The sequence below is a fragment of the Agarivorans sp. TSD2052 genome (genome assembly GCF_023238625.1).
GTDB lineage: Bacteria > Pseudomonadota > Gammaproteobacteria > Enterobacterales > Celerinatantimonadaceae > Agarivorans.
This window is the reverse complement of sequence record NZ_CP096670.1, coordinates 2391933-2449603: the sequence shown is the minus strand read 5'-3', so window position 1 is coordinate 2449603 and position 57671 is coordinate 2391933. Positions and strand designations below refer to the sequence as shown.

General features: G+C 43.7%; 42 protein-coding genes and 1 tRNA gene (1 of these 43 only partly in view). 29 read left to right on the top strand and 14 right to left on the bottom strand.

Translation table 11 applies throughout. The features are described from left to right. Nucleotides 1-261 precede the first annotated feature (261 nt). The 3 genes from M0C34_RS11095 (at nt 262) to M0C34_RS11085 (ending at nt 4908) form a co-directional block, all read left to right on the top strand. On the top strand, nt 262-681 hold the full coding sequence (locus M0C34_RS11095; RefSeq protein WP_248711750.1) for a CBS domain-containing protein: 420 nt from the start codon (nt 262-264) through the stop codon (nt 679-681). A gap of 65 nt (nt 682-746) precedes the next feature. After that, complete coding sequence (hrpA, locus tag M0C34_RS11090; RefSeq protein WP_248711749.1) at nt 747-4607, top strand: ATP-dependent RNA helicase HrpA; 3861 nt, start codon at nt 747-749, stop codon at nt 4605-4607. 1 nt (nt 4608) lies between these two features. Further along, the gene (locus tag M0C34_RS11085) at nt 4609-4908 is read left to right on the top strand and encodes an Rdx family protein (protein WP_248711748.1); all 300 of its coding nucleotides are present in this window, start codon (nt 4609-4611) and stop codon (nt 4906-4908) included. 62 nt (nt 4909-4970) lie between these two features. Here M0C34_RS11085 and sodB read toward each other — a convergent pair whose 3' ends face one another. Next, complete coding sequence (sodB, locus tag M0C34_RS11080) at nt 4971-5552, bottom strand: superoxide dismutase [Fe] (protein WP_248711747.1); 582 nt, start codon at nt 5550-5552, stop codon at nt 4971-4973. Nucleotides 5553-5764: 212 nt separating this feature from the next. Here sodB and M0C34_RS11075 point away from each other — a divergent pair, with 212 nt between their 5' ends. The 9 genes from M0C34_RS11075 to M0C34_RS11035 all read left to right on the top strand — a co-directional run bounded on the left by M0C34_RS11075 (nt 5765) and on the right by M0C34_RS11035 (nt 20826). Then, nucleotides 5765-6103 carry a Grx4 family monothiol glutaredoxin gene (locus M0C34_RS11075; protein WP_248711746.1) on the top strand — a complete coding sequence of 113 codons (339 nt, stop codon included), beginning with the start codon at nt 5765-5767 and terminating at the stop codon, nt 6101-6103. Between the two features lie 165 nt (nt 6104-6268). Then, nucleotides 6269-7996, top strand: a complete 1728-nt coding sequence (locus M0C34_RS11070) for a DEAD/DEAH box helicase (protein ID WP_248711745.1) — start codon at nt 6269-6271, stop codon at nt 7994-7996. 85 nt (nt 7997-8081) lie between these two features. Continuing rightward, the gene (gene dacB, locus M0C34_RS11065) at nt 8082-9458 is read left to right on the top strand and encodes a D-alanyl-D-alanine carboxypeptidase/D-alanyl-D-alanine endopeptidase (protein ID WP_248711744.1); all 1377 of its coding nucleotides are present in this window, start codon (nt 8082-8084) and stop codon (nt 9456-9458) included. Nucleotides 9459-9755: 297 nt separating this feature from the next. Next, on the top strand, nt 9756-11135 hold the full coding sequence (locus tag M0C34_RS11060) for a sodium-dependent transporter (RefSeq protein WP_248711743.1): 1380 nt from the start codon (nt 9756-9758) through the stop codon (nt 11133-11135). Nucleotides 11136-11268: 133 nt separating this feature from the next. Beyond that, nucleotides 11269-13890 (top strand): aminopeptidase N, encoded by a 2622-nt coding sequence (gene pepN, locus M0C34_RS11055; protein ID WP_248711742.1) that lies wholly within the window; start codon nt 11269-11271, stop codon nt 13888-13890. A 16-nt stretch (nt 13891-13906) separates the two neighbouring features. Then, on the top strand, nt 13907-14125 hold the full coding sequence (locus M0C34_RS11050; protein WP_248711741.1) for a DUF2835 domain-containing protein: 219 nt from the start codon (nt 13907-13909) through the stop codon (nt 14123-14125). A 159-nt stretch (nt 14126-14284) separates the two neighbouring features. Further along, the gene (locus M0C34_RS11045) at nt 14285-19117 is read left to right on the top strand and encodes an NAD-glutamate dehydrogenase (RefSeq protein WP_248711740.1); all 4833 of its coding nucleotides are present in this window, start codon (nt 14285-14287) and stop codon (nt 19115-19117) included. A 57-nt stretch (nt 19118-19174) separates the two neighbouring features. Continuing rightward, entirely contained in the window at nt 19175-20185 is a 1011-nt protein-coding gene (gene pyrD / locus M0C34_RS11040; RefSeq protein WP_248711739.1) for a quinone-dependent dihydroorotate dehydrogenase, read from the top strand. A gap of 89 nt (nt 20186-20274) precedes the next feature. Beyond that, on the top strand, nt 20275-20826 hold the full coding sequence (locus tag M0C34_RS11035) for a cell division protein ZapC domain-containing protein (RefSeq protein WP_256469270.1): 552 nt from the start codon (nt 20275-20277) through the stop codon (nt 20824-20826). Here the strand turns inward: M0C34_RS11035 and M0C34_RS11030 are convergent. Next, nucleotides 20823-21464: an arylesterase gene (locus M0C34_RS11030; RefSeq protein WP_371923068.1), complete on the bottom strand. Its 642-nt coding sequence runs from the start codon at nt 21462-21464 to the stop codon at nt 20823-20825. The genes M0C34_RS11035 and M0C34_RS11030 overlap by 4 nt on opposite strands. 16 nt (nt 21465-21480) lie before the next feature. On the opposite strand from M0C34_RS11030, the gene M0C34_RS11025 reads away from it, so the two are divergent. From M0C34_RS11025 to M0C34_RS11010, 4 genes are all read left to right on the top strand, one after another. After that, nucleotides 21481-22179, top strand: coding sequence for an ABC transporter ATP-binding protein (locus M0C34_RS11025; RefSeq protein WP_248711736.1), 699 nt, complete (start codon nt 21481-21483; stop codon nt 22177-22179). A 10-nt stretch (nt 22180-22189) separates the two neighbouring features. After that, a complete protein-coding gene (locus M0C34_RS11020) occupies nt 22190-24688 on the top strand; it encodes an ABC transporter permease (protein ID WP_248711735.1) in 2499 nt (832 codons plus the stop codon). 137 nt (nt 24689-24825) lie between these two features. Then, a complete protein-coding gene (cysB, locus tag M0C34_RS11015; protein WP_248711734.1) occupies nt 24826-25812 on the top strand; it encodes an HTH-type transcriptional regulator CysB in 987 nt (328 codons plus the stop codon). A 301-nt stretch (nt 25813-26113) separates the two neighbouring features. Then, entirely contained in the window at nt 26114-27931 is a 1818-nt protein-coding gene (locus M0C34_RS11010) for a sensor domain-containing diguanylate cyclase (protein ID WP_248711733.1), read from the top strand. Nucleotides 27932-27981: 50 nt separating this feature from the next. On the opposite strand, the gene M0C34_RS11005 is transcribed toward M0C34_RS11010, so the two are convergent. Beyond that, nucleotides 27982-28386 (bottom strand): GFA family protein, encoded by a 405-nt coding sequence (locus tag M0C34_RS11005; protein WP_248711732.1) that lies wholly within the window; start codon nt 28384-28386, stop codon nt 27982-27984. 352 nt (nt 28387-28738) lie between these two features. Between M0C34_RS11005 and M0C34_RS11000 the strand changes: the two genes are divergently transcribed. The 5 genes from M0C34_RS11000 to M0C34_RS10980 all read left to right on the top strand — a co-directional run bounded on the left by M0C34_RS11000 (nt 28739) and on the right by M0C34_RS10980 (nt 36328). Further along, nucleotides 28739-29491, top strand: a complete 753-nt coding sequence (locus M0C34_RS11000) for a hypothetical protein (protein WP_248711731.1) — start codon at nt 28739-28741, stop codon at nt 29489-29491. After that, entirely contained in the window at nt 29488-31335 is a 1848-nt protein-coding gene (locus tag M0C34_RS10995; protein WP_248711730.1) for an SLC13 family permease, read from the top strand. The genes M0C34_RS11000 and M0C34_RS10995 overlap by 4 nt, the downstream gene beginning before the upstream one ends. Beyond that, a complete protein-coding gene (locus M0C34_RS10990) occupies nt 31335-32372 on the top strand; it encodes an ABC transporter substrate-binding protein (protein ID WP_248711729.1) in 1038 nt (345 codons plus the stop codon). Before M0C34_RS10995 ends, M0C34_RS10990 begins: the two co-directional genes overlap by 1 nt. A gap of 27 nt (nt 32373-32399) precedes the next feature. Beyond that, nucleotides 32400-35234 (top strand): ABC transporter substrate-binding protein, encoded by a 2835-nt coding sequence (locus M0C34_RS10985; RefSeq protein ID WP_248711728.1) that lies wholly within the window; start codon nt 32400-32402, stop codon nt 35232-35234. A gap of 65 nt (nt 35235-35299) precedes the next feature. Then, nucleotides 35300-36328, top strand: coding sequence for a DUF1835 domain-containing protein (locus tag M0C34_RS10980; protein WP_248711727.1), 1029 nt, complete (start codon nt 35300-35302; stop codon nt 36326-36328). A gap of 44 nt (nt 36329-36372) precedes the next feature. Here M0C34_RS10980 and M0C34_RS10975 read toward each other — a convergent pair whose 3' ends face one another. The 5 genes from M0C34_RS10975 to pabB form a co-directional block, all read right to left on the bottom strand. Next, nucleotides 36373-37608, bottom strand: coding sequence for a catalase (locus M0C34_RS10975; RefSeq protein WP_248711726.1), 1236 nt, complete (start codon nt 37606-37608; stop codon nt 36373-36375). Between the two features lies 1 nt (nt 37609). Next, on the bottom strand, nt 37610-39721 hold the full coding sequence (locus tag M0C34_RS10970; RefSeq protein ID WP_248711725.1) for a di-heme-cytochrome C peroxidase: 2112 nt from the start codon (nt 39719-39721) through the stop codon (nt 37610-37612). 153 nt (nt 39722-39874) lie between these two features. Further along, nucleotides 39875-41233 (bottom strand): L-serine ammonia-lyase, encoded by a 1359-nt coding sequence (locus M0C34_RS10965; protein WP_248711724.1) that lies wholly within the window; start codon nt 41231-41233, stop codon nt 39875-39877. Between the two features lie 70 nt (nt 41234-41303). After that, on the bottom strand, nt 41304-41873 hold the full coding sequence (locus M0C34_RS10960; RefSeq protein WP_248711723.1) for a CoA pyrophosphatase: 570 nt from the start codon (nt 41871-41873) through the stop codon (nt 41304-41306). Nucleotides 41874-41906: 33 nt separating this feature from the next. Beyond that, entirely contained in the window at nt 41907-43250 is a 1344-nt protein-coding gene (gene pabB / locus M0C34_RS10955; protein WP_248711722.1) for an aminodeoxychorismate synthase component I, read from the bottom strand. Nucleotides 43251-43488: 238 nt separating this feature from the next. Here pabB and M0C34_RS10950 point away from each other — a divergent pair, with 238 nt between their 5' ends. Then, complete coding sequence (locus tag M0C34_RS10950) at nt 43489-45012, top strand: fumarate hydratase (RefSeq protein ID WP_248711721.1); 1524 nt, start codon at nt 43489-43491, stop codon at nt 45010-45012. A 30-nt stretch (nt 45013-45042) separates the two neighbouring features. Here the strand turns inward: M0C34_RS10950 and M0C34_RS10945 are convergent, their stop codons facing one another. The 4 genes from M0C34_RS10945 to M0C34_RS10930 all read right to left on the bottom strand — a co-directional run bounded on the left by M0C34_RS10945 (nt 45043) and on the right by M0C34_RS10930 (nt 47421). Then, entirely contained in the window at nt 45043-45498 is a 456-nt protein-coding gene (locus M0C34_RS10945; protein ID WP_248711720.1) for a DoxX family protein, read from the bottom strand. Beyond that, nucleotides 45482-46261 carry an HvfC/BufC N-terminal domain-containing protein gene (locus M0C34_RS10940; RefSeq protein WP_248711719.1) on the bottom strand — a complete coding sequence of 260 codons (780 nt, stop codon included), beginning with the start codon at nt 46259-46261 and terminating at the stop codon, nt 45482-45484. The genes M0C34_RS10945 and M0C34_RS10940 overlap by 17 nt, the downstream gene beginning before the upstream one ends. Continuing rightward, a complete protein-coding gene (gene bufB, locus M0C34_RS10935) occupies nt 46254-47096 on the bottom strand; it encodes an MNIO family bufferin maturase (RefSeq protein WP_248711718.1) in 843 nt (280 codons plus the stop codon). The genes M0C34_RS10940 and bufB overlap by 8 nt, the downstream gene beginning before the upstream one ends. A 70-nt stretch (nt 47097-47166) precedes the next feature. Beyond that, nucleotides 47167-47421: a BufA1 family periplasmic bufferin-type metallophore gene (locus M0C34_RS10930; protein ID WP_248711717.1), complete on the bottom strand. Its 255-nt coding sequence runs from the start codon at nt 47419-47421 to the stop codon at nt 47167-47169. A gap of 731 nt (nt 47422-48152) precedes the next feature. Here M0C34_RS10930 and M0C34_RS10925 point away from each other — a divergent pair. The 3 genes from M0C34_RS10925 (at nt 48153) to M0C34_RS10915 (ending at nt 52007) form a co-directional block, all read left to right on the top strand. Next, on the top strand, nt 48153-48761 hold the full coding sequence (locus tag M0C34_RS10925) for a hypothetical protein (protein WP_248711716.1): 609 nt from the start codon (nt 48153-48155) through the stop codon (nt 48759-48761). 245 nt (nt 48762-49006) lie between these two features. Continuing rightward, nucleotides 49007-49633: a TetR family transcriptional repressor PsrA gene (gene psrA, locus M0C34_RS10920; RefSeq protein ID WP_248711715.1), complete on the top strand. Its 627-nt coding sequence runs from the start codon at nt 49007-49009 to the stop codon at nt 49631-49633. A 49-nt stretch (nt 49634-49682) separates the two neighbouring features. Beyond that, nucleotides 49683-52007: an acyl-CoA dehydrogenase gene (locus M0C34_RS10915; RefSeq protein WP_248711714.1), complete on the top strand. Its 2325-nt coding sequence runs from the start codon at nt 49683-49685 to the stop codon at nt 52005-52007. A 366-nt stretch (nt 52008-52373) separates the two neighbouring features. On the opposite strand, the gene M0C34_RS10910 is transcribed toward M0C34_RS10915, so the two are convergent. Beyond that, nucleotides 52374-53222, bottom strand: coding sequence for a MurR/RpiR family transcriptional regulator (locus M0C34_RS10910; RefSeq protein WP_248711713.1), 849 nt, complete (start codon nt 53220-53222; stop codon nt 52374-52376). A 327-nt stretch (nt 53223-53549) separates the two neighbouring features. Between M0C34_RS10910 and M0C34_RS10905 the strand changes: the two genes are divergently transcribed. After that, the gene (locus M0C34_RS10905) at nt 53550-54515 is read left to right on the top strand and encodes a glucokinase (RefSeq protein WP_248711712.1); all 966 of its coding nucleotides are present in this window, start codon (nt 53550-53552) and stop codon (nt 54513-54515) included. 181 nt (nt 54516-54696) lie between these two features. Next, nucleotides 54697-54784, top strand: a tRNA-Ser gene (locus tag M0C34_RS10900). A 118-nt stretch (nt 54785-54902) separates the two neighbouring features. Here M0C34_RS10900 and M0C34_RS10895 read toward each other — a convergent pair. After that, nucleotides 54903-56357, bottom strand: a complete 1455-nt coding sequence (locus M0C34_RS10895) for a M20 family peptidase (RefSeq protein WP_248711711.1) — start codon at nt 56355-56357, stop codon at nt 54903-54905. A 557-nt stretch (nt 56358-56914) separates the two neighbouring features. Between M0C34_RS10895 and M0C34_RS10890 the strand changes: the two genes are divergently transcribed. Both M0C34_RS10890 and M0C34_RS10885 read left to right on the top strand, forming a co-directional pair. Beyond that, nucleotides 56915-57349 carry a DUF4174 domain-containing protein gene (locus tag M0C34_RS10890; protein ID WP_248711710.1) on the top strand — a complete coding sequence of 145 codons (435 nt, stop codon included), beginning with the start codon at nt 56915-56917 and terminating at the stop codon, nt 57347-57349. A gap of 211 nt (nt 57350-57560) precedes the next feature. Continuing rightward, nucleotides 57561-57671: the 5' end (the start) of an SCO family protein gene (locus M0C34_RS10885; protein ID WP_248711709.1), read on the top strand. Its footprint extends 483 nt past the window's final position; 111 of the gene's 594 nt are visible here — the first part of the coding sequence; it begins with the start codon at nt 57561-57563; the stop codon falls past the right edge of the window.

The following is a 57671-nucleotide window of genomic DNA, read 5'->3' as shown; positions in this document are numbered from 1 at the left end:
CCCGTGTCGGTGAGGACAAGGGGCCTGCATAATTTGTGTAAAAACTTACACCGCAATAGGTAACTAAACGCGATGATTGAGTTAGCGACTCAATCGAGACAAATCATATAACGTAGCCACCGGTCTCTCTATTACCCAAATGGGTGATATTGTTAGAGATGCTCTAAATATTGGTGTTGAAGGCCTAATTAGCCGCAATACTGGTGCAAATCATAGCTGCCAGCTAAGCTAAAAGTAGATGTGTTGAAGGGAGGTATGGTTATGCCTGAAAACTTGAAGGTTCGTGACTATATGTTAACGAGGCCGGTTTGCTTTACAGCCAAACAACCTATTGCTCAGGTGGTTCATACCTTACTAGAGCATAAGCAACTTGGGGCGCCGGTTGTTGATCAACAAAAAAACTTGATTGGCTGGATCTCACAACAAGATTGTCTAAAAAGTTTATTAGAGGCGATGTATCACTGTGAAACGGTCTCTCTGGTTGAAGATATTATGCGTAGTGATGTGTTAAGTGTAGACCCTGAAACTAGCATATTAGAGTTAGCTCAAAGTATGTTGGAGCAAAAGCCAAAGATGTACCCAGTGATTGAGCAAAATAAGTTATTGGGAATGATTACCCGTGAGCAAATACTGGGCGGTATCGATAAACATTTGAACAGTTGCTATAAACATGTGAGTTAGACTTGTTTTCTTAGCCATTGTTGTTAGCATTTGCGCCTCGTATGCAACCCTACGAGGCTTTTTTCTTGCAGTCGGCTCTCTCAAACTTAAAAAAACAGATTTCTTTAGCGTTGTCAAAAGATCGATATCGTCTTCAGCGTCAGCTAGCGGCGCTAAAATCCGAGGACATAGCTAAAGAGACGCCACGCTTTACCAAATTTAATCAGGCTCTGGCTAAATCAACCGATATTGCCAGCCGAAGACGTGCTTCGATCCCGAGCATCGATTATCCGCAGCATTTACCGGTTGCTGAACAAAAGAAACCCATCTACGAAGCTATTCGTGATAACCAGGTGGTGATCATTGCTGGGGAAACAGGCTCGGGTAAAACCACTCAGATCCCCAAAATATGTTTAGAACTGGGTTTGGGAAGCCGCGGTTATATTGGCCACACTCAACCACGGCGCTTGGCGGCAAGAACCGTAGCAGCGCGAATTGCCGAAGAGATAGCCACCCCCGTAGGTGAGCTAGTGGGTTATAAAATCCGTTTTAACGACCAAATTAAAAACGATAGTCTAGTCAAGTTGATGACCGACGGTATGTTGTTGGCCGAGATGCAGCAGGACCGCTTTCTTTCCCAGTATGAAGTGTTGATTATCGATGAGGCACACGAGCGGAGTCTAAATATTGATTTCATCTTGGGGGTACTTAAAAAACTATTACCGAAACGCCCTGATTTTAAAGTCATCATCACTTCTGCAACCATTGATCCGCAGCGCTTTTCGAAACATTTTAATGATGCGCCTATTATTGAAGTGTCTGGTCGTACTTATCCAGTAGAAACACGTTATCGCCCGTTAAATGAGGGAGAACAAACTAAAGATGTATTAGAAGGCTTGGCTGAAGCGGTAGATGAGTTATACCGAGAAAAACCTGGCGATATCCTTATCTTCATGAACGGTGAGCGTGAAATCAGAGACGCTACCGATTATCTGCAAAAGCGCAATCTCCGTGATACCGAAGTTCTGCCATTATATTCTCGCTTATCGAATGCCGAGCAAAATAAAATATTCTCATCGCATCGTGGACGGCGCATCGTACTGGCCACTAACGTGGCTGAAACCAGTTTAACGGTACCTGGTATTCGCTATGTCATTGACCCTGGCACAGCCCGTATTAGCCGCTATAGTTATCGCTCTAAAGTGCAGCGTTTGCCGATTGAAGCTATTTCTCAAGCTAGTGCTAATCAACGAAAAGGTCGCTGTGGTCGTGTCGCTGAGGGTATTTGTATTCGGCTATACAGTGAAGAAGATTTTGACGGGCGCACAGAGTTCACCGACCCTGAAATATTACGAACCAACTTAGCCTCGGTAATATTACAGATGTTGGGCTTGAAGCTGGGTAAGCTAGAAGAGTTCCCGTTTATTGATATGCCCGATCAGCGCAATATTAAAGATGGCTTAAACTTGCTTGAAGAAATTGGCGCTTTACAGCAGGGTATCACTAAACCCAGCCTAAGTGCTTTGGGGCGAGAGGTGATTAAGTTTCCCATTGATCCTCGCTTAGCCAGAATGATGGTTGCAGCCAAGCAATTTGGCTGTGTGCAAGAGATGATGGTTATTTGTGCAGCGTTATCGATACAAGATCCACGGGAGCGGCCTAATGATCGCAAACAAGCCGCCGATCAGCAGCACGCTCGTTTCGTTGACAAAGATTCTGATTTTTCCAGTTACTTATTGCTATGGCGTTACTTGCAACAACAGCAAAAAGACTTATCGAGCAATCAATTTCGCAAACAGTGTAAAAAAGAGTTCTTGGCTTACATGCGTATTCGCGAGTGGCAAGACTTGGTTTTTCAGCTCTCTACTGTAGTGAAAGAGCTCGATTACCCGCTTAATCAACATGAAGCGAGTTACGATGCGATACACCAAGCGATTACTGCAGGCTTACTGAGTCATCTGGGTTTTAAAGACAAAGAACGTGAGTTCCTCGGGGCGCGAAATGCGCGTTTTGTGGTGTTTCCTGGTTCTAGCCAAGCCAAAAAACCACCTAAATGGGTAGTCGCAGCGGAATTGGTGGAAACCTCGCGTTTGTTTGCCCGTGGCGTGGCCAAGATTCAGCCTGCTTGGTTAGAAGATCAAGCCAAGCACTTAATTAAAAAGTCTTACAGTGAGCCGCATTGGTCGATTAAGCAACAAGCGGTAATGGCCTACGAAAGTGTGCGGCTGTATGGCGTAAGCTTGGTTAACAAGCGTTTAGTAAATTATGGCCCCATTGACCCTCTGGTGTCGCGTGAAGTGTTTATTCGTTCAGCGTTAGTGGAAGGGCAGTGGACTGCGAAGCATGCGTTTTTCAAACTGAATCAACAGTTGCTTGATGATGCTGAAGCGTTAGAACAAAAGCAGCGTCGCCGTGACGTGCGGGTTGATGATCAGGTACTGTTTGATTTCTATGCGCAGCGCCTTCCTGAAGATATTGTATCGGCCGGTCATTTTAATCGCTGGTGGAAGCAAGCCAGCCAACAACAGCCCGATTTACTTAGCTTCTCTAAACAGATGTTATATCAGCATGATGCTAGTCATATTACTGAGCAACAATATCCAGAGCAATGGCAATTTGAACAAGTGTCGGTTGCCTTAAGTTATGTGTTTGAACCTTCAGAGCCCGATGATGGGGTGAGTGCATATATTCCTTTGGCACTGCTGAATCAGTTAGACTTCTCCCGCTTTGAATGGCAAATTCCGGCATTTCGCGAAGCGCTAATTAGCGCGTTAATTAAATCATTACCCAAGCCGCTGCGCCGAAACTTTGTTCCGGTGCCAAACTATGTTCAGGCGTTTGTACAGGCGGTGCCTAACGCAGACGGCCAACTACTCGACGTGTTAACTAAGCAGCTATTAAGAATGACCGGGGTAAAAATACCCGAAGATGCTTGGAATTTGGATTCGGTGGCCGATCACCTAAAAGTTAATTTTAAAGTGATTGATGATCAAGGCAAAATGGTGGCACAAGGGCGAAGTTACCAAGCGCTGCAACATAAATTGCAAGATGAGGTAGAGCAAAGCATCGCTGAAATTGCGCCTAGCTCTTTTGCTGAACAACTTAAAGTCACGGAGTGGAGTTTTGGAGAACTACCGTCAGTGATCGAGGAGCAACGCCAAGGCTATCAAATCACCGCTTTTCCTGCCTTAGTTGACGAAGGTAAAACCGTTGCGTTGAAGTTGTTTGATAAGCAAGAGGAAGCCCACTGGAGTCAAACTCGCGGCTTAAGTAAATTGCTGCAACTCAATATTCCATCTCCCTTAAGTTATTTGCAGCAGCATTTACCTAATAAAGCGAAGCTAGGCTTATATTTTAATCCTTTTGGCCGAGTGGACGTATTGCTTGATGATTGTAGTTTGGCGGTTATCGACAATTATTCTCGGGTACAGCAAGTAGATAATCCTGCAGCCTTTAAGGCTTTGTGTGACGAGGTTCGGGCTGAACTGGCAACCGAAACGCTAGCTGCAGTAGTACAAGTAGAGCAAATTCTAAGTTTGCATTATCAAATCAATAAGCAACTAAAGGGAAAGGTTGGCTTTGACCGCGTGTTGGCGCATGCCGATATTAAAGCACAGCTAGCTGCACTGGTGCATAAAGGTTTTGTGCGAGAGGTTGGGCTGCAGCGTCTAAGTGATGTTCTCCGCTACTTAAAAGCCATTGAGCGCCGAATTGAGAAGTTGGCTATCGATACGCATAAAGATAGATTAGCGATGAGCCAAATAGACACGGCTGCTGAGCGCTACAAAGAATTAGCCTTACCCATTTATAGTAAAGAAGGCGAAGAGCTACGCTGGATGATTGAAGAGCTGCGGGTTTCGCTTTTCGCTCAGCAGTTAGGGACTAAATTCCCGATATCCTTAAAGCGTGTACTTAGCCACATTAGTGATTTACAAAAAAGGAAGTGAAATGTCAGCCGAGCAAGCAGAGTCAGATTTACCTAAGGTTGAGATTTATTATTGCAGTTTATGCGGATGGTTATTACGAGCATCTTGGTTAAGCCAAGAACTGCTGACGACGTTTTCTCAAGAATTAGCAGAGGTAGCCTTAAAACCCGCAACTAAAGGCCGTTTTCAGATTTACTTAGATGGTGAGTTAATTTGGTGTCGAGTGAAAGATGCAGGCTTTCCAGAGGCGAAGATCCTTAAACGTCGAGTGAGAGACAAAATTGCCCCAGATATGAGCCTTGGGCATAGCGACGTTAAGTAAACAGGCAAAAGAAAGGGCGCTTAAAGCGCCCATTTTTTATCCGCTAATCGTTTGCCTGTAGCTTAGGCAAAGTTTGCAGAAGCAAATTCCCAGTTAACTAATGCCCAGAAAGCATTTAAGTAGTCAGGACGAACGTTGCGGTAATCGATGTAGTAAGCGTGTTCCCATAAATCACATGTAAGAACCGGTGTTACGCTATCATCAGTAAGCGGAGTCGCCGCGTTACTGGTGTTAACGATAGCTAGACTACCATCTGCGTTCTTAACTAACCAAGTCCAGCTAGAGCCGAAGTTGTTGATCGCACTATCAGTGAACTTAGCTTTAAATTCATCAAACGAACCGAAGCTAGCGTCAATTGCCGCTGCTAGAGCACCAGTAGGCTGGCCGCCAGCGTTAGGTGCCAAACAGTTCCAGTAAAAAGTGTGGTTCCAAACTTGCGCTGCGTTGTTGAAAACGCCGCCAGTAGAGGTCTTTACAATTTCCTCTAGGCTTTTATCTGCTAAGTCAGTACCTTCAACTAAACCGTTTAATTTTACGACGTAGGTATTGTGATGCTTGCCGTAGTGGAAAGACAAGGTTTCAGCTGAAATATGAGGCTCAAGAGCGTCTTGTGCGTAAGGTAGGGCTGGTAGTGTAAATGCCATGTATTTCTCTCCTTGTTATAATTGGCTAAGTTAGCGCAATCTTTTATATAGTAAATACTTTACAAAATAGTTTAGCATTACTACTTTGAGCAGCAAAGCAAAAAAACTAAAAAAAATTGATCTAGAGCAAAGTAGTGAAATGGACGATTATTTTTGCTAGGGTACGCCCAACACCTAGAATAGACTTAGTGTAAAAAATAGAGAAGTTTAAAATGGAAACGATTGATAAAATAAAACAGCAAATTGCTGAAAACCCAATCCTACTTTATATGAAAGGTTCTCCTAAATTTCCTAGCTGTGGCTTTTCTGCGCAAACCGTAGAAGCATTAATGCAGTGCGGAGAGCGTTTTGCGTTTGTAGATATCTTACAGAATCCAGATATTCGTGCTGAATTACCCAATTACGCTGATTGGCCAACCTTTCCACAATTGTGGGTAGAGGGCGAGTTAATTGGCGGTTGTGATATCGTCATGGAAATGTTCCGCAGTGGCGAACTACAGCCTCTAATTAAAGAAACCGCTGAAAAACATCCTACCGAAGAGTCAGAATAACGGTTCCGGCCTATAATCAAAGGTGTAAACCGCTCATTAATCGAGCGGTTTTTTGATGTCACATAGCAAGATGGTCAATGTTTTTCCATAAAAAGGTAAAATCAATGAGACTTTTTGTGATCAAAAGCGTATAGTGCGCATCCTTAAATTAATTGTAGGCCAAATATGACAGAATCCAGCAGTTCAAGTTTTGAGCAATTCGCTCTACCTGAAACGATTTTAAAAGCGATTTCCGAGATTGGATTTGAGACACCGTCTCCGATTCAGGAAAAGACCATTCCATTACTGCTGGAAGGACATGATGTACTTGGCTTAGCACAGACCGGAACCGGCAAAACAGCAGCGTTCTCTTTGCCTTTGATTGCAAAGTTAGACCCTAAACTCAACGTGCCTCAGATGTTAGTTCTAGCGCCAACTCGTGAACTAGCTAATCAAGTAGCTGACGCGATTAAAGACTTTAGCCGTCATATTCCAGGGCTACGTGTTCTGGCCATATACGGTGGGGCAGATTACGGTCAACAAATTAAAGAACTACGTCGTGGTCCACAAATTATCGTGGGTACTCCAGGCCGTACAATTGACCACTTAGATCGTGGCAAGCTTAAGCTTGATCAACTTAAAGCCTTAGTATTAGACGAAGCAGACGAAATGCTACGTATGGGCTTTATTGATGATGTAGAACGTATCATGCGTGATATGCCAAAAGAGCGTCAAACCGCTTTGTTCTCAGCGACCATGCCGCCGGCAATTAAAAACATCACAAAAAATTACATGTCTGAGCCAAAAGAAGTAAAAATTGCGGCTAAGACACAAACAGTCTCTAACATTGAGCAACATTACTGGCATGTAGCTGGCATTAATAAGATAGAAGCGCTAGCCCGTATTCTTGAAGTTAATAGTGATGGCGCATCAATCATTTTCGCTCGAACTAAAACCTCTACCACAGAAATTGCTGAGCGTTTAGAAGCTAAAGGTTTCAGTGTTGCCGCATTAAACGGTGATATGAACCAAACGATGCGCGAACGCACTATTACGCGTTTGAAGTCTGGTAAATTAGACATCGTTGTTGCAACTGATGTAGCGGCCCGTGGCTTAGACGTTGAGCGTATTGGCTTGGTGGTTAACTTCGACATTCCTTATGACGCTGAAGCTTATGTTCACCGTATTGGTCGTACTGGCCGTGCTGGTCGTAGCGGTAAAGCGGTCATGTTTGTAGGCTACCGTGAGCAACGTTTGTTGCGTAACATTGAGCGCGTAACTCGCCAGCAAATAACCCAAATGCAACTACCTACTCGTGAAGAGATGGAGAAAAAGCGTGTAGAGAGCTTCCAAGAGAAACTTTCTTCAGCTGTTGCAAACGTCGAGTTGGCTGATTACCAGAAGATAGCTTCTGAGTTAGCCGAAAGTATGGGTATGACAGAGCTTGAATTAGCGACTGCATTATTATTCCAAGCGCAAACCGCGCGGCCGTTTAAAATGCCTGCCGATCCTGAAGTTCGATCACCTCGATTCGCTGGAAATAACGAGCGTAACCCACGTGGTGATCGCAATTCTCGCGGTGACAGAGGCCGCGGTGAACGTTCTGAACGCGGTGGCGATCGTCCAAGTCGCAACGAAGCGGGTGCCGCTAAGCGCAAACGCCGTACTGCAGATGTTGAAATGAATACTTACCGTGTTGATGCTGGTAAAGAGCACGGTGTTCAGACTAAACATATTGTTGGTGCTATTGCGAATGAAGCAAACATCAGCAGTGATTACATTGGTAGTGTAAAGTTGTTTGATGACTACTCTACGGTTGAATTACCGAGTGGTATGCCAGAAAAGACATTTAATCACTTAAAACGTAGCTTTGTTCGTCAACGTGCGATGCGTTTAGAATTGATTGCCCAATAGGCCGTTAATTTCGAAAGGAAAAGGTGAACTTCGGTTCGCCTTTTTTTATATAATCTGTTTACTGATTATATAAATGCTGACAAACATGCGCCTTCTTATTCGTTTACTGTTTATTACCCTTTCTGTTTATTCTCCGTTCTCTCAAGCCGCGTTAAGCTCTCCACGAGGTGCAGTTGTTAGCTTCATTGGCCCAACTGGAACGCAAAATAGCCAACTGCTGTTAACGCCAGCAAGCACCTTGAAGCTCGTCACTGCAACTGCTGCACTTAAGCAACTTGGCGCTGACTATCGCTATCGTACTCAATTGAGTGTTAAGCCCAACCCTCAAGGCTTGCATTTACGCTTGCATATGCGGGGAGACCCAAGCTTTAGCTCAAAGGACCTGAAATCGTTAATCGCTCAAGCGACTCAAGTGTATGGGAAAAAGATCGCGTCAATAGACATCGAAAGCGGTGCCTTTAGCGGTCACCATCGCAGTCAAGGTCAAGTATGGAATGACATTGGTATTTGTTTTGCTTCGCCAGTCAGTGCGTTAAATATTGACCAAAACTGTGTCAATGGAAACTTAAAGCCTGGCAAGTTAGGGCAGCTGAGTAAGTTACACATAAGTGACCCTAGCTTATTACGCATAGATAACCAGATTGTTACAGTGAGTCCCGAACATACCGATTGTGAGCAAAGCCTAGTAGTGGGTGATAATAACCATTATCACTTAAAAGGCTGTGTTAGGGCTGATGCTAAGATGATGCCGTTGCGTTTTTCTATTAGCGATGAACAACAATATTTTACCACTAAACTGCGTCGAGTTTTGAGCCAGTTAGGGCTGACATACCGTGGCGAGTTCAACTTTCAAAACCGCCTAAGTATGTTCGATAGCCGATATACGCATCAATCTGCGCCATTAATAAAACTGCTTGAATACATGCTGGTGGAGTCAGACAATTTGACCGCAGACAGCCTATTTAAAACACTGGCCTTTGAGCAGCAACGTACAGCGAGTTATAGGGTCGCAGGCGAGCTAGTTAAGCAGCAGCTAGACGCGTTGGGCTTGGATGTCACTCAACTGGTTATTCGAGATGGCTCGGGCTTATCTCGCGAAAATCTCGTGAGTGCTGAAATGCTCTATCAATTACTACAGTTATGGCAACAAGACGCCGCGTTGGCACCGCTAATCAATAAACTCCCCATTGCTGGCGTCAGTGGTACTTTGAAATATCGTCGCAGTGTTACTCGAAAGCCACTCAAGCAACATATTTACGCCAAAAGTGGCTATGTAAATGGGGTGATTAATCTTGCCGGCTTTATCGAAAAGCAAGGTAAGTTGACACCATTTGTGCTGATGAGTAATGGGGTATCGTTAACTGCAGAGCAAGCTAAAACGGTGAAAATGAGACAAACATTACATCCAATGCTCGCCTATGAGCGTGCATGGCTAGAAACCCAACTAGAAGCTATCAAGTAAGGGCTGTTGTTGTGTGACGTTGGCGTTGTAATGTCATCGCTTGGCCAGGAAACCCGATAAGGCCATGAATAATGGCCGTAGTAATTCAACCGTTGCTAATAATACATGCAATATTTTAGAATGTTTATTCAGTAGATAATATACCTTATTGATGACTTAGTCTGTTTTATATAGTGAGCCAGGGTGTTAAATCAGCATAAAAAAGCATTTTTTCTGTAAATTTCTTTTGGTTTATGCTTAGATCGGCGCCCTATAACACGGACGCATTTAGCAAACACAAAAATATAAGAGAAAATCATGAGCAATAACACTTCAGTGAGTAATCGCTGGTCTAGTAATTTCGCCTACATTCTAGCTGCGACAGGCGCGGCCGTAGGTTTAGGTAACATTTGGAAATTCCCTTACATTATGGGTGAGAATGGTGGCGGTGCCTTTGTTCTTGTCTATCTGTTATGTATTTTGTTTATCGGTATCCCGGTAATGATGGCTGAAGTTTACTTAGGTAAACAAGGCCGTTCGACACCCGCCAATGCGGTTGCCAAAGTAGCAATTGAAAATGGTCGTTCTAAAAACTGGGCCTTTATTGGAGGTATGGGTGTATTAGCTGGCTTCTTAGTTCTCAGCTTCTATATTGTCATCGCTGGCTGGGCCGTTGCGTATGTATTCAAATCTGCTGCTGGTGATATTACAGCCGCCGAGGGGAGTGCAGAGCAAATCGGAGCTATGTTTGGTGCACTAACTTCTGATCCGCAACAACTTATCTTATGGGCAACGTTAGTGATTGTTGGTACGGTTGTGGTACTAGCTAAAGGTGTGACCAAAGGTCTGGAGCGTATTGTTACCTTACTAATGCCTGCACTCTTCATTTTACTTACAGTGATCATGATTTATGCAGCCGTTACAGGCGATTTTGCAGCAGCTGTTGACTTCATGTTTAGCCCTGATTTTTCTAAGTTGACCATTAACGGCGTGCTAATGGCTTTAGGTCATGCGTTCTTCACCTTAAGTTTATCATCGGGCATCATGATGGTTTACGGTGCCTACTTACCTGAAGGCGCTTCTATTGCCAAAACCTCTATTTATATTGCGATAGCCGATACAGTGGTTGCGTTAATGGCCGGTTTAGCCATTTACCCCATCGTGTTTGCCAATGGTATTGAACCAAGTGCGGGTCCAGGCCTATTGTTTGTATCATTGCCTATTGCCTTTGGGACAATGCCTTTCGGTGGACTTGTATCAACGGTATTCTTTGTCATGGTGACAGTCGCAGCCTTTACTTCTGCCTTGGCTTTGCTTGAGTCTACGTCAGCTTACTTAGTTGAGCGTAAAGGTTTCCGTCGCAATGTTGCAGCCATAGTATCTGGCGCGGCAGTGTGGTTGCTTAGCTTAGGAACTATTGGTTCATTTGCTGGTTGGGAAATTTTCCAGTTTGAAGAAAGCCCAATGGGTGCCAACTTTTTTGAAGTATTAGATTACATTACAGCGAATATTCTTCTGCCTCTAGGCGGTTTGTTTATTGCGGTATTTGTAGGTTGGATTATCCAAGCTGATAAAGTGAAAGAAGGTATGGGCTTAGAAAGCCAAGCGTTCCAAATGTTCTCAAAGAGCGTTCGCTTTATCTCTCCTATCGCCATTGCGGTAGTCTTTTTAAATGCTGTAGGCTTATTGTCTTTGTAAGCATTTAAACAGTAAAAAGTCGGCTTCGGCCGGCTTTTTTGCTTTTGGCTAGGGTTGAAAAGCGTTAGCCGCTCTCAGAAATATCTTTTACAATAAGCCCCTCGTTTCGACATTCTATTACCAAGGACGTTTCATGGCCGAATTATCAGCTCAACCTATCGCCAAATATCGCTCAGATTACCAAGCTCCCAGCTACAGCATAGAAACCGTTGCTTTAGAATTCGATTTAGAACCAAATTCAACCCGAGTGACCGCTAAATCAACCTTGCTTAGAAAAGCTGCGCAGGCTTGTGATTTAGTCCTCGATGGCGAAAAGCTTGAGTTAATTAGTTTGAAAGTCAATCAAAATGTGCACTCAGCTTATCAAGTTACCGAGTCACAGTTAGTGATTAGCGAGCTACCCGAACGCTTTGAACTAGAAATAGTGACCCATATCAACCCAGCTGAAAATAAAGCTTTTGAAGGTTTATACCAATCGGGTGATGCGTTTTGTACTCAATGTGAAGCTGAAGGCTTTCGTCGCATTACTTATTATCTTGATCGCCCTGATGTATTAGCCACTTACACCACCAAGATTATTGCTGATAAAGCTCAATATCCCTACCTACTATCGAACGGTAACAAGGTAGGCCAAGGGGACTTGGCTAATGGTAAACATTGGGTAACATGGCAAGACCCTTTCCCAAAACCTAGCTATTTATTCGCCTTAGTCGCCGGTGACTTTGATTTGTTGTCAGACAGTTTTGTGACTCAGTCAGGCCGAAAAATCGCTCTAGAGCTATTTGTTGATAAAGGTAACCTCGATAGGACCGAACATGCTATGGCGTCTCTAAAAGCCTCTATGGAATGGGACGAGCAACGGTTTAACTTAGAGTACGATCTAGACATTTATATGATTGTTGCCGTCGATTTCTTCAATATGGGCGCGATGGAGAATAAGGGCTTAAACGTATTTAACTCAAAATACGTATTGGCTAACAAACAAAGTGCTACCGACAATGACTTTTTGGGCATTGAAGCGGTAATTGGTCATGAGTATTTCCATAATTGGACCGGCAACCGTATTACTTGCCGTGATTGGTTTCAGTTATCGTTAAAAGAAGGTCTTACCGTTTTTCGCGATCAAGAGTTTAGCTCGGATTTAGGCTCTCGTGCAGTCAATAGAATTAAGAATGTTCGCTTGTTGCGTAGTCATCAATTTGCAGAAGATGGCGGCCCGATGGCGCACCCAATTCGCCCTGACAAAGTTATAGAAATGAATAACTTTTATACCTTAACAGTCTATGAAAAGGGCGCAGAAGTGATTCGTATGTTGCACACCTTATTAGGTGAGAAGGCCTTTCAAGCTGGTATGCAAACCTACGTAGACCGGCATGACGGCCAGGCTGTAACCTGTGATGATTTTGTCAATGCTATGCAAGATGCTAGTGCTAAAGATCTAAGCCTATTTAAGCGCTGGTATAGTCAATCAGGTACACCGATTCTTAATGTTGATAGCTCATACGACGCATCAAATAAACAATATAGCCTAACCATCAGTCAGCATACCCCTGCTACTGCAGAGCAAACAGAAAAATTACCATTGCATATACCCGTTTCAATTGAATTACTGGCCAGTAACGGCAATGCGTTGCCTTTGCAGATAAAAGGACAAGCGGTATCTGAGGTCTTAGAACTGGTCGAAGACCAGCAAACTTGGGTGTTTGATGGCATTTCTGACATTCCTACTTTGGTGATGCTGCAGGAGTTTTCAGCGCCGGTTAAGTTAGATTTATCTTATTCTACCGAGCAGTTACTGCTGATTATCAATCATGCGTCTAACACCTTTGCTCGCTGGGATGGGATGCAAAAACTTGTCACTGCTTGGATGGTGCAAGCTGTCGCCGCCTTACAACAAGGAAAATCACTGTTATTAGATGAAGCCATTGTTGCTACCTTCAGACAGTTATTAGAAGACCCATCTATTGATAAAGGCTTACTGGCTGAGTTGCTAACCATTAGTAGTGAGAACGAGATAGCAGACAGCTTTACTCACGTTGATATCGATGCCATTGCTAGCGCTCGCGACTTTTTCATTAAAGGTTTAGCCGAGGCATTAGCCGAGCAGTTTTGTCAGCTTGAGCAGCGCTGTGCCATGCATGATCAACGCACTCTAGCGCATTCAGATATTGCTTTACGTTCGTTACGTGCAGCTTGTTTGCAATACGTGGCTTACACTAAACCAGAATTGGTTTCAGCCGCTTATTTTGATAGTGCCCTAATGACCAATAAATTGGCCGCGATGTCAGCAGCTAATAACGCCGCGATAGCCCAACGCAGTGCCATGTTTAAAGATTATGAGCAACAGTGGCAACATGATGGTTTGGTCATGGATAAATGGTTCGCACTAGAAGCCAGTTACGGCGAAGGGAATAGTTTAGAAAGAGTAAAGGCTTTAACCGAGCATCCAAGTTTTAGTATGGAAAACCCGAATAGAGTGCGTTCGTTAATTGGCAGTTTTGCGAACAATACTCGACACTTTCACGCAAAAGACGGCTCGGGTTATCAGTACCTTACCGACATTTTGTGCATCTTAAATACCCAGAATCCGCAGGTGGCATCACGTCTAATTACGCCATTAATCCAAACCGTTAAATTGGATGAAAAACGAAAGTCTATGATTATAAAGCAATTAGAACGCTTGGCAGCCTTAGAGGATCTAAGTAAAGACCTGTTTGAGAAAGTGACTAACGGTTTACAGCAACTACAGGCCTAAATAGCTAACCATTGCCATGAAGCAGTATTACTTTAGTTTACATATTTCTTACTTAGAGTTTGAGCGGGTCTACAAAGGTAGTGCCCGCTCAGTCATCGCTACCGACGAAACGGGTAAGCGGATCCAAATACCCGCCTTACGTTTTTTGCCTTTTTTAAACTCTGGCGGGGTGAGTGGTCGTTTCGTTTTAACCACAAATAACCAAAATAAATTCCTATCACTTCAAAAAATCTAGTTAACAATGTTGTATAAGTGTAAAAAACTGGTTTAATTGTTTGTAATCTTTAGGGCTGAGTCACATCGATAATTCTCTAAAGCCAACTACACTAAAAAGAACAATAAGCCGTTGTTTTACACAATAATAATATTACTCTACTAGGATAAGGAATGCGTTATGACAAGAGCGCAGCAACACGCCTCCGTACTACTAAAAAAAGTCTATCAAATTGTTAATAAGAAACTTGATAAAAATGCTGCTCCATTAGCTGAAGAGTTTCTCTCTCGGCTGTTTTCTGGCATGGGTAGCGATGATTTAGCCAACCGAAGCGACAGTGATTTATATGGTGTTGGCGTGGGTTTATGGAATGCCCTAAACCTCACTAACACGTGTGACCGACACATCAAAGTATACAATCCCGAGTTAAGTCGACATGGTTGGCAGTCCACCCACACAATTATAGAAATTGTGGTTCCGGACTCGCCGTTTTTGGTTGACTCTATGCGGATGGCGCTGAGCCGCTGTGGCATAAATACCCACTTGTTGATGCACCAACCGATGCGATTAGATAGAGATAATAATAATCAAATCTGTGGTGTAAGTGATGTTCAGCATGCAGAGTTGGGCAACCAAACTGTTTTTATGATTGAAATTGATCGACAAAGCGATGAAACGGCGTTAGTTCGCCTAAATAAAGAGCTGAACACGGTACTTGATGAAGTCAATGCAGTGGTAAACGATTGGCAGTTGATGTTGGATAAACTGCGCACGGTGAGTGCTGAGCTCGCAGGCAGCGAGGGTTTACTTGATGATCAATCGTTAGCGCAAAGCACCGCTTTTTTAGAGTGGATGTCAGATAACAATTTTACCTTAATGGGTTATCGCCACTACAGCCTTAAAAAAACTAAAGGTGATTTACACCTAGTTCCAGACGAGAGCGGTAGTTTAGGTTTATACCGTGAGTATGTGACGAGCCAAATTGTATCACTGTCTAGTTATACCAGCGCAGGCCGAGAATTAGCGACTAACAACACTCCCTTAGTGTTAAACAAAAGTAATCATAAATCGAGAGTGCATCGCCCGGCATATATTGACCATGTTGGTGTCAAAATTTTCGATAAAAAAGGCAAGGTAATAGGAGAGCACCGCTTTATTGGTTTATATGCGTCTTCTATCTACAATCGCAGCGCTTTAGAAATTCCACTGATTAATCAGAAGCTTGCCAGGATTATGGTCAATTCAGCCTTACCCGCTGGTTCACATGCCTATAAGTCACTGCTGAATATCATGGAGACTTATCCTCGGGATGAATTGATTCAAGCGACTGAGCATGAGTTATTGGATATAGGCTTAGGGGTAGAGCAAATCCAAGAACGGGACTTGGTGAAGTTATTTGTGCGAAAAGATATATATGGGCGTTTTTACTCGTGTTTGATCTATACCACCAAAGAGCGTTATAACACCGCTTTACGTATCGACAGCCAGCAGATCCTTAAACAGCACTTTAACTCCAAGGAAGACGTAGAGTTTTCTACCTATTTCACCGAAGGTTCTATGGCGCGTACTCACTACTTAGTGAGAGTAGAAAACAATGATCAGGAGTTTGATTTGAGAGAGTTACAAACCAATCTCACTGAAGCCGCTAGAACGTGGGAAGATAGATTAGTAGATTCGCTTATTTCTAACTTTGGCGAAGAACGTGCTATTCGCCTCAGTGATAAATATCAAGCAGCGTTTCCCCGCTCTTATAAAGAGAATGTGTTACCGGGTTCAGCGGTCGCTGATATCATGCAATTTGAAGAGTTAAATGATGAACATCAATTGGGCATGTTGTTTTACAGGCCTCAAGAAGAAAACATTAATAGTAATCATGTGCGCTTAAAGCTCTTTCATCTCAATGAGCCTCTGCACTTATCTGATGTACTGCCTATGCTAGAAAACATGGGTTTACGGGTCATTGGTGAAACACCGTATCGGTTCACTACCAGTGACAATAAGGTGTATTGGGTACTCGATTTTTCAATGATGTACGTAGCAACAACAGAGCTAGATATTGAAAAACATCGAGACAACTTCCAGCAGGCTTTAGCCGATATTTGGTTAGGTCAGTTGGAAGACGATGGCTTTAACCGCTTAGTACTGGCCGCCCAAGCTTCTGGAAGAGACGTGGCATTATTGCGTGCATATGCCAAGTATATGCGTCAAATTGGCAGTAACTTTAGCCAAAGTTATATCGAGGAAACATTTGCCAATTATCCTGATATATCAATGTTATTGATGGAACTCTTTAGGCGTCGTTTTAACCCAGCCCTGAAACGCTCTGAAAAAACCGAAGAGAAAATTGAGGCCAAGTTAATTGGTTTATTAGATGGCGTTGAAAACTTAGACGACGACCGCATTATTCGCCGTTATCTTGAGATGATTAAGGCCACCTTAAGAACCAATTTCTATCAATTAAATAGCGCTAAGCAAATTAAAGACTACATTTCTTTTAAAATCAGTCCCCATCAGATTTCAGATATGCCGCAGCCGGTCCCTATGTTTGAAATATTTGTTTACTCACCCAAAGTCGAAGGCGTTCATTTACGTGGCGGCAAGGTGGCTCGTGGTGGCTTACGTTGGTCTGATCGCCGTGAAGATTTTAGAACTGAAGTATTAGGTTTAGTTAAAGCCCAACAAGTAAAAAATACGGTGATTGTTCCGGTGGGTGCTAAAGGCGGCTTTGTCTGTAAACGCCTACCAAGCCCTAGTGATAGAGATGCTTGGCTAGAAGCAGGAAAAGAATGTTACCGTACCTTTATTCGCGGGCTATTAGATATCACTGATAACAACATTAAAGGTGAAATTGTCCCGCCCAATCAGGTTGTGCGACGTGACGAAGACGACCCCTATTTAGTGGTGGCCGCCGATAAGGGAACGGCTACGTTCTCAGACATTGCCAATCAATTGAGCCAAGAATATCAATTCTGGATGGGCGATGCTTTTGCTTCTGGCGGAAGCAATGGTTACGACCATAAAGGAATGGGAATTACCGCTCGAGGTGCTTGGGAGTCGGTTAAACGTCACTTCAGAGAAATAGGCGTGGATTGTCAAACCACTGATTTCACCTGTATTGCAGTTGGTGATATGGCCGGTGATGTATTTGGAAACGGCATGCTGTTATCTGAGCATACCTGCTTGGTGGCGGCGTTTAATCATCAGCATATTATCATTGACCCTAAACCAGATGCCGCTAGCTCCTACAAAGAACGGCAACGCCTATTTGAATTACCTCGTTCTTCTTGGCAAGACTACAACACCAGTCTAATCAGCGAAGGGGGGGGAATATTCCTGCGCAGTGCTAAGTCAATTAAACTAACACCGCAAATCCAACAGCTGTTAGCGACCAAAGAAACCAGCCTGACGCCTAATGCATTGATTAAAATGCTCCTTTGCTCGTCGGTAGATCTGTTTTGGAACGGCGGAATCGGCACATATATCAAATCTAGCAGCGAATCTGATACCGATGTGGGTGATCGCGCCAACGACAGTTTACGGATCAACGGTAAGCAGCTCGGCGCTAAAATTGTGGGAGAGGGCGGTAACTTAGGGATTACCCAGTTAGGCCGTATTGAAATTGCCGCTCACGGTGGGCGTATAAATACTGATTTCACCGACAACGTAGGCGGAGTCGATTGCTCGGACAACGAAGTTAACATTAAAATCTTGCTTAATGGGCTAGTAACTAATGGTGATTTAACCGAAAAACAACGCAATAAGTTATTGGTTGATATGACCGAAAACGTATCAGAGATTGTGCTAGAAAACGCTTACCGACAAGGTCAGTCTATTAGTATCACTGAACAGCTAGGTACTAGTACGGTTAAAGAAATCATTCGTTTCATGCATGCCTTAGAGCGTGACGGTTTATTAGATCGCAATCTCGAGTTTCTGCCCAGTGATGAGGAGCTTATTGAGCGTCAATCTAAGGGATTAGGTCTCACTCGGCCAGAGCTTGCGGTATTAGTGGCTTATGGCAAGATGGTGCTGAAAGAATGGTTTAATGTTCCTGAAGTCACCGAAGACAGCTACTTGAGCCAAACCCTGATTAAGTCGTTCCCTGTGCTGTTGCAAAAACGCTACGCAGAACAGATGAACCATCACCCTTTACGTCACGAAATTGTAGCGACTCGACTCGCTAACAAAGTGGTAGATAATGCCGGTTTTAATTTTGTAACGCGTTTAGTTGAAGAAACGGGCGCTAACCCTGCTGAAATATGTACCTGCTATGTAACGGCCTGTGAAGTGTTCGGCGTTTGGGATCTATTTGAGAAAATTGAAGCTTTAGATAATAAAGTGAGTGCCCAGCTGCAGTTGAAAATGATGGACAACATGCGTCGTATTATACGCCGAGCTACACGTCGTTTCTTAACCCTTAGGGACCGGTCACTAACTATCACTCAACAAATAGCACGTTATCAGCCAAGTTACCTGCAATTGCAAAAAAACTTGATGGACGTTCTCGCAGCGGAAGAAGTAAAACTGGTCAATGCAGAGTCGCAAGAGTTGCAACAGCAGCACGTACCGGCAGATATTGCTTGTGCCATGGCTAAAATGAATTCACTTTACTCCGTGCTCGATCTCACTGAAGTGGCAGAGCAAGCTGAGCAAGATATCGTGCAAGTGGCCAAGCTTTATTTCAACTTGGGAACCAACATCGGATTACACTGGTTCTTAGAGCAAATCGATTTACAAAGTGTTGATAACCATTGGCAAGCCCTAGCGCGCTCTTCCTTTAGAGAAGATCTCGATTGGCAACAGCGTCAGTTAACGGTGAGCGCTTTAAAATGGGCTGCAAAAATGGAAAGTGAGACTCCGTTGGATGATTGGTTAGTAGCACATGAAGCCCTGTTAGACCGATGGAACCACATGTTAGCGGACTTTAAGACCGGAAATACCCACGAGTTTGCAAAATTTTCGGTATTATTGAGGGAATTAAACCTATTAAATTTAAATTGCTCCGTAAATTAGTATAAAATACTGCCCCCGAAGCCCTGCATCTTCGGGGGTCTTATACTAGGAGTCTACATGTACTACCCACTCGCTCGAAAACTTATTTTCCAACTTGATCCTGAGCGTGCTCATGATCTTACTATTGAAATGTTTAAACGTACTGGTGGCACCCTATTAGATCGGGTTTATCGCCAGAATGTTCCATCGAACCCGGTTGAGCTGATGGGCTTAACTTTTCCTAATCCGGTTGGTTTAGCGGCGGGATTAGATAAAAATGGCGAGTGTATTCAAGCGTTTGACGCAATGGGTTTTGGCTTTGTTGAAGTTGGTACTGTTACTCCTCGTGCTCAATCAGGTAACGATAAGCCGCGCATTTTCCGAGTATTAGAGGCCGAAGGTTTAATTAACCGAATGGGCTTTAATAACTTAGGGATCGATAATTTAATTAATAATGTCGAACAAAGTCAATTCAAGGGGATCCTTGGGATCAACATTGGTAAAAACTTTGATACGCCGGTAGAAAAGGGTAAAGATGATTATTTAATAGGCATGAATAAAGCATTTCAACATGCTTCTTATATTGCTGTTAATATTTCTAGCCCGAATACGCCTGGTTTAAGATCTTTACAATACGGAGAAGCATTGGAAGATCTATTAAAGGATCTGACTGAGCGTAAAGATCAATTAAGTCAGCAATATAATAAACATGTCCCTTTATTGATCAAAATAGCACCAGATTTATCAGAAGAAGAGATTGAACAAATAAGTGATTCACTGCTTAAATATAAATTGGACGGTGTTATTGCAACCAATACAACCCTAGAACGCTCAATGGTAGAGGGTATGCCTCATGCTGGAGAGGCCGGTGGTTTAAGTGGACGCCCATTGCAACTTAAATCTACCGAAGTTATTCGAAAATTAGATCATTATTTAAAATCTGAGATCCCTATTATTGGTGTAGGTGGAATAGATTCTGCTATGGCTGCTAAAGAAAAAATGGATGCCGGCGCTAAATTGGTCCAAATATACAGCGGTTTTATTTATAAAGGCCCAGAATTAATTAAACAAATATCTAAAGCTATATAAAAATTAGTAAATATATTTGTTATTGTAGAGCTCTCGTAGTACATTTGTTTATTAAGTGAGCTCTACACGGATAGTTTTGTCTTTATAAAATGTTAATTCAACCAAATAAACACTGGCACTGGGTATTCGATTCTAATAAGGGAGTTATGACTCTTGAGTTAGGGCCTGAAATGCTGTTTGTGTCAAAGCTGTGTAAAAAGCGTTGTGTGCAACATGCCCAAGAAGACAGTCCGTTTACTGCAGAGCACACTCAACTTTATTATCAATTTTTAGAGCAATTAGATTCATGTAATTGGTCTGATCCTATCAAAGTACAAATTTGCCTTAATGCGGTAGCTTCGGCTCAATTCTTAAAGCCATTGATGCCACAAAGCTGGTTTTTCAAGAGTGTCGCCACTAATTTGCACACTCAATTAGCCTTAGGTGAGCTGGCAGTATTGCAAACAGAGCAGTCTCAGACTCGTTGTGTCGTTGTTGAAGTAAGTGAGCAAACTTACACTTTAATGACAATCGAAGCGGGTATGGTACTAGATGAGCGTAAAACGCTAAATCAGTTTGAAGCCATAAAGGTGATGCAAGATAGAGTCGTGTCATTATCGCGACTAATGCAACATCAAAACAGCTTCGCACAAACCGGTTAATCAAACACCAATTCTAACAATTGTTGGCGCATCTTTTGGCTAATCAGTGGTTGTGCCTGCTGATTTGGATGAATGCCATCATTTTGCATAAATTCTGCTTGGGTGGCTAATTCTTCAATAAAGAATGGTAAATAAGTGACCTGATGTTTTTCGGCGATGGCAGGGTAAAGCCCTTCAAATGCTTGGCGATAGCGTTTGCCATAATTTGGCGGTATGCGGATCTGCATTAGCGCCACTTTTATATCTTGTTGCTTAGCGAGTTCTATTATCGCTTCTAAGTTTGTTTCTATGTTACCAGTAGGATGGCCTTGTAAACCATCGTTACCGCCTAGTTCAATGAGTAACCCATCCACATTATGCTGCTCTAATAAACCGGGTAGTCGACGTAAACCGCCGGCGGTGGTTTCGCCACTAATACTTGCATTAATGAGATCCACGCGCTTATTGTTGTCGTTATAGTACTGCTGACTAAGTGCAACCCAAGCTTGATCAATTGACATGCCATAGCCAGCACTCAAGCTATCACCTAGAATTAAGATAGACTTTTCATTAGAGAAAGCCTTTGTATTCAATGTAAAAAAGAGTAAAACAACTAGAGTAAACAGCGATATAAACTTACTTTTACGGCTAACCAACATTCTCGAGCACCTATCTATGCCAATAAATAAACCAGTTTCAGCGACTAACATAATCATAAATGCCGATGGACTCAATCATCATGTTGTAACGCCTGGTGGAAATTTAAGTTTGTTGAATGACATTCATCTCAAAATAGAGCAAGGAGAGTCATTAGCTATCGTGGGTGCATCAGGGTCTGGTAAAACCACCTTATTAAGCATTCTCGCGGGTTTAGACAGTGCCACCAATGGCATTATTCATCTTTGTGGTGAGGATCTAACCCGCTTAGATGAAGAACAGCGGGCCAGACTAAGACGCGATAACGTAGGGTTTATTTTTCAACAGTTTCTTCTGGTACCCGCTTTAACAGCACTTGAAAACGTGATGTTACCAGCAGAGCTAAAAGGCCTAGCTAATGCTAAGCAGATAGCCGAACAATGGCTTGAGAAAGTGGGTTTAGCAGAGCGCCATCACCATTACCCAAATCAGTTGTCTGGCGGAGAACAGCAGCGCGTGGCGATTGCTCGGGCATTTATTAGTCAGCCTAAAGTACTGTTCGCGGACGAGCCTTCGGCAAACTTGGATAATACCAATGGACAGATTATCGAAGATTTACTCTTCGAGCTTAACCAGCAATCAGGAACAACACTAGTGCTAGTGACGCACGAGTTAAAACTCGCTGAGCGTTGCGCAAGACAGATTACCCTGCAAGCTGGTCGAATAGTCAATCAATAAGGAACAAACCATGAGAAGTTTAATTTGGCGTTTGTTTCGGGCTGAGCTACGACGTGGAGAATTAACTATTGTCGCTGCGGCTATTGTATTAGCTGTGAGCTCCGTGTGGTTGTTTACCAGTATTACCGATCGCATGGAACAAGCCATTTTCAACAAAAGCGGCGACTTCATAGCGGCCGACCGTGTGGTGCGAAGTGCGCATCCGGTTGATTTACCCTTGAGCTCTCAGGCTGAAAAGCTGCGATTAGATTATGCTGAACAATTACTGTTTCCTTCGATGGTTTATGGTAATGAAAAGTTGGTGTTAGCGAGCGTTAAAGCGGTATCTGCACAATATCCTCTCAAGGGTAGCTTGCGGATCAGTAAACATAAGACCGAAGCCGATACTTATTTAGCCAAAGGTATTACATCAGGGGAAGCGTGGTTAGCAGAGCGTTTGTTTTATCAGTTAAATGTGGATGTCGGTGACCGCATAGAAATTGGAGAGGGCGAATTTGTCATTTCTGGGCGTATTGTTAACGAGCCTGATGCGCCTTTTAGTGTGTTTATGACCGCGCCTCGAGTGATTATTAGTATTAACGATGTGGCCAGTACTGACGTTGTGCAACCGGGCAGTCGCTTGGCTTATCGCTATATGTTTGCTGGTGACAAACCCGCATTAGCAGAATTAGAAAACTGGGTAACACCGCTATTAGCAGACAATCAACGATTGGTTAATGTGAGTAGTGGTAGTTCGCCGTTAGCTGGAGCCCTTCAGAAAGCGCAACAGTTCTTATTATTAGCTGGTTTGATTGGTATTCTGCTTGCCAGTGCTGCGATTGCCGTAGCGAGTCGGCTCTATTGCCAACGCCACTATGACACCGTGGCAATGTTCAAGGTTTTAGGCGCTAGCAAACAACAAATAAGATCTATTTATTTAGGTCATCTGTTTATTGTGGTGCTGTTTTCCATTGTTATTGGGGTGGCCTTGGCATTCATTATTCAATGGCCGGTGGTCAACTATGTGCAAAGTTTACTCAATATCTCGCTACCTAGCGCAGGCACATCACCGTATTTAATGGCGGTAGGAAGTGGCTTAATTTGTGGTTTAGCGTTTACTCTTCCTACGTTGATTCAGCTATTTGATATAGCGCCAATGCGAGTCATTCGCAGAAACAGTGACGATGGCGTCGTTAATCCCCTTTGGGGAGCTATGTGGATGTTGCTAAGTGTTTTTGCTTTGCTACTGCTATACAGCGGCTCATTGAAGCTTAGTCTTATTTTGCTGGGAGTGGGGGTTCTTGCCGTGGCGGCCTTATTAGTGCTTAGCCAGCTTTTACTGTGGCTGGGTAAGAAGCGCGCGGCAAACTTGAAAAATCTGAGCTTAAAGATTGCAATATCGTCTTTATATAAACGTGCAAAGCAAAACCGGGTACAGTTAATCGGTTTTACTGTAGCCATTAAGTTAGCCTTAGTGGTGTGGGTTATCCAGCAAGATTTGATTAGTGAGTGGCAACAACAATTACCGGAAGGCGCGCCTAATCACTTTATGTATAACATCAGTGAGCAACAAAAGCCTTTGTTAGTAGAGCGCTTTGCAGCAGAAAATGTAGAGCTAACAGATATGTTTCCTATGTTACGTGGCCGTTTGGTAGCGATAAACGGGGACTCGGTCAGTCAGCAGCGTGAAGGTGAGTATTCTGAGAAAGACTCATCCCGAAGAAGAGGCGCTGGGCGTGAACTCAATTTAAGTAGTGTGGCAAACCTACCTTATCGAAATCAACTGCTGGAAGGGCAATGGTTTACTGAACAAAGTCAGCGTCAGGCATCTGTCGAGCAAGATTTTGCCGAGCGATTAGACATCAAACTCAATGATACGTTGGCGTTTATGGTGGGCTCTACGCAAATAGAAGTAAATGTAAGCAGTATTCGTAGTGTTGATTGGAATACTATGCAGCCCAATTTTTATATCTTACTCAGTCAAGATATCTTGCAGCAGTTCCCTACAGGCTACTTAACCTCGTTTAATCTTCCTCAAGACAAAAGTGCTTGGATTGCTGAGACAATGGGGCGTTTTCCTACCTTGGTGCTGATCAACGTAAAGGCATTAATAGACCAATTGTCGCAAGTCGTCGACCAAGTGTCGCTGGCACTACGTTTAGTGTTAATCGTGGTATTGTTGGCGAGCAGTTTGGTGTTATATGCTCAAGTTCAAAGTTCCCTAGAAGAACGGCGTCAACAAACAGTGATCCTTCGAACCTTAGGCGCTAGTGCTAAGTTGTTACGCAATGCGATTATCTATGAATTTGTTATTTTAGGTTTGTTAGCCGGCTTCATTGCAGCCAGCGCGGCGCAAACCATATTGTTGTTACTGCAAGTCATGGTGTTTGATATTGGCGCTTCAGTTAACTGGGGATTGTGGCTGTTGGGGCCGGTGATAGGCACCTTGTTAGTGTCGGTAATGGGAGCCGGTGCAACCCTGCGCTTATTGAAACAAAATTCTGCTCAATTGGTCAGAAATTTGAACTAGCTAGACAGTTATTAATATCTGGCCTAAAGACGTTTCATTATCAGCTAGATTGATTATATACTTATAAATAAATGTAATAAGAAATCAGCTAACGGACTAGGTAGTGCTAGCTCTATAGCGCCAGAGAATTTAACTAAATGAAATTGCAGCAGTTACGTTATATCGTTGAAGTCGCCAATAACAATCTTAATGTTTCGGCGACAGCGGAAAGCTTATATACCTCACAACCCGGTATTAGTAAGCAAATCCGTTTACTTGAGGATGAGTTAGGGGTTCAGATTTTTAAACGCAGTGGCAAGCATCTCAGTCAAGTCACCCCTGCGGGCAAAGAAATAATCCGCATTAGTAACGAAATTATGGCTAAGGTGGAGAGTATCAAAGCCGTTGCTAATCAGCATACTCATCCAGATCAAGGCTCGCTAAACATTTCTACTACGCATACTCAGGCCCGTTATGCCTTGCCTGAAGTCATTCAGAGCTTTATTCATCGATATCCAAATGTATCTTTAAATATGCATCAAGGTACACCCAATCAAATTAATGAGGCGGTGGCTAAAGGCAGTGCTGATTTTGCCATTGCCACAGAAGCCTTACATATTTTTTCAGACTTGGTGATGCTGCCTTGTTATCACTGGAATCGCAGTATTCTCGTGCCAAAAGAACATGAGCTTGCACGAAAACACCTAAATGGTGAAGTGGTTACTATTAACGACCTAGCTAAACATTCTATTGTCACTTACATTTTTGGCTTTACTGGACGCTCTGATCTCGACGACGCCTTTGGTCGCGCAGGTAAGGTGCCTAAAATCGTATTTACCGCGACGGATGCAGACGTCATTAAAACCTATGTACGAATGGGAATTGGTGTCGGTGTGTTGGCGAGTATGGCGATTGATAAACAGCATGATCAAGACCTCGTGGCCATTGATGCAAGCCACTTATTCAGAGCAAGTACCACTAAAATCTGTTTCAGAAAAGGCACTTTTTTACGTACTTATATGTACGATTTCATTGAAGGCTTTGCTCCACATCTTACGCGCAATATTGTTGATAAGGCTGTACAGGCAAAAACCTTAGATGAGGTAGAGGCTTTATTTGCGGATGTCGATTTACCTGTCATGTAAGTATGTGATGTGAAGACTTATTAAAGCAGCCTCGTTGAGCAATTTCCTGGCTGCTTTTTTTATCTACCAAATAGCGCAGAACAGTTTATCTTCGCGCGTAACATTGAATGAGCTCGACTCATTGTTATGACAATGAGAGCCGTGATGACAAATCGCCTATTAGAGGCTACTTCGTAGACTTCTCTAGCATTTATCTTTAAGCTCGACCTAGTGGTTAATGTTTTGTTACAGGGTTGTACAATCATTATTTATTCAACTACTTCAACAACGCAGGGAAGAGGCGTGCTTAAGCAATACCACCATGAAAGCTAACCTATTATGCCGTATGGGCAAACTGCCGTTTATTGTTTTATTGTGTTGCTGGTTTACGCTATCCAAAGCCTATGCAGAACCCCTTACCGCACTTCACGTCAATGGCCTAGAAGACGGCTTACGCCTAGGACAACACTTTCAGGTTTGGCATGACCAAGATGGCCGAGCCGATTTGGCCGATGCCATGGCCGCATTTCGTTTAAACAACTTTAAGCGACTGGAAAGCAAAGGCTCTACGGGTTTACAAGCTGGCGCGTTCTGGAGTGTCTTTTATTTACATAATGATAGTGATAAACCTATAACTCTTAACCTAGAGTATGTTGACCATCAGCTCATCTACTTGAATGCTTACCAACGCAATACCCAAGACCCTAGCTTTTTAGAAATAGCAGACCTAGCTCTCAGTAACTCTTTTTCCGAGCGTTTAGTGAGTCATCAGCGCTTTGTGGTACCTGTTGAGCTTGGTGCTGGCGAAACACATCAGTTCTATTTTCGATTCGGCTCTGACGAGAAGGGATTTGTATTCCCTGAATTAAGGCTCTGGCAACCCGATAAAATGCACTACGTGCAAAGCATCGAGCTAGGCAGTATTGCCTTTCTAGTTGGGGGCTTAGCCTTAATGGCGATTATCTCATTAGTTACCGGTATCGCCACCAACGATAAAACCTACTATGCCTATTTTGTTTATGCCTCTACTAAGTTAGCGACTTGGCCAACCATTCTTGGTTTTACTCACATGTTTTTCATTCGTGATGATTTTCATTGGAGTTATATGTCTCTCACTGGGGCAATGTCGATCATGACCGGTGTTATATTTGCGCGCATTTTCTTGCAAACTAAGTTATATACGCCTCGCTTAGATTATGTGCTCAAATTTATGATTCTTAATGCCGGCTTATTAGCCTTGGCTGCACTCACTCGTGAAACGGTATTCTCGGTGATGCTTATCACTATAGCCTTGTTATTGTATCCGGTACTGGCCATCGCAAGTTTGATTCGTTGGTATCAAGGCTCTCGTGAATCCGCAGTGTATACCTTAGGTTGGATAGTGCTTGTGGTTGGCTTGTTTAGCCAAGCATTGCGTGACTTAGGTTTAGTTGAGCATACGTTTGTCACTTATTATTGGCCGGTGGTCGCTTCTTACAGCGAGATGATGGTAATAATGGTAGCTATGGGGATTCATTTATTCCGTCTACGCCGCCTAAAAGAGCAAGCAGAGTTGCGTTACCGTAGTCAATTAGAACGGGCTAAACAAGAGCTTGAAATTTTGGTTTTTGAACGTACACAGGCATTAGAAATAGCCAAATCAGAAGCTGAGAAAGAAGCCCGTACAGACCTATTAACGGGCATTAATAACCGGCGTAGTTTTATGGCCAAGGCTGAAGCGATGTTTGACCGTTGTCGTAATCGCTCTCACCCAATGTCGATGTTAATGTTTGATATAGACCACTTTAAAAAGATTAATGATACTCATGGCCATGCCATTGGAGATAAAGCCTTACAATTGTTTGCTAATGCGATAGAAAATGAAATCCGAGATGGCGATGTATTTGGCCGCTTAGGTGGCGAAGAGTTTGGACTTGCCTTAAGTGCTGATAAAGATACCGCCACTCAAACAGCTGAACGTTTACGCAGCGAAGTTGAAAAGTTAGTTGTTGATGCAGGAGGAGTTCAAGTTCGCTTCACGACGAGCATTGGTGTCGCATTGATGGATTCTGAGGAAAGCATTGAACAATTAATTAGCGTATCTGACCAAGCACTTTATCGCGCTAAAGAAAGCGGGCGAAATAAGGCCATGGTTGCTTAACTAGCAAAAGAACAGCACAGCTTAATGAGAGTTAGAGTGTATTGGTAACACTATTCTGGGAAACCCTCAAACTGTTTAAGTTGGCTTACTTGATGATACCAACTGGCTTGTTCTGCGGTAAAAATGTGGTCTTGAGGGGCTAAGCTTGGGCTGCTATCTAAGGATCCCGCCGGAATAATTACCCAATGCTTTGTGCTCGATAAATAGGGCATAGCGCTACCACAAGCACCGCAGAATCCGTTGGAGATAGCCCGACCAGGTAGGTCAAATTGTTTAACTAGCGATTGCCCCTTTATCCATTGAAAATGAATAGGCCTTATAAACAGATTAGCCACATGAGCACTCCCCGAGACTTTCTTACATTGATCGCAATGACATAAATGAAATTGCTCAAATTTGTCATTCACGTCAAATTCAACACCGCCGCACAAACAGCTACCTTTTAGTCTATTCATTTTATCTCCTGCAGAAATCAATGCCTTAGCATAAACCACATAGCTAGTTTTAATATATCACATGGTTATAAGTGGATGGCTCCAAGTTGTACATTATAGCAACATTTGGCTTTGGTGATTTTTCTGTCCATATGTTTATACAGCTAAAGATAGTAAATACCATATAAAAAGCAGCAATATACGGCTAGGTATGGTATTTATTAAATTTGTAACACGCACTGTCTGTAACTTTATTGTGTAACTAATGATTAACATCATGCGGTTGGCGGGGGCAGTGTTGACTTATATCTGAGTATTTAAGTTATATAAAATGTAAGCAAATGGATTGCTTCAGTAGATTTAGGGACAAATCGTGAACACATTAGCAACTACCAAAATAGCAGTAGCAGTTGGTTTAAGCACTGTATTGCTCGGCTGTAGCCAAAACCTCAAAGAACCATCGCAAAACTACCAACAAGCGGTCATACAGGCGGCGTTTCCTACTGTAAAGGATGTTAGCCATACGCTCTTCGCACTAAACCCAGAAAACACACTTTTGCAATGGAACGAACAAGCCGATAAGGTGCTAGTGTTGACTTGGAAAAGTCAGTCAGCCATTGATCAGTTTCTATTGCCTAATAGCCATAGTTCAAACAACCCTAACTATCCTATTTGGGTCACCTTAGCGCCTCAAGTTAAACACTTCTGCCAACAATACTTACAGCAACAACCTGAGCGCAACGATCAACAATTAGCATTGCGTTTAAAACAGTATTTAGGTTTAGACGCAAGCTGGAACTATGACGCTTTTGTAGAGATGTACGTAGCACCAGAAGATTTATTCCGCCCTTGTGTTGATCCGCAAATTGATGACCACTCGTGTGTTTTAGCTAGCGACCAAATGGCTAGCTCGGTAAAAGGGATTGAAGATTACGCTAACTTTTATCAAGCCCTGTATTTTAAGAGTTTCAGGGGATCGGGTACTGGCGTGCCTTGGACAGGCTTAGGTTATACCTATGATTGGGGTAATCCTATTTCTAAACAAGGAGCCAGCGAGTATATCCTAGTACCCGGTGGTGAATATCAGATTAATGCTGTCATTCCTACTGGGCAATATTGCCGATGAGTGATACCGATTCCCTACAGAAGATCAGTCAGTTTTTAAATAGTAATCCGGCTTTTGCCGCTTGTGACAAAGAAGACTTAGCGCGATTGCTCGCTAATGTCACGATTCAAAAATTTGCTGAAGGAGAGGTACTCTGCCAATCCGGAGACCAAGCCAATAATCTTTATTATTTGCTCAATGGTCAGTTAGAAACCACCAATAAGGATCAGGCAAAGGGACCTATCAGTGGTTTTTTTGGTGAAGAGTCAACACTGGGCATGCGTAGCTATATCTACGACATCGAAGTGGTCGATTGTGCCGAAGTGGTAGTATTACCGCTCGCGGCGGTGAAAGCTTTAGATCGTTATTCCAGTTTTAAGCAATGCCTATTAGATAGCTTTCATGCCCGTTTGGCCGGGCAAACCTATATTGAAGTTGATTTAGCGCCTAAAGTAGAAGTCGAAATAGGCTATCGCTTGTTGATTGGCTGGTTATTCGCGTTGATTACACCAGTAATGATTTACTTCGGTCTTACGCTTAGTGGCGAGCCTTTGCATCAAGATGCCATTTATTTTGCGTCTATCTTAGGCATCTGTTCCATTATGTGGATCTTTCGATTGCTTCCCGACTATGTGCCAGGGTTATTTGCCATACTCAGTGCGGTATTACTGGGTATAAGCTCTAGCGAATCGGCTTTTTCCGGATTTTCTAGCAATAGTTTTTTCATGGCTTTAAGCATTTTGGGTTTAAGTGCCGTGATCAGATCGTCTGGCCTCAGTTATCGAATGCTGTTGCATCTTTTACTCATTGGTCCGGCGTCAAAAATTTGGTACAACCTCAGTTTTTTCAGTGTAGGCGCGTTGTTAACACCTGTTGTACCCACGGTGAATGGTCGTGTAACTATTGTCGCGCCGTTCCTCAAAGATTTACTCAGTGGCGCTTCTAAAGAAGCTCGTGAGCAAGAAGGACCGCGTTTAAAAGCTAGCTTGTTGTTTGGCGCAAGTTTGCTCTCACCAATATTTGTTAGTAGTAAATCAGTAAACTTCATTGTACTGGGCATGCTGCCACAGCAGGTACAACAGTATTTTCAATGGTTAGATTGGTTGCTGGCCGCCATTGTTTGTGGTTTGGTTGTGTTGGCTTTATATACCGTTGCGTTGTGCTGGATATACCGCAACAAACAAGCGTTAAAGATCCCAAAATCTATCAGCCGGCAGCAGCTCAGAACGTTAGGCCCACTTAACCCCGCTGAATGGTCTTCAGTACTTGGGCTTATTGTGTTAATCGCCAGTTTGCTGTTTGCCAATATCCATCGGATTGAAGTGGCTTGGGTCGCGTTAGCCATATTGTTTTACTTATTGATGTTCGGCTTTTTAAATACCAATCAGTTCCGTTCAAAAATTGACTGGAGTTTTTTGGTTTTTTTGGGTTCGTTGATCGGCATGGTCGACATTATAAATCAGGTAGAATTGGATGTTTGGTTAACCAGTAAAATATATTGGTTAGCAATATATATGCAGCAAAGTTTGGCCTTATTCGTAGTAATGCTAGCGCTTATCGTTAGTGTCGTCCGTTTAGTGTTACCTATCAATGCGACAGTGGTCATTTTAGCCACCTTGTTGATTCCCGCATCTATAGAAGTAGGAGTGAATCCATGGGTGATTGGCTTCTTAATACTGTTCCTTTCAGAAAGCTTTTTTTGGCCGTTTCAGGCTTCTTATTACATGCAGTTTTTAAGTTTAACCAGCGGCGTCGTCACCGCTGATGAATCGAAACTGATGAAACTCAACCTGTCGGTTTATCTGTTTAAGCTAGTGGCGGTGTATCTCAGTATCCCGTATTGGCAAAGTATGGGGCTTATCTAATGAAGAAATTATTGTTAAGCATCGTTATGTTTAGTTTTTTGGTTGCCACCATTGCCATCACCCTCATTGAAGGTTCATCTCGGCCTAGGTTGTTGATATTACATAGCTACAATACTGATTATTCGTGGACTAGAACGGTTAATCAAGGCATTGAGCGAGCGAAAACAGCGCACCTGAATGTTGATATCCGTTATCACTACATGAATACCAAAAACCAATCTAGCGAAGCCGCGAAAAAGCGCGCTGCAACGGTGGCCAAAAGGGTGGTGGACTCTTTTCAACCCGACGTAATGATAGTGATTGATGATGATGCGCAACGCCTTGTTGCTGCCGAGTACATTGATAAGCCCGATATCCAAATTGTGTTTGCCGGGGTCAACGCTGAGTTAGAAACCTACGGTTATCAACATGCCAGTAATGTAACCGGTATTTTAGAACGCAAATCGGTATCGGCGGTGAAAGAAGTTTTACGCTTGTTGGTTGAGGCCCAACCCATACCAGGACAACTCGCCGGGAAAATTATTTATCTTTCGGATAATTCATCTTCAGCCAAACACGATGGGAATTATTTGGCCAAGCAAGTTTGGTCACCCATTGATTATCAAGGGCATGTGGTGGTGAATAGCTTCACGGAATGGCAGCAAGCGGTGTTATCTCTGGAAGGTAACTACAAATACTTAATGGTGGGTGGCTATCGCAAGTTATTAGGGGGCGAGGACGGCAAGTTTGTTTCAGCGCAAACGGTTGCGCAATGGACCGAACAGCATTCGACATTACCGATTATTGGTATCAATGCCTTTAATTCTGAAGACGGCATGATGCTGTCAGTTGGCGCCTCTCCTTTTGAGCAGGGAGAAGTCGCTTTTAATTTTGCGCTGGAGCTACTGAATGAACCGAAACATCTAGCCGAGTTGCCAATTACCGTATCTAAACAGTATGTCGTAGCACTGCGTCGGAAAGCATTACTGAAGCGTGAAATAGTCGTGCCAAAGGTTTTGGAAGCCTTTGCTCGTGCCACGAACAATTACTATGAATAAAAATAGCAAAGGAAGACTATTTTGAAAATGAAATGGAACCTACGACGCCGTCTCTTATTGCTCGGTTTTATCGTGGTTATTTTGAGTGCTTTAGTCACCAGTTTTGAGCAGTTAAAGCAATGGTTCAACCACACTGGTACCAATACCCTTGTCTTGGCGGTAGTGGGGCCGATGAGTGGGCCTGAAGCAGACAAGGGAATTGCAATGTTAAATGGTGCCAAACTGTTTGTTCGCCAATACAACATGCAACAGCAAGACAAACAAATAGCCCTTACGATACAGCAATACGATGATGGTAATAATGTCGTAAAAGCCGAACAAATTGCCAGGCAATTAGCCAAGACTAAAAAGGTGCTTGCTGTATTAGGACACCGTGCTTCAGCCACGTCAATTAAAGCTGCCGGTATTTATCAACGCGCAGGCTTGCCTATGATCGGCGGCTCTGCGACGGCACCTGAAATTACCCAAGATAATGCTTGGTCATTTAGGGTAATCCCAGATAACCGATTACAGGGCAGTTTTGTTGCAGAGTATATGGCTACCTTAGGCAAGAACAAAGCTGCTTTGGTGTATAGCCAAGACAAATTTGGCGAATCGTTAGCCAAGGCCTTTTTGGCAGGGGCAAACCGCTTAGCCATTGATGTAAGCCAGTTTCCGTTTGATTTAAAAGGAGATTGGCAGCAGCAGGCTGAAACTATAAACCAACAAATACGATCCCTAGGTCATACCGGTGCAATATTTCTTGCAGTGCATGACGTTGAGGGCGCGGTATTGGTGAGTACCTTAAAAAACCAACACCCCAGTTGGTTAATGATTGGCAGCTCGTCGATCGGTAAACAAAGTTTCCCTGAACGTTTTAAAGATCGTAACCACGAACGAGAGGTCTCTGGTTATTACACGAATGGAATGTTTGCGGTTAGCCCAATACTATTTGATGTAGCGAGTGAGTCTGCTCAAATGTTTTATCAGAGTTTTAGCCAAGATTTTGGTTACCCACCTAGTGGTGTAGCAGCGGCTTATTATGATGCTGCGACGATTGCCGCTAGTGCCTTAGATTTAGCATCGAGCCTATCGGGAGGCGAACAAGAGTTTGTTAAGCTCGATTTATCGCAACAACGCTCAGCGATTAGAATTCAACTAGCCGGACTCAATTCACCAAGTGCTGCCATACAGGGGCTCACACATCCCTTATATTTTGACCCGCAAGGTAATGTATTACGCCCTATGCAAGTGGGGCTATTTAGTGGTGGCTCGTTTGTGTCAGCGCCTATTCAATTGCAAGCCGTATTAGGAGAAAAACTCCGTACCCGACGAACCGACGTTGTTTATACCGGAATTGAAATGCAGACCATTAATGAATTTTCCCCAGTAGATATGACGTTTAAAGCTAAGTTTAAGCTGTGGTTTAGAAGTACGCCGGGGGTAAATGCTGAGGATATTGCATTTCTAAACGCAGTGGGCGACTTAACACTTGGTGAGCCTATAGAGTCATATTTCACGAGCCAAAGCGTTTATAAGCTCTACCAAGTAGAAGGGATGTTTTTGGCCGATGCAAAACCCGGCAGGGCGGCATTTGGCGAGTACCAGTTAGGGGTGAGTTTTCGTCATCGAACCTTGCCAAGAAGTGAGTTAATCTACGTAGCGGATATCGTTGGCTTGGGTCAAACTGCGCTACATCGGAACGATAACAATCAACATAAGGTGCAGTTTGATACAAACCAATGGCAGCAAAACCAAGGTTTATCTTTTCAAGATACCTTACGTAAACGCAGTTTAGGTGATCCCAAATATCTTCATTCTGATCGCCAAGCTATCGAGTTCTCTCGCTTTAATTCCTTGAGTTCTGTTCATGAAAATGTGTTGAGCTTACGCGGGCGTATACCAGCGCAATGGCAACAAATTATCTTTTATAGCAGCGTATTGGCTTGGTTGGTCTATGCCTTGATATTAGACTTTAAACTATTGGGCCGATTACCAAGAGCTTATGCGTTAGGCAATAAGTTACTTTACGCTTTATTTATTGCATCAGCTGAACCGCTATTCTTAGATTGGCTTGCCCAGAACTATCCTAATACCAATCAATTATTTGCTAGTACCTGTTTTGATGTTTTGTGGTGGTTATTGTTTGCTTCAACGTTAGCGTTGTTAATTGACTTACTGGTCTGGGATCCCATCGAAAGGCGCAGTGGCCGCCAAGTGCCAAAAATTATGCGTCACCTGACTCGTGGCCTAGCGTACATTGGCGCTGTTTTTGCTATTTTGTCTTTCGTTTATCAGCGGGAGTTAACCAGTTTGTTGGCCACGTCTGGTTTAGTGGCGATGATTTTGGGCTTGGCCTTGCAGTCTAACCTCGTTAATATTTTTTCGGGTATTGCCATTAGTTTAGAGAAACCCTTCAAATTAGGGGACTGGATCAGCATTGCTAGCTACGGTGGCCCAATAGTGGGGGAGGTCATCGACATGAACTGGCGAACCACCAAGGTAAAAACAGCTGACAATACGCTGTACTCCATCCCTAACAACACCTTAGCTAATGCTAACTTAAATAACGTGAGCAGTAGTGGTCAGATTGTTACCGGCGGATTTTCAATTTCGGTGAACAAACAGCTAGAACCGATGCAAATTATTCCGCGGATCGAGGCCATACTGATAGCAATAGAAGCGGTTAAGCGGGTTTACGTTGATATTTCAAATATTGGTTCTGACACTGTAGATTATCAAATCAAACTGGTTCATGGGGTCGACGATACAGCACAAACTACCGATTTAGTTTGGCAGGCTATTTGGGGTTTAGACAGTGAAATAAGAAATGAATTAGCAGCGTTAGAGCCGACAGAAGAAAACGAGTCTGAGGACCTATAAGTTTAATGCACGGCAGAGAAGGAGTTTGCTATGCTAACTCCTTCACAAATTGCAAGGACCTATAGATGCAGTTGCATATCACTAATGGAGACATGGTCGGCGACATGTTGACCGCATCTAATGTGTTACAAGGCCATGTCCTCTGCTGGAGAGATGTATTACATGATGGGCCGATTGTCGCCACAGAGGGCTTGCCTTATCTAACGGCGAGAGCCAATTTTATCTATACAACAATGGTGTTAGATAGCCCTTTAAGTTGCGCTGAAGTCAGCGAGCAAGCGATCTTAGATGATTTTTTACAGCGTCAAGACATTCTGGATAATCTCAATGATTATAGCGAGATAGTGCTGTGGTTTGAGCACGATCTTTATGATCAGTTGCAGTTGGCGGAATGCCTTTATCAATTGGCTAAATACCCCAATATAGTAAGTAAAGTAAGCCTAATATGTATTGGAGAGCACCCTGAGGTTGATGTTTTTCATGGCTTAGGCAATTTACATCTTGAACAACTGGAAGCGCTATACCCACAGCGCGCCGCCTTACATTGCGAACAACTAGCCTTGGGCCAGCAAATTTGGCTGGCGATGGCCAGTGCCACCCCTTTAGCATTGAGCCGTGTTATGGCTGATAACCTAGCACCCTTGCCATTTATGGCTGCGGCATTAACTCGTTTTGCTCAGGAGTATCCTTCTACGGTGAATGGTTTAAGCTTAACTCAACAGTTGATCTTACAAACGCTGGACGAGCAGCATGATCAACAAGCGCTTAACCACGACGGCCTCAGCTTTGACCAGTTATTTACGCATTTGCAACGCGCGGAAGACGCTCCGTTTCTTGGTGATGTTTGGTTAAGCAAAGAGCTTTTGTTTCTGGCTAAGCTAAAGCCTGCATATCTATGTATCGATAAACCCAATGGTGACATATGGGATCAAGATGCAAGGTATCAGATAAGCCAAGAGGGGCGTCAAGCCATACAGGGAAAAAGAGCCTTAACCGTTGAGCAGTTAGGTGGACAATGGCGTGGTGGCGTTAACATACACCGACAAAACTATTGGTGTTGGGATCACCATGGTGCTTGTTTTGTCATGCGATAAGCGACAACAGCCACGCTTAGCCTGGCTGTTGTTTAATTAGGGACTTAGTTGCAGTCGCTATCAAGCGGTTCTCCCGACAAAGACTTTGCATAACTATCAAAACAGCGCGGTAATGGCCAAGTAGGTTTTGTCACGATTAGGTCCTGCTGAGGATCACAAGGCTCTCCAGTTTCGCTCAAGCACCATGAACTAGGTTCTGGTGTGGCTGCTTTATTTTGCTTATGACGATATTGCGATACCGCTTGATACACCACGCGCCTTGCTTTGTTCAAACTACTTAGTGGCTCCCAACCTTCTACTGCGCGCCACGGATTCATCGATAAGTTCTCACAGAACTGCTGCTGTTGTTCACTGTACAGGTGCTGTGGGGGGATGTTTATGGTGGCAACGCTAATAAACGGAGACGCTTTTTCCGACCAAATCGCCGTGGCATCATCAACCGGCATGTAGTGCCCCGGGATCTTTTCCTGCAGCATGAATTCAAAACAGGCGCCGCCTGAAGCTAGCTGGTTATTAAGTTGTTGGCTTAAGTAATCAGGGTTTGTTTTGTCTACCTTGCTTGAGAAGCTCATACCTGCACAGGGTTTGGTAGAAAACTTTACGGTGTTATTCCCCAACTGGTAAGGAAGCATGGAATAGTATTGGGCGTCTAACGGTGTATCGATCACCGATGATACGGTTTGAATCGCACGATAAAACTGTTTCGGATGCAAACGTGGTGGGAAAAAGCTGATAAACCATTTAGTCCGTTCAAACTTGGCCAGATACAGCATGTCATCAGCGTAATCAAAGATGTTTCGATTAAAAAACGCGGGGGTATTTGTCATGATGAAATCTTGATTGTGGCTTTCACCTAACTCTGGCGCAATTGCCTTGCCTGGCACATTCATCACTTTAACGGCCATCCCGCGGGCATCGCCCTTACTGTCGGCCTGCACTAACATATCGCCGTTAGAAAAGCGGATCCAAGCGGGGAACTGCTGATTACTATTAGCAAAAATGCCAGCTTTAAATCGCTGTGGAATATCGGGGTTAATTGAGAAGGTTGCTCGCGCGCAGCCGGTTGCCTTCGCGTGCGCATCGCGCCGATAGGGTAACCCATTGTATTGCTCAGCCCGTTTTGATATCTCTCTGGCAGAGTTTATCGCCGACATAATGGCTTCTTGTTCAGGCTTAGTTATGCCCATCTCTTTATATAAGTCGCTGGCCGAAACACTGCTTGTTGCAAGGGTGAATAAACAAGCGGCGATCGTAGCTGTAGCAAAATGTTTGTCATTCATCTTAATGTACCTTTACCGGGTTGTTTTTTGCGGCGTTAAAGCTATCAATACAGGCTTGTTGCTCTGAGCCAATAGACGGTGCTTGTGTGTATTTAGACCAATCTAATGGGTCACCACCGAGCCGCTGTGTAAAGTCTGGATTCCCCATTACTTTTAGGTATTCCAAAATGGCGGCACGTTCTTCAACGGTGAGTAAGCGGCCAATCCGTCCTGCCATGTCTACATCGGTAAACAAGTGGCCGCGATTGCTGTTGCCCTTAATACGGGTGTCGTGTTTAAAACTGCCGGGGCGTTGCTCGGTAACAAAACCTAAACGCTGTGGGTTGTATTCGCGATTACCAATATAAAACTGGGTAGGGCGCTCACGTAGCGGTGATAACAAGTCGTATAAGGTAGGCACTGAACCATTATGTAAAAACGGTGGAGTAGCCCACACGCCATGTAAAGGCCGAGGTTTATATGCGCGCATATTAGCGATACGGAACGGAACATTTAAGCCGTCGTAATCTGCAACCATGTCTTTGGTAATGCCGTTGTCTTGGTAAAGTTTGGGCACCAAGCGGTTAAGTAAAATTTGTAGGCCGTCACCAGCGTTTACTGGGTCTGAACCCGGTATGATTTTACTGCCGTCGTAACGATGGTCCATGTAGTTATCAGCGGCGGTAGAGTCGGTACCAATTACCTCGGTTTTAACCCAAGGCATTGCCCATATCACTTCTCGCCAATCTTTGCGGATCGGGCGTTGGCCAATAAAGCTGATATCACCGTCCATATCCCATTGCCAGTTGACGTCAATTTGTTTATTGGGATTATCGCCGGGCTTATCGGCTACGGTCCAATCGTAGGGCTGCACCTGGTGTGGACCGTGGCAAAACTCACACTGGTCAAGGAACAAGTTTTTACCTTGGCTGGCAAGTGGAAGATTAATCTCTCCCAAAATTGCTTCTGGCCAGCGTGGCGGCTCTAGTGAACGTAAGGTGCCCTCTATGCAATGCATACCGGCTAAGTCGATAACTGATTCACCAAATTCTTCGGTTTTGAGTAGTTCACCTTGCTCGTTAACAAGTTTGATTGGTGCTAACACACCGAGGCTTTCGCCTACATTGCGTGCCATTGCTTGGTTAGTAAAACCGGTATATTGCACCCAATCAAATCGCCAAATGTCCCACAGAAAGGGATAGCTCACCGGGGCATCGGCAACCCGGTAGTTTGCTGGTTCGTCTAGGTCAAAACCAAAAACGACGTTAGCAATTCGACCTACCGCGTCGGTGCGGCCACGACCTTCTTCGGTAGGGTAGTATTTTGATGAACCTGCGCCAGTGGCAAATTGTTTTATTTTCCCTAGAAAGGCCCAAATGTCTTTACGTAACTGTTTGCGTAATTCCGTATCTTGTCCAACTACGCGGTCAGCAAAACGATGCCATTTTGACGGGTTAATATAAGTGGCTAACACTGATGCGCCAAGGGTGGTGATAAACTCGCCACGTTTTGCATTAGAGATGCTTTGTACAGCTTGTCCGCCGTCAATACGTAAGGCCTTACCTTGATAATGTAACTCACCGGTATGACACATTGCACAAGTCAGATCCAAGCGTTCGGTACCTGATTTAGGATCAATATGACGCGCTAAACCTACCGGCAAATTGCCTGGATTAAGGATGGTAGCCTGTTGGCCGGGGGATACGATAAAGCCCCAACCACGCATATTGTCTGGGCTGGTTAACAAGTCTTTAGATAAAGGCAGTTCTAAATTTACGAACCAATCGTATTCTAGGCCTAGAAGCTCGGTGCCTTGTGGGGTGTAGTAATAACGCTCTCGTTGCTCGTCGGTCCATCCCTGATTGAGGTAATGAACCTGATTTACGGTTTCGATGGTGAGATTAGGTTTAAGAAAGGCTTTTAAGCCAAAGTAAGCGGCTAAGAGTATGCCGATACTGAGAAACGAATAACGCAGCCAGCGCGGCCCTAAGGCTAGCCAAACTTGCCAAACGGCTTTAAGCAAGCCCCCTATCCAACGCACTAATAGCATGCTGGCTTTAACAATAAGTTTGAAAGGGTAAAGTACTATTTTTAAGATGAGCAAAAGTAGCCCAGCGATGAGGCGTTTCAGCATAGTTTCAAATCCATTTGTAAGAATGCAAGCGGCCTGCTGTATAGCAGGCCGAGTTGTTAGCTAAATGTTATAGATATTTTGTGGGGAATGCACTTTTTAACACTAAAACAATGAGATAAGTCTAATAACTAGAAATTTACACGGTTCTATTTATTAACATTCGATGATGTTAACGGCTAAGCCGCCGCGGGCAGTTTCTTTATATTTGCTTTTCATATCGCAGCCGGTTTCCCACATAGTTTTTATTGCTTTATCTAATGAAACCTTATGTTCTCCAGTACCGCGTAAGGCTAACCTTGCTGCGTTTATCGCTTTTAGTGCCCCCATTGCATTACGCTCGATACAGGGCACTTGCACCAAGCCACCAATTGGGTCGCAAGTAAGACCAAGGTTGTGCTCAATACCAATTTCAGCAGCATTTTCTATCTGTTCAGGGTTACCACCAAACATAGCAACTAAACCAGCTGCAGCCATAGAGCACGCGACGCCCACCTCGCCTTGACAACCCACCTCGGCACCAGAGATTGAGGCATTGGTTTTATATAGTGAGCCAATTGCGGTGGCCGTTAAGAAAAATTGATTAAGAGAGTCTTGATCAAGCTCTTGTACAAAATGGTGGTAGTAATGTAATACCGCGGGAATAATACCGGCCGCGCCATTAGTTGGCGCGGTCACGACGCGCCCTCCACCGGCATTTTCTTCACTAACAGCTAATGCATAGAGGTTTACCCAGTCCATAACATTTAGTGGATCTGAACTAAGATTACGTTGTGATGACAACTGCCTTTTAAGGCTAGGCGCCCGCCGCGCGAGTTTTAGGCCGCCAGGTAAAATACCTTCTTCGCTGATCCCCCTCGTAACGCAGGCTTGCATGGTTGCCCAGATTTGTTGGGTATATTGGCTAATGGTGCGGGTAGAGCAATGTACTTGTTCGTTACAAGACACCACTGCCGCAATACTTTTACCACTTTCTTTACAGCGCTGTAACAACGACTCGGCGCTATCAAAGGGGTAGGGGTAATGGGTAGTTTGGCTGGCCGTTTCTTCGCCTTCTTCTACAATGTATCCTCCGCCGATAGAATAATAAGTGGTTGATACGGTTTTACCATTGTCTAAATAAGCATGAAAGCTTAGCGCGTTACTGTGCGCTGGTAGATGTTTACGGCGATGAAAGATGATCGAGCCCTTGTTGGCAAAATTAACGGTATTCTTGCCAAGTAGCATTAATTCTTCAGATTGTTCAACCTGCAATAACTGCTGGTCAATCCTATCTACGTCAACAGATTCTGGAGACTCTCCTAATAAACCTAATATCACGGCTTTCCCTGTACCATGGCCTTTACCGGTTGCGCCTAAGGAGCCGAACAGTTCTACTTTTAAGTAATCTACTCGTGATATTTGGTTCTGCCGAGCTAAGCTTTGGGCAAACAATTTAGCCGCCTTCATCGGGCCTACGGTATGCGAGCTAGAGGGACCAATCCCTATAGAAAAAAGGTCGAATAAACTTACCATTGTTGTTCCTATCACTTTGGATGGAGTAATGTGACTCAGTATTTAATTCTGAGATTATAAGTATATCTAGTTATCTGCAACAGTGTGAGGCGAGATCTCGCAATATTTTAGCGGTAGCCCCCCAAATTACATGTTTATCGACTTCAATGAAGTAAACTTTTTCAAGCTGACCTTTACGGTGAAATTGATAGCGATGGTAGTTGTTTAAGTTTAAAAAAGGCGCCAAAGGTAACACCATAACTTGCGCCACTTCGTCGCTATTGATGTCAAACAATAAGGTTTCTGTCGTCGTCGCCACAAAAGGACGTACCGAGAAATTGCTTACTGTAGTTTGTTTTGGAAGTTGCCCATGAATGGTAAAGGTTTCCGGGCTAATACCAATTTCTTCGTGGGTTTCTCGTAAGGCTGTATAGGCGAGGCTAATATCATCAGGATCTCGCTTACCGCCAGGAAGGCTAATTTGTGAAGGATGGTGGCGCAGTTTCGCACTACGCTGAGTCAGTACAATGCGCTCAGGTTGTCCCTGTTTGATGATAATGGGCAATAATACTGCTGCAGCTTGTTTAGCGCTGCGCTGGGTATCTGGCTGGCCGTGTTGAAGCAAAAAGCGTTGTAAGTAATGTTGCGTAGTGTGGCTCATTGTCTATCAAATTCTCCGCAGTACTCGGGCTGGTTACTCCAAAATAGGCAAAATACGGCTTAGCTTATCGAATATTTCTTGGTACTCAGCCTCTACGTGTGAATCAACGACCACGCCGCCGCCAGCCCAACAGTATATTTGTTGGTTTTCGCAAACTAAGGTGCGAATGGTGATATTGGTGTCCATGTCACCGTTCGCAGAAATATAACCAATAGCTCCACAATAGGCGTTACGCCGATTGGCTTCAAGTTCTTCGATGATTTGCATCGCCCTTATTTTGGGGGCGCCTGTAATAGAACCGCCCGGGAAACAGGCCGCTAACAATTGCTCTGCGCAATAGCGATCGGCTAATTCAGCACGAATGGTACTCACCAAGTGGTGAACCGCTGGGAACGACTCCACCGCAAACAGTTTGGGTACCAGCACACTACCGGGTTTGGCTACTCGACCAATGTCATTACGCAATAAATCTACAATCATGAGGTTTTCAGCTTGGTCTTTCTCTGCTTGTTGTAGCTCAATAGCGAGTTGTTGGTCTTTAACTGGCTCATCACTTCTTGGTCGCGTGCCCTTAATCGGCTTGGTTTCAATTTCGCCTTGTTTAAGGCTAATGAATCGTTCAGGCGAGACACTAAGCACACAGCTGTTCGGCAATCGAATAAAAGCTGAAAACGGCGCCTGGTTAGCGGCAATCAGCTGCTGATAAGCAGCCACTTCATTACCCTGATAGCTGGCGCTAAAACGCTGGGTTAAGTTAATTTGGTAACAATCTCCGCTAAGCAGGTACTGCTGTACTTGCTCAAATTTGTCTTGGTAGTCGGCTTTGCTTAAATTGCTTTGCCATTGACTGGTTAAGTTAAAGGTTTGCGGCTTCAGCTCGGTATGTTTAATTTGCTGCTTGAGCAACCATTGCTCTCTTTGCGCTAAACGGTTTTCTCCTACGCACTGATCGCCGAGATCATGCCACTGAATCAGTGTTGACGTTTGTTGTTTGTGGTCAAAAATTAGCGCCCAGTCGTAGAAACCCACCGCCATATCGGGGGTGGTTAAATCTTGCGGTAAGCGTTCAGGAAGTAATTCTAAGCTTCTACCAAGATCGTAACCCCACAGGCCCAATGCGCCGCCAGCGAAAGGAAAAACTGACTGATCATTTTCTGAGTTGGGGAATAGCTGCTTACGTAACGATTCAAGCAACTCAAACGGTGCTTGCTGGCTTTGATAGTGCTGTTCACCCAAGGAAACTTGAGCCAAGTCTTTAGTATAGGAAACAGTCGCAATAGGGTCGGCGACCAAAATATCGTAATGACTGTTTTCATGGGAATCAGACGCTGATTGCAAAAAACAGCACCATTCAGTTTGAGCCAATTGTTCAAACATGATTTTTGCTTGGGTAGAAAAAGTTTTACTAACAATCATAAGGGCAGTATCGAGAGACTATTCACTAAAGGTTGATGTAGATAAATTGTAAAAACTTAGGTAAAGGTTATAGCGGGCTAACTGGCGCAAGGGTATCATAGCCGGTGAAGGATAACGACAATAACCCTAACAGCCTGAAAAGCAGCTTACTAAAAAGCTGTTGATATAAAAGGCAATCATAAGGAAACGTGGAGACTTTATGACCATCATCCGTAAGCAAGACTTCATTGACAGTGTCGCAGAATCACTGCAATTCATTTCTTACTACCATCCTATCGATTTTGTGCAAGCTATGGCGCAAGCCTATGAGAAAGAACAAAGCATCGCAGCTAAAGATGCTATCGCACAGATTTTGATTAACTCGCGCATGTGTGCCCAAGGGCTGCGCCCAATTTGTCAAGATACCGGTATTATTACTGCCTTTGTTAAAGTAGGCATGCAGGTACAATGGGATTCAGACTTAACCGTACAAGAAATGGTGGATGAAGGTGTTCGTCGCGCGTATACCAATGCCGATAACCCACTGCGAGCGTCAATTGTTGCCGACCCCAATGGTGCGAGAACCAACACTAAAGATAATACGCCTGCAGTGGTGCATATCGACTTAGTTGCCGGTGATAAAGTTGAGATCATGGTCGCGGCTAAAGGCGGCGGCAGTGAAAATAAATCAAAAATGGTGATGCTTAATCCGTCAGACTCTGTGGCCGAATGGGTGCTTAAAACCCTGCCTACCATGGGTGCGGGTTGGTGTCCGCCGGGTATGGTGGGGATTGGCATTGGTGGCACCGCCGAAAAAGCTGCAGTAATGGCTAAAGAATCACTGATGGATCCGGTAGATATTCAAGATTTAATGGCAAAAGGTGCAGAAAACGCCGACGAAGCACTCCGTTTAGAGTTAATGGAAGGCATTAACAAACTTGGTATTGGCGCTCAGGGTCTGGGGGGATTAACCACCGTGCTCGACGTTAAAGTTAAATCCTGCCCCACTCATGCGGCGTCTAAGCCGGTTGTTATGATCCCTAATTGTGCGGCCACACGTCATGCACATTTTCACTTAGATGGTAGCGGCCCAGCCGTACTTACTCCTCCAAAACTCGAAGATTGGCCTGAAATCACTTGGGATGTGGGCGACAACGTACGCCGTGTTGATGTAAACACCATCACCAAAGAAGAAATAGCCAGCTGGAAAATGGGCGAAACGGTGTTGCTCAACGGTAAAATATTAACCGGTCGAGACGCGGCGCATAAGCGTATTAAAGAATACTTAGAGCAAGGCAAACCTTTTCCCAACGGCGTTGATTTTAATGGTCGCTTTATTTACTACGTAGGACCGGTTGATGCAGTTCGCGACGAAGCAGTAGGCCCAGCCGGCCCAACAACGTCGACCCGCATGGACAAATTTACTGACATGATGCTTGAAGAAACAGGCCTACTAGGCATGATTGGTAAAGCAGAACGTGGTCAAGCGACGGTCGATTCAATTGCTAAGCACCAGTCGGTTTACCTGATGGCGGTAGGTGGTGCCGCTTATTTAGTGTCTAAAGCGATTAAGAAAGCCAAAGTCGTGGCTTTTGAAGATTTAGGCATGGAAGCAATCTACGAGTTTGAAGTAGAAGATATGCCGGTCACCGTAGCGGTAGATAGTGATGGTAACTCAGCTCACCAACAGGGGCCTGCAATTTGGAAGGCTAACATTGAAGTGCAAGATGCAAAACTTAGTTAAGCCTTACACCTAACACTCTATTAAAGCGGCTTAGGCCGCTTTTTTTTGTTCCATTTTGTTGCTTAGTATGCGATCTAGCGCTAGCGGGCCTGCCCCCCAAATAAGGTTGATTAAGATCATTAAACCCCAAAGTTGGTGGTCGTAGAAACCGCCAGGCCAAAGTACCGGGTAAGAGACCACCGCAATAATATTGAAGAAAAACAACTTAAAAGCAAAAATACGGGTGAATAAGCCCAGCACCAAAAATATGGGTAAGATTAATTCAGCGGCAGTGCCTAAATAAGCGGCCAACTCCCATGGCAAAATAGGTACTTGGTACTCTTCCTCAAATAAATATAGGGTAGAGTCCCAGCTGGTGGCTTTTAAATAACCAGAGCGGAAAAACACTACCGCGACCCAAATACGGGTGAAAGTGAGTAATAGCGGGATAAGCACAGCTTGCATTACCGCAACGGCTCTTAGGTATAAATTATAAAGTGGCATCATTAGGCTCTCCTATCATTGATGCAAAACTAAAGTGGGATATTCGTCGTTGTTGAATGGCGTCGGCTAATAGCGGTTCTAGTTCGGCTAAACACTGCTGTGGTAATTGCTCTAGTGGTAATTGCTGTTGGCAATGCAATAGAAACTGGCAACACAGTGGCGATATCTGCTCTATTCGTACTTCAAAGTTTGCTTGTTTACTTAGAATTAGTTGATCGGGTTGTTCAAGGTCTATCGGTTTGACCTGATCTTGCTGAACCATCTGATAAATCGGAAATATCGGGTATTCGCTGGTCACTAAAGATTGATGCGAAGCCAGATGAAGTACCACCTTACCCAATTGTTCCACGGCAATAGTTTGTAACTGCTCTACGCCAAAATATTGATCGCTAAGTGCTAAACCCGCCGTTTGCTCAATCTGCCAGTCTAATAGGGCAATATCCGATAAATAGGGCAGTTGTGCTAAAGCATCTTGCTGTTGTAAAAAAAGGTTAAAGCCGTGGCCAAATAGGTTTAAATCGCCTTGATCATGACCGTGCTCTAAAATGAAAGATTTGGCGCAAAAATTAAAGTACTCTTCGCCTACCAACTGTTGAACTGTAGGGTAAGTAGCCGCCAACGCTTCACGTAAACTCAGTACATAATTATTTTGATAAATTTGTATCGATTGGTCAGGGCTTAGAGCAGAACTCGCCAATCTTTGGTTCAGTGCTGTGTTGCTGCGCTTGAGAGATTCGGCAAAATCGCTTTGTAATTGTTTAAGCACTGCGCACCTCTGCTGATTCAGTCGTAATAGCCTTGGCAAGGTTCACCTCATTGATTAACACCTCTAAGGCGGGAAAGTCGCTGTCCCATTCAATCAGTGTGGGAATGCTATTACTGAAACGTGACTCAAAATGGCGATACAGTTGCCATACCTGCGGATGAACTTTTTGGTTATGGCTGTCGATAAGAACGGTTTTATTATCAAGCTGCTTTTCGGTATAACCGGCAAGGTGTATTTCTTTTACAGCGTCGACATTTAGCTGTTCAAAGTATTGATGATTATCCCAGCCTAAATTGTGGCCGCTAACATAAACATTGTTGATGTCGAGCAATAAACCGCACCCTGTAGCCGCGACTAACTGGTTAAGAAATTCAGGTTCATGGATGTGACTTTCGTGATAGGACAAATAGGCAGACGGATTCTCAATCAGTAATTGTCGACCTAGATAATCTTGTGCTTGATTTACATGTTCAATAAATAGTTGGAGGCATTCGTCGGTATAAGGAAGCGGCAATAAATCATTATAAAAACGGCCGTTCACACTGCTCCAGCTTAAATGTTCTGACACTATAAATGGATTAATGTCGTCTATAAGGGCTTTAAGTTTAGCCAAGTGCGTGTGGCTTAATGCATCGGTAGAGCCTAAAGACAAACCCACACCATGCACGCTGATAGGGCTATGTTCAGCTATTTGCTTGAGCAGGTGATAATCGTAAGAGTGGGGATTGAAATAATTCTCGGCGTGGATCTCCAGCCAATCGATATCTAAATTTTTGGTCAACAGTTGTTCTGCATAGGCTGACCGTAGGCCCAAGCCGTAGGATTTATTTATCATAAGTATTATCGTTTTACGGGGAGGAGGGGGAGGCAGTCGAACCAGGGTTAACTGGTTCGACACGGTCAAATTAGCTAGACTCTTTGCTACCGCCAGCTAGTTTGTCACATAAGCCTTTAGGTAAAACAACAAAGGCATCAGTTTGGTTGTCGGTTTTAGCTGTACCAGCGCAAGAGCTAGTTTTGGTCGCACAATCATTTTTTCCGGCTTTACTCACGCCGTAACATTTCTCTTTGCCTGCTGCAACAGCGGGAGTAGCTGTTAGCGTACCTAAAGCGATTAAACCTGTAACAGCAGTAGCGATAGCAATATTTGAACGTTTCATAAGATTTCCTTTATCTATTATTGTTGCGTTTGGTTACAACTTGTTTACTTAGTTGTAGCTAAAGAAACCGTATATCTATACAAAAAATTTCAAATAAAGTGAAAAAAATGCAAAAAACGATGAAAGGTTTTATAAAAATTTGACCGCGTACATCATGAAATAACCAGTATTCACAAGGCATGAGTCCTTAAATTTACTGGCTCAAATTATACGAATATAAAATTGGAATGGGTAAGCTGCACCAAAGGTGAATGCTAATTTCTGGAGTATCTAGGCCCTTATACTCTCCACGAATTTCAAGATAAGGGTCAACACCAGAGAGTGCTTTTGACTTCTTCATCAGCAGCAAAGGCACAAGAAATAACAACCGCAGGCGCACCTTAACGTAATAACGATTTTTTCATAAAAGTCTCATTTAAGTGAAACGGTTCAATTCTCATCGACACTTTAACTTTGATGAAACGCAGTTTAAGTGATTGGCCTTGTTGCTATATGTAACAGCCTATCGTTAATTAGCTAACCAAGTCGCTCTAAATATGGCTTGCCTTAATGTTGTCACCATCTTCGTTGTTTGGGAGAATTAACCATTCGCGTTATTTTTCATAAGGAGTTTCCAAAGGCGTGAAACAAAATGAAATTTATACTGTCTAGACTTCGAGTGTTACACTAGTTTTATCTTTTTGACTTTAATTAGTTAATTATTTCAATACATTAATTTGAAGGCGGGATTCATGAAAAAAGCTGTTTGCTTAGGTATGGGTGTGTTAATGCTAAGTGCGTGTGTTCCTGTACCTCAACAAAGTGAGGCTGAGCGTAGTGCCCAAAAGCATCGAGACACCGTTATAGTGAGCGCCGAACCCGGTTTCTCTTTAACTAAAGCCCAAACAGTATGTAGCCATCCACTGTTACAGGATGCTCTACGCAGCCCACAGCGCTCTGACGTGCAAGCTTATGACGTGATTCATCAGGCGCTCAATGAAAAATTTACCAGCTTGGGACTGACGTATTTAGAAACCGCTGATGAGCGGTGTGATTATTGGATGGCTTTCGCTTTACCCACCAGTCAAAAACTCAGTGACGAGCAATTAATGAGTTTATTCGGGGTATCTCCGGGCTTAGCTGACGACGGAGATGAAGACTTTCAACGAGCCACCTTAATGATGAGCTTATATACCGCGCAGACCAACTACAAAATGTGGCAAGTGAGCTTACAGGCATTTGCCAAAGTTGAAACAGATGATGCTGGACGCCGTAATATTGCACTACAACCTGAAGGTGTAGAGTATGCGATGCAACGAATTTTTAGCTACCTAGACGTTAAAGATCAACCGGCGGGGTAAAACAGGCAAAAAAAAGCCCAACTACAGGGGTGTTGGGCATAAAATTTAAGTATTTAATTGCAGTGGCATAGATTAAGACCTGCCGTATTTAAAAAAGTTTCATCATTGTTCAATTTCTTTTCAAAAAAAAACCAGTGAAGTTCTCGTTTTTGGTTTTCCCGCTAAATATCCATGGCTAATTGATTGACATCTTCATGTCTTAAACGTAGATTTTAAACAGGTGTTTAATTTTTTAAGGTGTCACAGTGAGACAAGGAACTAAAAGTAAGATCCTCGATGCAGCGGAACGTTTGTTTGCTGAACGAGGGTTTGCAGATACCTCGTTGAGGTTAATTACCTCTCATGCAGAGGTGAATCTTGCTTCCGTAAATTATCATTTCGGTTCGAAAAAAGAGCTGATTCAAGCGGTTTTAATGCGCTATCTTGAGCAGTTTATGCCGTTGGTAGACAAAGCGATGCTTGATCACATCAATGGTGAGGCCGCACCGAGCTTAGACCAAGTATTCTCTTCTTTCATTGATCCTCTTCTAGAAATGAATCACGTAAAGAAACATGGCACCGCAATGTTCTTACTGTTATTGGGAAGAGGGTACACAGACAGCCAAGGTCACTTAAGAAAATTTATTACTCACCACTTCGGTGAGGTATTGAGCCGTTTCCAAGATGCGGTGAGGCTGGCATACCCAGAGTTATCTGATAGTGACATTTTCTGGCGTTTGCACTTCACCTTAGGCACCGTTGTATTCACCATGGCGTCAAGTACCGCGCTAAAAGAAATTGCTAGTGCTGACTTCAACGAAGAACTAAATACCGAAGGTTTGATCCGTAAAGTTATCCCCTATTTGGCAGCCGGTGTCGGCGCGCCAACTTAACTATAAATTAAAATAATAAATATAAAGTACGTGAAATAAGGAAGAAACCATGACTATTGTATTAATGCTAGTGACCGCTTTGGTGGTGCTAATGTGTATACCCGATACGCGTAAAAAGCTGGTCACTCGACCTGCTTTTAAAATGTTCAAAAAAATCTTGCCGCCGTTGTCTCAAACAGAGAAAGAAGCGATGGAAGCGGGGTCGGTATGGTGGGACGGCGAGCTATTTGCTGGCAAACCAGATTGGAACAAACTGCATAGCTACCCCAAAGCGACCTTAAGCGAAGATGAACAAGCCTTCATGGATGTTCAGGTTGCGACCTTATTGGACATGCTAGATGATTTTGACATTGTACAAAATCAGCGTGATTTGCCTAAACATGTTTGGGATTACTTAAAAGCAGAAGGTTTTTTTGCACTGATTATCCCTAAAAGCTATGGGGGCCGCGAGTTTTCGGCGATTGCTAACTCAACCATCGTAAGTACCATTGCTACTCGCAGTTTGTCTGCGGCGGTAACGGTAATGGTTCCTAACTCTTTAGGCCCTGGTGAGTTGTTGCTTCATTATGGTACCCAAGAGCAAAAAGATCATTGGCTGCCGGGTTTAGCCGACGGTACGCATGTGCCTTGTTTTGCACTCACCGGTCCTGAAGCGGGTTCAGATGCGGGGGCCATCCCTGATAAAGGCATTATCTGCAAAGGCGACTTTAATGGTGAAGAGGTGCTTGGTATTCGTTTAAACTGGAACAAGCGTTATATAACTTTAGCACCAGTAGCCACGGTATTAGGGCTAGCATTTAAGCTGTATGATCCAGAGCATCTAATCGGTGAACAAGAAGAGTTAGGCATCACTTGCGCGTTAATTCCTACCGACCATCCCGGAGTGCGCACTGGCGACCGCCATTTCCCACTCGGTTTGGCCTTTATGAATGGCCCTACTTTTGGTGAAGATGTATTTATTCCCTTAGATTGGATCATTGGTGGTGTTGACTACGCGGGTAAAGGATGGCGCATGTTGGTGGAGTGCTTGTCTGCTGGCCGCGGTATTTCATTGCCGGCACTGGGCACTGCAGTGGGCCACATGAGCTCGCGCACCACTAGTGCTTACGCCTACGTGCGCAAACAATTTGGTTTATCAATTGGTCGTTTTGAAGGGGTAGAGGAAGCGCTGGCTCGGATTGGCGGCATGACCTATCAACTAGAGGCGGCGCGCCGACTAACTGCAGGTGCGCTTGATTTAGACCAAAGCCCCGCGATTGTTACTGCTATTGCCAAGTACCATATGACCGAAATGGCCCGTACAGTGTTAGACGACGCTATGGATATTCATTCTGGGCGCGCTATTCAACTGGGTGCAATGAATTACCTTGGCCATGCTTACAACGGTATTCCGGTGGCTATTACCGTAGAAGGCGCCAATATCTTAACCCGTAACCTAATGATCTTTGGTCAAGGTGCGACCCGTTGTCACCCTTACGTGTTAAAAGAGTTACAAGCTGCAGCAAATCCTGATGAAGAAGCAGGTTTGGCTGAATTTGATAACTTACTCCTGAAACACATCGCCTTTGGTGCGGGTAACTTTGTAGGCAGTTTATTCCAAGGTTTAACCGGCGCGGCATTTAACTCAAGCCCTGTATCGGGTGACACAGCCGTTTACTACCGACAGTTAACGCGAATGAGCCGCGGCTTAGCCTTATGTGCTGATATGTCAATGTTGATACTAGGTGGCGATCTTAAACGTAAAGAGCGGATCTCTGCCCGTTTAGGTGACGTACTTAGCCACTTGTACTTAGCGTCAGCTACCTTGAAGCACTATGAAGATCAAGGTCGCCCAGCTGAAGATTTACCTTTTGTGAAGTGGGCTATTGAGCGTAACCTGCATGAGATAGGCATAGCCTTTGAAGGTTTCTTCCAAAACTTCTCAAATCGGGTGCTTGCTCGCGTGTTAAAAACCGTGGTATTCCCTTATGGTAATCGCTTTAAATTAGCAGACGACCAAGTGGGTCATCAAATTTGTGAAACCATGATGACACCAGGCTCAGCGCGTGAGCGTTTAAGCAAGCTATGTGTTACCACGGGTAGCGAAGGCGATGCTGTAGCGATCATTGAGCAGGCATTTTTAGCGATGTACCAAGTGCGTCCACTAGAGCGTAAGATTGCCAAAGCCCAAAAAGCGGGGCAACTACCGCGCAAAGTGGCCTTATCTGAGATCGTTGAATCTGCCTTAGCTCAAGACATCTTAAGCCAAGATGAAGCAAGCGAGTTACTAGCTGCAGATAAGCTACGTTACGAGGCTATTCAAGTGGATCACTTTGAACCGGGTGTATTAGAAGGCAAAAATGCGCCGATTGACTCAGAGGCAAACGTTGCTTAAGCGCTGCGTTAATTAACTCACTATAAGGGATGCTAAGCATCCCTTTTTATTGCCTGTAGAATATTGACCTAGCGTTTTAAGCCCACGGACACAAGCCACTATAGGGTGGTTTCATGGCACTAGCTAGTCACTAAGTGGATGCTAATAGCAACACTCTCAGCCCGTTCATATCTATGCGAATCTTAGATGTTTAAGGGAAGGGTATAATAGCTGGCGGCTTAAAATTGATACTGAAGTGTGCAGCGTAAACGCAGAGCGCTATGTGCAGCATTCCCTTTCAGGCTTGTATTATAGATAGTGTGTAAGTCATAAAAAAGCCAGCAACGTGGCTGGCTTTAAAATAAGCGTTACATGGTTTACAAAAGCTTAGAGTAACTTATCGGTTCGAGAGTCTTTTAAGCTTTGTTTAACCTTGCGCAGGTTTTCTCTAAATTTCTCGCCGCGGCGCAGGGTAAAGCCAGTTGCTAATACATCAATTAGTGCCATTTGGGCAATCCGTGATGCCATTGGCATATATACGTCAGTATCTTCGGGCACGTCCATCGACAGCACTAAATTACACTCTTTGGCTAAGGGCGAGTCTTTGCTGGTGATACCAATAACAGTAGAATCGTTTTGCTGAGCTAATACCGCAATGTCGATCATCGCTTTGGTGCGACCGGTATGAGAAATCAAAATAATCACATCTTCTTCGGTGGCAACAATACAGCTCATACGCATCATAACGACATCGTCAAAGTAACTGACCGGTACATTGAAGCGGAAAAATTTGTTTAAGGCGTCTTGCGCTACAGAAGCCGAAGCCCCCAAACCAAAGAATGAAATTTTCTTTGCTTGAGTGAGCAAATCTACAGCGCGGTTAACCGCATTTGGGTCTAAACTATTTTTCGCAGCTTCTAAACTGGCCATTGACGATTCAAAAATTTTAGAGGTATAGGCTTCTGGGCCGTCCTCTTCATCAACGTGACGGTTTACGTAAGGTGTGCCGTTAGCCAAGCTTTGCGCTAAATGCAGTTTAAAGTCTGGAAAACCTTTGGTGTCTAAGCGTCTACAAAAACGGTTTACTGTAGGTTCGCTTACGTCTGCCAATTTGGCCAATGCAGCAATACTAGAATGAATCGCCGTTTGAGGGGAGGCGATAATCACTTCAGCAACCTTTCTTTCTGACTTGCTGAAATTTTCTAAGTTTTTGGTTATTTTCTCAAGCGTATTCATAATATCCGTTATTTTAGAGCATTTGTTATATTGATGTTGTCAAATGTAATATATTTTCAACAGAAATTAATGTCATACAATTACATAGACTCAAGGCTAAAACAAGCTGAATTGTGACCAAGCATAGAACAGTAAAGGATTTTTTAGTTTGAGCCAGATCTAAAATATTTGAAAATGATTATGAGAGAGGTAATTTACTAACGAAATTCTAGAACAAAAGCGGTAAAATTTGACTACTTAGATATACTAGAGCCATCTTAATAACAGTTTGTTAGGATGGGTAATGATTTTTTTCTTTTTTTTGAACTTGGTATTAAGGAATACAAAATGGCCGGTTTTGGTTTAATCGCTGATGTAGGTGGTACAAATATTCGTTTGGCGTTAGTAGAGTTAAAGACTGGTGAAATAGGCCGATTACACAAATACTTGTGTGCTGACTACCCAAGTATCGCAGACGTTATTGCTCTTTACTTGAAAGAGCAGCAAGAAACGGTTACCCAAGCTTGTATAGCGATTGCCTGCCCAACCGATAAAGATTGGATAGCAATGACCAACCATAGCTGGGCTTTTTCGAAGCAAGCCGTGCAAGAGCAACTTGGCTTTGACAACCTGTATGTGATTAACGATTACACTGGTATTGCTATGTCTATCCCAACCCTTACAGACGAGCAAAAGATTCAAATTGGTGGCGAAGAGGCAAAAAGCGGCGCACCTATTGCGGTATACGGCCCTGGTACTGGCTTAGGGGTAGCGCACTTAATTCATCACGATAGTGAATACGTTTGTATTCCTGGAGAAGGTGGGCATGTAGAGTTTGCCGCAAATGATGAAAAAGAAGCTCACGTATTAAGCTTTTTACAAAAACGGTATGGCCATGTTTCGGCAGAACGTTTGTTATCTGGCCCTGGCTTGGTAAACATTTACCAAGGCTTAATGGATTTTCACGGTAAAGTGGGCGAAGACTATCAGCCTTCCGATGTTACGTCTCGCGGCGTAGACGGCAGCTGCCCTGTGTGTGTAGAAGCTATGGAAGTATTCTGTAGAGCGCTGGGGTCGTTTGGCGGTAATCTAGCGCTAAATATGTCTACCTTTGGTGGGGTTTACATCGCCGGTGGCATTATTACGCGTTTCATGGAGTTCTTTAATAACAGTGAATTTCGTGCTCGCTTTGAAGCAAAAGGCCGTTTTGTTGATTTTGTTGCTAAGGTGCCAGTATTCATTATTACTGAAGAGCAACCAGGCCTACAAGGCGCTGCCGCTTACCTACGCCAGAGCAACGGTTACCGTATCTAAGACAAGGATATGTTTTAGTTAACCAACAAAAAAGAAGCTGCGGCTTCTTTTTTGTTTTGCACTTCATTAATTTGATTAAGAACTCGGCAACCGCATGGTTTTAAGTAAAAAATGGTTGACCCAAACCAAGCCAATCCGTAATCTAGCGCCTCATTATTGCTATGCGCAGTAATTCTAAAAAGGTGACGTGTCCGAGTGGCTGAAGGAGCACGCCTGGAAAGTGTGTAAAGGGCAACCTTTCGAGAGTTCGAATCTCTCCGTCACCGCCATCTTCAAGAAAAAAGACGTCTCAGGACGTCTTTTTTTGTTTGCAGGCAAGAGCTAGACACACAGTTGTGAGAAAAGGCTCATTCGAGCCCTTTGTTTAGTTTTAATGGTTGTTGGCCATTACATATCTTGCATGTTATCAAGTAAGTTGCGGAAGAACCGAATTGAATTGGCGTATTCTTTAATTAGAACTCTTTCATTAATTCCATGCCAGCGAGCGGCATCGGCGGCTGATTCAACACGCACAGCGGTAAAACGATAAACATTTTTCACCATGTCTGTGGCGGCAAACCATTTAGCGTCAGCACCACCGATCACCAAGTAAGGTACTACTGCAAGATCATCTTGGTCATTCCAAGTTTGATGGATGGTTTTTTCAATTAATTTGTATTCTGCGCCTGTTCCCGCTACTGGAGAGGGATTAATCGATGCTGAATTATCGGTAATGGTGACGCGTTCATCATTGATTACATTGGTAACGTATTCAGTAACCGATTCTATGCTGTCGCCTTGAAGAATACGAAAGTTCACTAAGGCACTGGCACTGGGTGCCATTACGTTTTCTTTTACACCACCGTTTATGACGGTGACGGCAGTTGTGGTATGAATCATTGCCCTAGTAATAGGATTAGAATATAGATAGTTTAATAATGACTTGTCATCTTTTATTTGCTCACGCTGCTGTTCTGTCATGTGAGGCGCCATCGCTTTGAATTGCTCACGCACCGAGTCTGTTAAAGAAACCGGAAACGGATTAGATTCCAGCTTTGTAATTGCGTTGGCTAATATACCGATATTTGATTCTTCTGGAGGCATTGCTGAGTGACCACCAGGGCCTTCAACTTTAAGCTCTAACGTTAAGTAACCTTTTTCAGCTATACCAAGTAGAGCCGCAGGTTTATCAAATCCAGGGAAAATGCCGGCGGTTACAGGTAAGCCCTCATCAACTACCAGTGCAATATTACTTACCCCACGTTCTTGGAGAACTTCTACAATGTGTTTGGTTCCTTCTGGGCCGCCTACTTCTTCATCTTGGCCAAAAGATAAATAGATGGTGCGTTCAGGTTGAAAACCAGCGGCAAGTTGTATTTCAATCGCTTCCATAATCGCGTGGATCATGATTTTGTCGTCTAAAGAGCCGCGACCCCATATATATTTATCATCGATATGCCCCGAGTATGCATCATACGCCCAATCTTTTTCAGTGCCTGGTACGACCGGTACCACATCTTGATGTCCCATTAATACGATGGGCGCTAGATCTTTATTGCTGCCTTCCCAGGTGTAAAGCAAGCTATATTTTCGCTCTTTACCTAATACTTCTTTGGTAAGGTTTTTATGCAGTAGGGGGTAGGTCTTTTCTAAATAAGCGTGATAGCCGTCAAACGCGTCAGTATCAAAATCAGAGCGGTCTTGGTTAGATATAGTTGGAAACTGAATGCCCGCTGACAATCTTTTTGCAGCTTCAATCGCAACAATACTGTTGTCTGTTTCTAGCGCCATGATCGATGGCGCCAACATAGAGGTACTAAGCAAAGCGATTTTACACAAACTAGATATTTTTTTTGGAAGCATAATTTATTCCTATCTCTGATTGGCAGCAAGCCCATTTCTTTAAACTGAAGCTCGCTAAAAAGGTGATGCCGTTTAATAGGGTCTAGAATAGAGTTTGTTTTAGATTCTATATAATACCTTTTGAAGGGCCAAATCCATCAAAGTGCCTATGGCCTTTGCCTTATAGATGGTCGAGCATGAGATAGACATTGTGAGCCTCGTGAGATTAGCTATGACTGGGTCAATGCGAGAAAAAATGAAGTGCTTACTTGTCTATATTCGTCATTAATATTGCACCTTAGCGAGTTAACATGTGTTGCTATAGTTGCAACAGGCATTAGTGGAATCTAGTCATGTTAATCAATTTTTGAGTAAGGCTTTTATTAAATGGCTTGGCCTGTGTAAGGCCACGCCTTAGCCAATACTGCCGGCGAAAAAACTCGCTAGCATCAAACTAAGGTCAGTAGCCATGTATTTGTTCAGTATTTACGATACTAAGAGGCCAAGTACAGGCACAGGCATTGATCTAACCCTATACTTATAACGTTTACATTTACTAAAGAGTAAAGGGGACGAAAATGAGATTATTAGTGATGATTTTGTTGTCTATCTTGCCAATGTGGCTACATGCGTTTCCTACTAGTGGTGAATATCGCAGTCATCGGAGTATCTTGTTTTTTGCCCCGCAAGTTGATCAACATGTTGAGCAGTTTATGGCGGATGAGTTACGCCATCGTTGCCAAATTGACGAACGTGAAGTCGTTATTTTGGTTGTGGCCGGTGAGCAGTCAATTAACCCATCGCGCGCATTAAGCCGTCAAGGGATCAGATACCTTCGTGAAAAATATCAAATAGAAGATAGGCGGCACGTTGCAGTTTTAGTGGGCAAAGACGGTTACGAGAAGCATCGCTGGGGAGCCTTCACCAATTGGCAGGAAGTCTTTACTATCATAGACAACATGCCGATGCGCCAACAGGAAATAGCTCACGCTAGTAGCGCTTGTTTTACCTAGCGTCAAATGACTGTAGTTGCGTTTGCTGAAATGACATCTCTTTTTTTTAATTCAGTTTATCAAGTTAACAATTACTTGCTAGTCTTTAACTACACATTGGTAATGTGCTGATAAGTTTTAATCATCGACCTAACTGTTAATCGGTTTGGATGCTTGTGATTTCATAAAAATTGATAATCTTTCCCGCTAATTATGGATGAATTAGTCATTTATGGTGTTTGATAAAAAAACAATTACCGCTTCGTGCTTAATATTATTGGCTATCGTGCTAATACCTCTGTTGCTAGTTATATCACAAATATTTAATGGCGGTTATGGGCTT

Bases quoted from the DNA above. Each gene is read 5' to 3' on its own strand.
- M0C34_RS10970 (WP_248711725.1), bottom strand. From the start codon at position 39,721: ATGCTGAAACGCCTCATCGCTGGGCTACTTTTGCTCATCTTAAAAATA.
- M0C34_RS11085 (WP_248711748.1), top strand. From the start codon at position 4,609: ATGTCAGCCGAGCAAGCAGAGTCAGATTTACCTAAGGTTGAGATTTAT.
- M0C34_RS10965 (WP_248711724.1), bottom strand. From the start codon at position 41,233: ATGGTAAGTTTATTCGACCTTTTTTCTATAGGGATTGGTCCCTCTAGC.
- M0C34_RS10975 (WP_248711726.1), bottom strand. From the start codon at position 37,608: ATGAATGACAAACATTTTGCTACAGCTACGATCGCCGCTTGTTTATTC.
- M0C34_RS11005 (WP_248711732.1), bottom strand. From the start codon at position 28,386: ATGAATAGACTAAAAGGTAGCTGTTTGTGCGGCGGTGTTGAATTTGAC.
- M0C34_RS11095 (WP_248711750.1), top strand. From the start codon at position 262: ATGCCTGAAAACTTGAAGGTTCGTGACTATATGTTAACGAGGCCGGTT.
- M0C34_RS11025 (WP_248711736.1), top strand. From the start codon at position 21,481: ATGCCAATAAATAAACCAGTTTCAGCGACTAACATAATCATAAATGCC.
- M0C34_RS10985 (WP_248711728.1), top strand. From the start codon at position 32,400: ATGAAATGGAACCTACGACGCCGTCTCTTATTGCTCGGTTTTATCGTG.
- M0C34_RS11030 (WP_371923068.1), bottom strand. From the start codon at position 21,464: ATGTTGGTTAGCCGTAAAAGTAAGTTTATATCGCTGTTTACTCTAGTT.
- bufB (WP_248711718.1), bottom strand. From the start codon at position 47,096: ATGATAAATAAATCCTACGGCTTGGGCCTACGGTCAGCCTATGCAGAA.
- M0C34_RS10925 (WP_248711716.1), top strand. From the start codon at position 48,153: ATGAAAAAAGCTGTTTGCTTAGGTATGGGTGTGTTAATGCTAAGTGCG.
- dacB (WP_248711744.1), top strand. From the start codon at position 8,082: ATGCGCCTTCTTATTCGTTTACTGTTTATTACCCTTTCTGTTTATTCT.
- M0C34_RS10995 (WP_248711730.1), top strand. From the start codon at position 29,488: ATGAGTGATACCGATTCCCTACAGAAGATCAGTCAGTTTTTAAATAGT.
- M0C34_RS10910 (WP_248711713.1), bottom strand. From the start codon at position 53,222: ATGAATACGCTTGAGAAAATAACCAAAAACTTAGAAAATTTCAGCAAG.
- M0C34_RS11075 (WP_248711746.1), top strand. From the start codon at position 5,765: ATGGAAACGATTGATAAAATAAAACAGCAAATTGCTGAAAACCCAATC.
- M0C34_RS10980 (WP_248711727.1), top strand. From the start codon at position 35,300: ATGCAGTTGCATATCACTAATGGAGACATGGTCGGCGACATGTTGACC.
- M0C34_RS10905 (WP_248711712.1), top strand. From the start codon at position 53,550: ATGGCCGGTTTTGGTTTAATCGCTGATGTAGGTGGTACAAATATTCGT.
- M0C34_RS10960 (WP_248711723.1), bottom strand. From the start codon at position 41,873: ATGAGCCACACTACGCAACATTACTTACAACGCTTTTTGCTTCAACAC.
- M0C34_RS10915 (WP_248711714.1), top strand. From the start codon at position 49,683: ATGACTATTGTATTAATGCTAGTGACCGCTTTGGTGGTGCTAATGTGT.
- cysB (WP_248711734.1), top strand. From the start codon at position 24,826: ATGAAATTGCAGCAGTTACGTTATATCGTTGAAGTCGCCAATAACAAT.
- sodB (WP_248711747.1), bottom strand. From the start codon at position 5,552: ATGGCATTTACACTACCAGCCCTACCTTACGCACAAGACGCTCTTGAG.
- pyrD (WP_248711739.1), top strand. From the start codon at position 19,175: ATGTACTACCCACTCGCTCGAAAACTTATTTTCCAACTTGATCCTGAG.
- M0C34_RS11045 (WP_248711740.1), top strand. From the start codon at position 14,285: ATGACAAGAGCGCAGCAACACGCCTCCGTACTACTAAAAAAAGTCTAT.
- M0C34_RS11020 (WP_248711735.1), top strand. From the start codon at position 22,190: ATGAGAAGTTTAATTTGGCGTTTGTTTCGGGCTGAGCTACGACGTGGA.
- M0C34_RS10945 (WP_248711720.1), bottom strand. From the start codon at position 45,498: ATGATGCCACTTTATAATTTATACCTAAGAGCCGTTGCGGTAATGCAA.
- M0C34_RS10930 (WP_248711717.1), bottom strand. From the start codon at position 47,421: ATGAAACGTTCAAATATTGCTATCGCTACTGCTGTTACAGGTTTAATC.
- M0C34_RS10950 (WP_248711721.1), top strand. From the start codon at position 43,489: ATGACCATCATCCGTAAGCAAGACTTCATTGACAGTGTCGCAGAATCA.
- M0C34_RS11060 (WP_248711743.1), top strand. From the start codon at position 9,756: ATGAGCAATAACACTTCAGTGAGTAATCGCTGGTCTAGTAATTTCGCC.
- M0C34_RS11050 (WP_248711741.1), top strand. From the start codon at position 13,907: ATGAAGCAGTATTACTTTAGTTTACATATTTCTTACTTAGAGTTTGAG.
- M0C34_RS11010 (WP_248711733.1), top strand. From the start codon at position 26,114: ATGAAAGCTAACCTATTATGCCGTATGGGCAAACTGCCGTTTATTGTT.
- M0C34_RS10990 (WP_248711729.1), top strand. From the start codon at position 31,335: ATGAAGAAATTATTGTTAAGCATCGTTATGTTTAGTTTTTTGGTTGCC.
- M0C34_RS11035 (WP_256469270.1), top strand. From the start codon at position 20,275: ATGTTAATTCAACCAAATAAACACTGGCACTGGGTATTCGATTCTAAT.
- M0C34_RS10890 (WP_248711710.1), top strand. From the start codon at position 56,915: ATGAGATTATTAGTGATGATTTTGTTGTCTATCTTGCCAATGTGGCTA.
- M0C34_RS10895 (WP_248711711.1), bottom strand. From the start codon at position 56,357: ATGCTTCCAAAAAAAATATCTAGTTTGTGTAAAATCGCTTTGCTTAGT.
- pepN (WP_248711742.1), top strand. From the start codon at position 11,269: ATGGCCGAATTATCAGCTCAACCTATCGCCAAATATCGCTCAGATTAC.
- pabB (WP_248711722.1), bottom strand. From the start codon at position 43,250: ATGTTTGAACAATTGGCTCAAACTGAATGGTGCTGTTTTTTGCAATCA.
- M0C34_RS11070 (WP_248711745.1), top strand. From the start codon at position 6,269: ATGACAGAATCCAGCAGTTCAAGTTTTGAGCAATTCGCTCTACCTGAA.